This is a genomic window from Streptomyces glomeratus, assembly GCF_021462825.1.
Taxonomy (GTDB): domain Bacteria; phylum Actinomycetota; class Actinomycetes; order Streptomycetales; family Streptomycetaceae; genus Streptomyces; species Streptomyces glomeratus.
The window spans coordinates 113,375-170,245 of record NZ_JAKEEB010000001.1 but is presented as its reverse complement, the minus strand read 5'-3'; the positions used below and the strand labels follow the sequence as shown (position 1 = coordinate 170,245).

General features: G+C 72.3%; 51 protein-coding genes and 1 pseudogene (2 of these 52 only partly in view). 23 read left to right on the top strand and 29 right to left on the bottom strand.

Translation table 11 applies throughout. The features are described from left to right. Positions 1–345: the start of a bifunctional FO biosynthesis protein CofGH gene (locus LZ604_RS00775; RefSeq protein ID WP_234511338.1), read on the bottom strand. The gene continues 2,241 nt to the left of window position 1, outside the view; the window shows 345 of its 2,586 coding nt (coding positions 1–345); the start codon lies at positions 343–345; the stop codon falls past the left edge of the window. Positions 346–566: 221 nt separating this feature from the next. Here LZ604_RS00775 and LZ604_RS00770 point away from each other — a divergent pair, with 221 nt between their 5' ends. Both LZ604_RS00770 and LZ604_RS00765 read left to right on the top strand, forming a co-directional pair. Further along, on the top strand, positions 567–2,087 hold the full coding sequence (locus LZ604_RS00770; protein WP_234511335.1) for a CehA/McbA family metallohydrolase: 1,521 nt from the start codon (positions 567–569) through the stop codon (positions 2,085–2,087). A gap of 100 nt (positions 2,088–2,187) precedes the next feature. Next, positions 2,188–2,580: a nitroreductase/quinone reductase family protein gene (locus LZ604_RS00765; protein ID WP_234511333.1), complete on the top strand. Its 393-nt coding sequence runs from the start codon at positions 2,188–2,190 to the stop codon at positions 2,578–2,580. Between the two features lie 95 nt (positions 2,581–2,675). Here the strand turns inward: LZ604_RS00765 and LZ604_RS00760 are convergent, their stop codons facing one another. From LZ604_RS00760 to LZ604_RS00735, 6 genes are all read right to left on the bottom strand, one after another. Next, entirely contained in the window at positions 2,676–4,127 is a 1,452-nt protein-coding gene (locus LZ604_RS00760) for an aldehyde dehydrogenase family protein (RefSeq protein ID WP_234511331.1), read from the bottom strand. Continuing rightward, positions 4,124–5,854 (bottom strand): N-acyl-D-amino-acid deacylase family protein, encoded by a 1,731-nt coding sequence (locus LZ604_RS00755; RefSeq protein ID WP_234511328.1) that lies wholly within the window; start codon positions 5,852–5,854, stop codon positions 4,124–4,126. The genes LZ604_RS00760 and LZ604_RS00755 overlap by 4 nt, the downstream gene beginning before the upstream one ends. A gap of 137 nt (positions 5,855–5,991) precedes the next feature. Continuing rightward, positions 5,992–7,110: an LLM class flavin-dependent oxidoreductase gene (locus LZ604_RS00750; protein ID WP_234511891.1), complete on the bottom strand. Its 1,119-nt coding sequence runs from the start codon at positions 7,108–7,110 to the stop codon at positions 5,992–5,994. A gap of 130 nt (positions 7,111–7,240) precedes the next feature. Then, a complete protein-coding gene (locus LZ604_RS00745; protein ID WP_234511324.1) occupies positions 7,241–8,017 on the bottom strand; it encodes an SDR family NAD(P)-dependent oxidoreductase in 777 nt (258 codons plus the stop codon). Between the two features lie 8 nt (positions 8,018–8,025). After that, positions 8,026–8,931 carry an LLM class F420-dependent oxidoreductase gene (locus LZ604_RS00740; RefSeq protein WP_234511889.1) on the bottom strand — a complete coding sequence of 302 codons (906 nt, stop codon included), beginning with the start codon at positions 8,929–8,931 and terminating at the stop codon, positions 8,026–8,028. A 20-nt stretch (positions 8,932–8,951) separates the two neighbouring features. Beyond that, complete coding sequence (locus LZ604_RS00735) at positions 8,952–10,202, bottom strand: amidohydrolase family protein (protein WP_234511322.1); 1,251 nt, start codon at positions 10,200–10,202, stop codon at positions 8,952–8,954. 216 nt (positions 10,203–10,418) lie between these two features. On the opposite strand from LZ604_RS00735, the gene afsR reads away from it, so the two are divergent. Continuing rightward, a complete protein-coding gene (gene afsR / locus LZ604_RS00730; protein ID WP_234511320.1) occupies positions 10,419–13,361 on the top strand; it encodes an SARP-family global regulator AfsR in 2,943 nt (980 codons plus the stop codon). A gap of 207 nt (positions 13,362–13,568) precedes the next feature. Beyond that, positions 13,569–13,736 carry a hypothetical protein gene (locus LZ604_RS00725; RefSeq protein ID WP_234511318.1) on the top strand — a complete coding sequence of 56 codons (168 nt, stop codon included), beginning with the start codon at positions 13,569–13,571 and terminating at the stop codon, positions 13,734–13,736. 141 nt (positions 13,737–13,877) lie between these two features. Here the strand turns inward: LZ604_RS00725 and LZ604_RS00720 are convergent, their stop codons facing one another. Continuing rightward, positions 13,878–15,482 (bottom strand): FadD3 family acyl-CoA ligase, encoded by a 1,605-nt coding sequence (locus LZ604_RS00720; protein ID WP_234511316.1) that lies wholly within the window; start codon positions 15,480–15,482, stop codon positions 13,878–13,880. 94 nt (positions 15,483–15,576) lie between these two features. On the opposite strand from LZ604_RS00720, the gene LZ604_RS00715 reads away from it, so the two are divergent. Genes LZ604_RS00715 through LZ604_RS00705 form a run of 3 tightly spaced genes read left to right on the top strand, consistent with a single transcriptional unit; the run spans position 15,577 to position 17,933 of the window. Next, complete coding sequence (locus LZ604_RS00715; RefSeq protein ID WP_234511314.1) at positions 15,577–16,725, top strand: lipid-transfer protein; 1,149 nt, start codon at positions 15,577–15,579, stop codon at positions 16,723–16,725. Between the two features lie 3 nt (positions 16,726–16,728). Next, positions 16,729–17,157 (top strand): Zn-ribbon domain-containing OB-fold protein, encoded by a 429-nt coding sequence (locus LZ604_RS00710; protein ID WP_234511310.1) that lies wholly within the window; start codon positions 16,729–16,731, stop codon positions 17,155–17,157. Beyond that, positions 17,154–17,933: an enoyl-CoA hydratase/isomerase family protein gene (locus LZ604_RS00705; RefSeq protein ID WP_234511308.1), complete on the top strand. Its 780-nt coding sequence runs from the start codon at positions 17,154–17,156 to the stop codon at positions 17,931–17,933. Before LZ604_RS00710 ends, LZ604_RS00705 begins: the two co-directional genes overlap by 4 nt. A gap of 60 nt (positions 17,934–17,993) precedes the next feature. Here LZ604_RS00705 and LZ604_RS00700 read toward each other — a convergent pair whose 3' ends face one another. Both LZ604_RS00700 and kbpA read right to left on the bottom strand, forming a co-directional pair. Then, positions 17,994–20,333 (bottom strand): serine/threonine-protein kinase, encoded by a 2,340-nt coding sequence (locus LZ604_RS00700; protein WP_234511306.1) that lies wholly within the window; start codon positions 20,331–20,333, stop codon positions 17,994–17,996. Positions 20,334–20,655: 322 nt separating this feature from the next. Further along, positions 20,656–21,402, bottom strand: a complete 747-nt coding sequence (kbpA, locus tag LZ604_RS00695; RefSeq protein ID WP_234511303.1) for an AfsK-binding protein KbpA — start codon at positions 21,400–21,402, stop codon at positions 20,656–20,658. Between the two features lie 144 nt (positions 21,403–21,546). Between kbpA and LZ604_RS00690 the strand changes: the two genes are divergently transcribed. Further along, a complete protein-coding gene (locus tag LZ604_RS00690; RefSeq protein WP_234511301.1) occupies positions 21,547–22,194 on the top strand; it encodes a TetR family transcriptional regulator in 648 nt (215 codons plus the stop codon). Positions 22,195–22,310: 116 nt separating this feature from the next. Here the strand turns inward: LZ604_RS00690 and LZ604_RS00685 are convergent, their stop codons facing one another. Beyond that, entirely contained in the window at positions 22,311–22,772 is a 462-nt protein-coding gene (locus LZ604_RS00685) for an Lrp/AsnC family transcriptional regulator (protein ID WP_234511299.1), read from the bottom strand. A gap of 82 nt (positions 22,773–22,854) precedes the next feature. Between LZ604_RS00685 and LZ604_RS00680 the strand changes: the two genes are divergently transcribed. Continuing rightward, a complete protein-coding gene (locus LZ604_RS00680; protein WP_234511296.1) occupies positions 22,855–23,481 on the top strand; it encodes a LysE family translocator in 627 nt (208 codons plus the stop codon). A gap of 112 nt (positions 23,482–23,593) precedes the next feature. On the opposite strand, the gene LZ604_RS00675 is transcribed toward LZ604_RS00680, so the two are convergent. Further along, complete coding sequence (locus LZ604_RS00675) at positions 23,594–24,067, bottom strand: nitroreductase/quinone reductase family protein (RefSeq protein WP_234511294.1); 474 nt, start codon at positions 24,065–24,067, stop codon at positions 23,594–23,596. Further along, a complete protein-coding gene (locus tag LZ604_RS00670; RefSeq protein WP_234511292.1) occupies positions 24,064–25,239 on the bottom strand; it encodes an acyl-CoA dehydrogenase family protein in 1,176 nt (391 codons plus the stop codon). The genes LZ604_RS00675 and LZ604_RS00670 overlap by 4 nt, the downstream gene beginning before the upstream one ends. 99 nt (positions 25,240–25,338) lie before the next feature. On the opposite strand from LZ604_RS00670, the gene LZ604_RS00665 reads away from it, so the two are divergent. Then, complete coding sequence (locus LZ604_RS00665; protein ID WP_234511290.1) at positions 25,339–26,514, top strand: thiolase C-terminal domain-containing protein; 1,176 nt, start codon at positions 25,339–25,341, stop codon at positions 26,512–26,514. 108 nt (positions 26,515–26,622) lie between these two features. Here the strand turns inward: LZ604_RS00665 and LZ604_RS00660 are convergent, their stop codons facing one another. Together LZ604_RS00660 and LZ604_RS35965 are read right to left on the bottom strand one after the other, a co-directional pair. Beyond that, positions 26,623–27,639, bottom strand: coding sequence for an extracellular catalytic domain type 2 short-chain-length polyhydroxyalkanoate depolymerase (locus tag LZ604_RS00660; RefSeq protein ID WP_234511288.1), 1,017 nt, complete (start codon positions 27,637–27,639; stop codon positions 26,623–26,625). A 150-nt stretch (positions 27,640–27,789) separates the two neighbouring features. After that, entirely contained in the window at positions 27,790–28,365 is a 576-nt protein-coding gene (locus tag LZ604_RS35965) for an AMP-binding protein (protein WP_308283549.1), read from the bottom strand. Positions 28,366–28,530: 165 nt separating this feature from the next. On the opposite strand from LZ604_RS35965, the gene LZ604_RS00650 reads away from it, so the two are divergent. From LZ604_RS00650 to LZ604_RS00640, 3 genes are all read left to right on the top strand, one after another. Then, positions 28,531–29,178 (top strand): TetR/AcrR family transcriptional regulator, encoded by a 648-nt coding sequence (locus LZ604_RS00650; RefSeq protein WP_234511286.1) that lies wholly within the window; start codon positions 28,531–28,533, stop codon positions 29,176–29,178. A 42-nt stretch (positions 29,179–29,220) separates the two neighbouring features. Beyond that, a complete protein-coding gene (locus LZ604_RS00645; protein ID WP_234511283.1) occupies positions 29,221–30,717 on the top strand; it encodes a carboxylesterase/lipase family protein in 1,497 nt (498 codons plus the stop codon). A 77-nt stretch (positions 30,718–30,794) separates the two neighbouring features. Next, a complete protein-coding gene (locus LZ604_RS00640; RefSeq protein WP_234511280.1) occupies positions 30,795–31,451 on the top strand; it encodes a pyridoxine/pyridoxamine 5'-phosphate oxidase in 657 nt (218 codons plus the stop codon). Positions 31,452–31,502: 51 nt separating this feature from the next. Here LZ604_RS00640 and LZ604_RS00635 read toward each other — a convergent pair whose 3' ends face one another. From LZ604_RS00635 to LZ604_RS00625, 3 genes are read right to left on the bottom strand one after another with little or no spacing between them, the layout of a single operon-like run. Further along, the gene (locus tag LZ604_RS00635; RefSeq protein ID WP_234511278.1) at positions 31,503–32,156 is read right to left on the bottom strand and encodes a GNAT family N-acetyltransferase; all 654 of its coding nucleotides are present in this window, start codon (positions 32,154–32,156) and stop codon (positions 31,503–31,505) included. A 31-nt stretch (positions 32,157–32,187) separates the two neighbouring features. Further along, the gene (locus LZ604_RS00630) at positions 32,188–32,625 is read right to left on the bottom strand and encodes a Zn-ribbon domain-containing OB-fold protein (protein WP_267970779.1); all 438 of its coding nucleotides are present in this window, start codon (positions 32,623–32,625) and stop codon (positions 32,188–32,190) included. Next, complete coding sequence (locus LZ604_RS00625; protein ID WP_234511272.1) at positions 32,580–33,032, bottom strand: DoxX family membrane protein; 453 nt, start codon at positions 33,030–33,032, stop codon at positions 32,580–32,582. The genes LZ604_RS00630 and LZ604_RS00625 overlap by 46 nt, the downstream gene beginning before the upstream one ends. Positions 33,033–33,455: 423 nt before the next feature. Here LZ604_RS00625 and LZ604_RS00620 point away from each other — a divergent pair, with 423 nt between their 5' ends. The 4 genes from LZ604_RS00620 to LZ604_RS00605 all read left to right on the top strand — a co-directional run bounded on the left by LZ604_RS00620 (position 33,456) and on the right by LZ604_RS00605 (position 38,601). Continuing rightward, positions 33,456–34,655 carry a flavin-containing monooxygenase gene (locus LZ604_RS00620; protein ID WP_234511270.1) on the top strand — a complete coding sequence of 400 codons (1,200 nt, stop codon included), beginning with the start codon at positions 33,456–33,458 and terminating at the stop codon, positions 34,653–34,655. Between the two features lie 190 nt (positions 34,656–34,845). Further along, positions 34,846–37,071: an acetate--CoA ligase family protein gene (locus LZ604_RS00615; protein ID WP_234511268.1), complete on the top strand. Its 2,226-nt coding sequence runs from the start codon at positions 34,846–34,848 to the stop codon at positions 37,069–37,071. Positions 37,072–37,126: 55 nt separating this feature from the next. Beyond that, positions 37,127–37,942, top strand: coding sequence for an enoyl-CoA hydratase/isomerase family protein (locus LZ604_RS00610; RefSeq protein ID WP_234511265.1), 816 nt, complete (start codon positions 37,127–37,129; stop codon positions 37,940–37,942). A gap of 53 nt (positions 37,943–37,995) precedes the next feature. Then, positions 37,996–38,601, top strand: coding sequence for a flavin reductase family protein (locus LZ604_RS00605; RefSeq protein WP_234511263.1), 606 nt, complete (start codon positions 37,996–37,998; stop codon positions 38,599–38,601). A gap of 72 nt (positions 38,602–38,673) precedes the next feature. On the opposite strand, the gene LZ604_RS00600 is transcribed toward LZ604_RS00605, so the two are convergent. Next, complete coding sequence (locus tag LZ604_RS00600; RefSeq protein ID WP_234511261.1) at positions 38,674–39,978, bottom strand: MFS transporter; 1,305 nt, start codon at positions 39,976–39,978, stop codon at positions 38,674–38,676. Positions 39,979–40,049: 71 nt separating this feature from the next. On the opposite strand from LZ604_RS00600, the gene LZ604_RS00595 reads away from it, so the two are divergent. Continuing rightward, on the top strand, positions 40,050–41,111 hold the full coding sequence (locus LZ604_RS00595; RefSeq protein WP_234511258.1) for a GlxA family transcriptional regulator: 1,062 nt from the start codon (positions 40,050–40,052) through the stop codon (positions 41,109–41,111). A gap of 390 nt (positions 41,112–41,501) precedes the next feature. On the opposite strand, the gene LZ604_RS00590 is transcribed toward LZ604_RS00595, so the two are convergent. From LZ604_RS00590 to LZ604_RS00580, 3 genes are read right to left on the bottom strand one after another with little or no spacing between them, the layout of a single operon-like run. Next, positions 41,502–42,551, bottom strand: a complete 1,050-nt coding sequence (locus tag LZ604_RS00590) for a Zn-dependent alcohol dehydrogenase (protein ID WP_234511887.1) — start codon at positions 42,549–42,551, stop codon at positions 41,502–41,504. A 22-nt stretch (positions 42,552–42,573) separates the two neighbouring features. Beyond that, a complete protein-coding gene (locus LZ604_RS00585; protein ID WP_234511256.1) occupies positions 42,574–43,728 on the bottom strand; it encodes an acyl-CoA dehydrogenase family protein in 1,155 nt (384 codons plus the stop codon). A 55-nt stretch (positions 43,729–43,783) separates the two neighbouring features. Next, positions 43,784–44,695 (bottom strand): SDR family oxidoreductase, encoded by a 912-nt coding sequence (locus LZ604_RS00580; protein WP_234511254.1) that lies wholly within the window; start codon positions 44,693–44,695, stop codon positions 43,784–43,786. Positions 44,696–44,786: 91 nt separating this feature from the next. On the opposite strand from LZ604_RS00580, the gene LZ604_RS00575 reads away from it, so the two are divergent. Then, positions 44,787–45,713: a cyclase family protein gene (locus LZ604_RS00575; RefSeq protein WP_234511251.1), complete on the top strand. Its 927-nt coding sequence runs from the start codon at positions 44,787–44,789 to the stop codon at positions 45,711–45,713. 429 nt (positions 45,714–46,142) lie between these two features. Here the strand turns inward: LZ604_RS00575 and LZ604_RS00570 are convergent, their stop codons facing one another. From LZ604_RS00570 to LZ604_RS00560, 3 genes are all read right to left on the bottom strand, one after another. Then, complete coding sequence (locus tag LZ604_RS00570; protein ID WP_234511248.1) at positions 46,143–46,634, bottom strand: ATP-binding protein; 492 nt, start codon at positions 46,632–46,634, stop codon at positions 46,143–46,145. A gap of 478 nt (positions 46,635–47,112) precedes the next feature. Beyond that, the gene (locus LZ604_RS00565) at positions 47,113–48,003 is read right to left on the bottom strand and encodes an acyl-CoA dehydrogenase family protein (protein WP_234511245.1); all 891 of its coding nucleotides are present in this window, start codon (positions 48,001–48,003) and stop codon (positions 47,113–47,115) included. Between the two features lie 7 nt (positions 48,004–48,010). Beyond that, entirely contained in the window at positions 48,011–49,165 is a 1,155-nt protein-coding gene (locus LZ604_RS00560; RefSeq protein ID WP_234511243.1) for an acyl-CoA dehydrogenase, read from the bottom strand. Positions 49,166–49,344: 179 nt separating this feature from the next. Here LZ604_RS00560 and LZ604_RS00555 point away from each other — a divergent pair, with 179 nt between their 5' ends. Continuing rightward, the gene (locus LZ604_RS00555; protein WP_234511241.1) at positions 49,345–50,859 is read left to right on the top strand and encodes a class I adenylate-forming enzyme family protein; all 1,515 of its coding nucleotides are present in this window, start codon (positions 49,345–49,347) and stop codon (positions 50,857–50,859) included. Here the strand turns inward: LZ604_RS00555 and LZ604_RS00550 are convergent. Together LZ604_RS00550 and LZ604_RS00545 are read right to left on the bottom strand one after the other, a co-directional pair. After that, on the bottom strand, positions 50,838–51,350 hold the full coding sequence (locus LZ604_RS00550) for an EF-hand domain-containing protein (RefSeq protein WP_234511239.1): 513 nt from the start codon (positions 51,348–51,350) through the stop codon (positions 50,838–50,840). The two genes, LZ604_RS00555 and LZ604_RS00550, sit on opposite strands and share 22 nt — an antisense overlap. A gap of 239 nt (positions 51,351–51,589) precedes the next feature. Then, entirely contained in the window at positions 51,590–51,970 is a 381-nt protein-coding gene (locus tag LZ604_RS00545) for an STAS domain-containing protein (protein WP_234511885.1), read from the bottom strand. A 357-nt stretch (positions 51,971–52,327) separates the two neighbouring features. Between LZ604_RS00545 and LZ604_RS00540 the strand changes: the two genes are divergently transcribed. After that, the gene (locus LZ604_RS00540) at positions 52,328–52,915 is read left to right on the top strand and encodes a sigma-70 family RNA polymerase sigma factor (protein WP_234511237.1); all 588 of its coding nucleotides are present in this window, start codon (positions 52,328–52,330) and stop codon (positions 52,913–52,915) included. An 11-nt stretch (positions 52,916–52,926) separates the two neighbouring features. Next, a pseudogene (locus LZ604_RS00535) lies at positions 52,927–54,078 on the top strand (zf-HC2 domain-containing protein); the annotation flags it as partial. A gap of 9 nt (positions 54,079–54,087) precedes the next feature. On the opposite strand, the gene purU reads toward LZ604_RS00535, so the two are convergent. Beyond that, positions 54,088–54,969, bottom strand: a complete 882-nt coding sequence (gene purU / locus LZ604_RS00530; protein WP_234511235.1) for a formyltetrahydrofolate deformylase — start codon at positions 54,967–54,969, stop codon at positions 54,088–54,090. 72 nt (positions 54,970–55,041) lie between these two features. Then, on the bottom strand, positions 55,042–55,542 hold the full coding sequence (locus LZ604_RS00525; RefSeq protein ID WP_234511232.1) for an SCO4402 family protein: 501 nt from the start codon (positions 55,540–55,542) through the stop codon (positions 55,042–55,044). Positions 55,543–55,659: 117 nt separating this feature from the next. Here LZ604_RS00525 and LZ604_RS00520 point away from each other — a divergent pair, with 117 nt between their 5' ends. Continuing rightward, a protein-coding gene (locus LZ604_RS00520) for an ABC transporter substrate-binding protein (RefSeq protein WP_234511229.1) crosses the window boundary here: on the top strand, positions 55,660–56,871 show its 5' portion. It continues 123 nt past the right edge of the window; only the first 1,212 of its 1,335 coding nucleotides appear in the window; it begins with the start codon at positions 55,660–55,662; the stop codon falls past the right edge of the window.

Here is a 56,871-nt window from a genome sequence, read left to right as displayed (position 1 = left end):
GTCCAGGACCTCGTCCGGGGACATGAACATCCCGTGCCCGGCCCGGCGCAGCTTGCCCGGTACGGTGACGAAGGTGCAGTAGTGGCACTTGTCCCGGCACAGGCGGGTCAGCGGGATGAAGACGCTCTTCGAGTACGTGATGACACCGGGCCGGCCCGCCGCCCGAAGGCCCGCGTCCCGGACCCGGGCGGCGGACGCGGCGAGGTCGTCGAGGTCCGCGCCGCGGGCCTGGAGCAGCACCGTGGCCTCGGTGACGTCGAGTGCGACACCCTCACGGGCACGTTTGAGGGCGCGACGCAGGGAGTTCTCGGTGGGGCCGGTTCCGGAGGTCGCGGAAGTCGTCATCCTCCGAGCATACGTTTGCCGTGATCAGCCCAGGAGGCCGATGCAAGCCCTTGGGACGGGCGGCCGTCACGGGGTGTCACCGGCCGGTGCGGGCACCTGATGTTCCGACGACACGCGGCGCGCGATCGGCTTCCCGTGCAGCGCAGTTCACGGCCCGGGACGACAGTGGAACCCGCTACCCCTGCCCACCCCCTGTCATCCGACACGTTGGGAGCAGCAGCATGTGCGAGGACGACCACGGCATCGGCAGACGCGCTCTGTTCGTGACGAGTGCGGCCGCCGCGCTTACGTTGGGAACCGTGAGCTTCTCCCACGGTCCCGCCGCCGAGGCGGCCGACAACCAGGAGACGAGGACCGTGCGCGGCACCCTGCCCGCCGGTTCCCCCGACTTCGTCTACCTCCCCGTCGACGTCCCCCGGGGCGTGCGGGAGATCAAGGTCGCCTACACCTATGACAAGCCGTCCGTTCCGGCCGGCACCCAGGGCAACGCCCTGGACATCGGCCTCTTCGACGAACGCGGCACCGGACTGGGCGGCAAGGGCTTCCGCGGCTGGTCCGGCGGCGCGCGCTCGGAGTTCTTCGTCCGCGCGGACGACGCGACCCCCGGCTATCTCCCGGGCCCCCTCCGCCCCGGCACCTGGCACATCGCGCTCGGCCCCTACACGGTGGCCCCGCAGGGGCTGACCTACGAGATCACCGTCACCCTCACCTACGGAGAGCAGGGCGTCACCCCGGCGCCGGTGTATCCGCCGTCGCGGGCCAAGGGCCGGGGCCGCGCCTGGTACCGGGGCGACTGCCACATGCACTCCTGGTACTCCGACGGCCGCCGCACCCCCGCGGAGATCGCGGCACTGGCCCGGGCCGCGGGCCTGGACTTCATCAACAGCTCCGAGCACAACACGCACTCCTCACATGCGCACTGGGCCGACCAGGCGGGCGACGACCTGCTGATCCTGCTGGGCGAGGAGGTGACGACCCGGAACGGGCACGTGCTCGCCCTGGGCACCGACCCGGGCACCTTCATCGACTGGCGCTACCGGGCGCGGGACAACCGCTGGGCCCGGTTCGCCGGGGAGATCCACCGGGCGGGCGGACTGGTCGTCCCGGCCCATCCGCACGCCACCTGCGTCGGCTGCGGCTGGAAGTTCGGCTTCGCCCAGGCGGACGCGGTGGAGGTGTGGAACGGCCCCTTCACGCCGGACGACGAGGCGACGCTGGCGGAGTGGGACAACACACTGGTCGCGTCGGTCCGGGAGGGGCACGGCCGATGGCTCCCGGCGATCGGCAACAGCGACGCGCACCGGGACCCCGACGCGATCGGCAGCCCGCAGACGGTGGTCCTGGCCGACGACCTGACCAGAGGTGCCATCCAGGAGGGCATCCGCGCGGGCCGCGCGTACGTGGCCGAGTCGAGGAACGTCTCACTGGCCTTCGCCGCGGCGGGCGGCCGCGGCGGGCACGCGGGGATCGGCGAGCGGCTGCGGGTGGACCGCGACACCCCGGTCACGGTGCGGCTGGACGTGCAGGGCGCGCCCCGCTGCACGGTCCGTTTCGTCACCGACCAGGGAGTGCTGTTCACGAGCGATCCGCTGCCGGTGTCCGGTTCGGGCACGGTGGAGTGGCACACCACACCGGCGTACGCGGCCTACGTACGGGCGGAGCTGCGGCACGAGGCGGCGGCGGGTCCGGTGCCGGGGGCCATGGCCGCGTTCACGAATCCCATCTTCCTCGGCGGGGCGTAGGCACAGGGGCGCGCGGCTGAATTCCGCGCGCCCCGACGGGCGGTCTGGAAGACTGCGCGCAGTGCCTCGCCCGTCACGTCGTCAGGGGGAACACGACACCATGCCAGGCTCCGCCGACCTCAAGTACCGCGCGGTCACGGCGCTCCAGCGCCATGTCGTCAATCCGGTGCAGCGCCGCATGCCGCTCCAGACGCTTCTGGAGACCACGGGCCGGGTCTCGGGTCTGCCACGCCGGACCCCGCTGGGCGGGCGACGCATCGGCGACTCCTTCTGGCTGGTGTCCGAGCACGGCGAGAAGTCCCAGTACATTCGCAATATCCGGGTCGACCCCCGGGTGCGGGTCCGCATCCGGGGCCGATGGCACACGGGCACGGCCCATGTGCTGCCCGGCGACGACCCCCACGCCCGTCTCCGGACGCTGCCCCGCCTCAACAGCGCGGCGGTACGAGCCCTCGGCACGGGGCTGCTCACGGTCCGGGTGGACCTGGACTGACCCTGGTACGTGCCGAACCGGGCGGGGACCGCCATACGACCGCGCCCCGGGGCAACCGCCCCCGTGCCAAGGCCCCGCCGGTCGGCCGGCCCCGCTCAACCAGGCCAGACGATCGCCTGAAGCTCGCTGTACGCGTGCAGGGCGTACGAGCCGACGTCGCGGCCGACCCCGCTCTTCTTGAAGCCGCCGAACGGGGCCTCCATGTTGCGGCCCACGGTGTTGACGCCCACCTGTCCCGCCCGTAGCCGGCGGGCGACACGGAACGCGCGGGCCACATCCCGGGACCAGACGTAGTCGATCAGGCCGTAGTCGGTGTCGTTGGCCAGGGCGATGCCCTCCTCCTCGTCCTCGAACGGCACGACCACGACCACCGGGCCGAAGATCTCCTCGCGGACCACCCGCATGTCGGGCGTGCACTCGGCGAGGAGGGTCGGGGCGACGTAGAAGCCCCCCTCCAGCGGCGGGCGCCGGCCCCCGGCCACCAGCCGCGCCCCCTCCTTGCGGCCCAGTTCCACATACGCCTCCACGCGGTCCCGGTGCGCCGCCGAGATCAGCGGCCCCACCACCGTGCCCGGGTCGCGCGGGTCCCCCACCGTCAGCCGCCGTGCCCGGTCGCCCAGTTCGGCCACCACCCGGTCGTACACCCCACGCTGGGCGATCACCCGGGTCGGGGCCGTGCAGATCTGGCCGCTGTGGAAGGAGAACGTGGTGGCGGCGCCGGCGACCGCCGCGGTGATGTCCGCGTCGTCGAAGACGAGCGCCGCACCCTTTCCGCCCAGCTCCATCAGCTGCCGCTTCATGGACCGGCCGCACACCTCGGCGATCCGCTGCCCCACGGCCGTGGACCCGGTGAAACTCACCATGTCCACCTCCGGGCAGTCCACGGCCGCCTCGCCGACCTCCGGGAGTGCACCGCTCACCACGTTCACCACGCCGGGCGGCGCACCCGCCTCCTGAAGGGCCTCGGCCATGCGGTAGACGGACAGCGGGTCCTGCGGAGCCGGCTTGACGACCACCGTGTTGCCCATGGCCAGCGCGGGGGCGACCTTGCCGGCCGCGTTGGCCCACGGGTTGTTGTACGAGGTGATGCAGGTGACCACGCCGACCGGCTGGCGCACCGCGAGCGCCCCCAGGACGACGGCCCCGCCGAACGGCCCCGCCTCGCTGATCTGCGGCGGCAGCGGCTGCTCCACGGGCTCCACGCGCGCGTACCGCTGGAATCGGGCCGCCGCGACCCCGACCTGCATCCCGCGCGCCGTACGGGTGGTGGCGCCGCTCTCCGCCTGCGCCAGGCCCGCGTACGGCACGAGCTTGCGCCGTATCACCTCCGCCGCCCGCGCCAGGATGGCCGCCCGTTCCTCGGGGGCCGTCCGCGACCAGGGTCCGAAGGCGGTGCGGGCTGCGGCGGCCGCCGCGTGCACCTGTTCCCGTGATGCCTCCGGCGCCCATCCGACGGTCTCCTCGGTCGCCGGGTCGACGACTTCGTAGTGCCCCCCGTCGGGCTCGGTCCACGCCCCGCCGATGAACAGCCGCTGCCGCTCGGTCACGTGGTGCTCACCGTCCTGGTGTCCCGTCCGGAGCGCAGCACCCGGCCCGGCACGGCCCCGGTCACCACGTCGTCCCGTATCACCTCGACGCCGTTGACCCAGACCGCGCTCACCCCGATCGCCCTGGAGTCCAGCCGCGGGCTCTCCCCCGGCAGATCGTGCACCAGGCCGGCCCGGCCGGCGTCGACCCGCTCCGGGTCGAAAAGGACCAGATCCGCATGGAAGCCCTCCCTCACCAGGCCGCGCTCCCGCAGCCCGAACAACCGGGCGGGATCGTCGGTCAGCATCTTCACGGCCCGCTCCAGAGGGACCAGCTTCCGGCCGCGCAGACAGTCCCCGAGGAACCGGGTGGTGTACGGGGCCCCGCACATGCGGTCCAGATGGGCGCCCGCGTCGGAGCCGCCGAGCAGGACGTCCTCGTGCCGCCAGGTCTCGGCCCGCAGCGCCCAGGAGGCCGGGTCGTTGTCGGTGGGCATGGGCCACAGGACGGTCCGCAGCTCGTCCGCGGCGCAGATCTCGACCAGGCAGGTGAAGGGGTCCTGGCCGCGCTCGGCGGCGATGTCCCGCACCACCCGGCCGGTCAGGCCCTCGTTGCGCGGGCTGTAGGTGTCCCCGACGACGTACCGCCCGAAATCGGTGAGACGGCGCAGGACGCCCGCCTCCTTGGAAACGGCGCGCCGGAGCATCTCGGCCCGTACCTCCGGGTCACGGAGCTTGGCGATCCGCTCGGGCACCGGCAGGCCGAGGACCGGTCCCCAGCCGGGGATCAGGTTGAGCGCACAGAAAGTGCCGAGCGACATGTTCATCGGGGTGAGGATCGGCATGGTGAGCGCCACCACGCGGCCGCCCGCCTTCCGGGCCCGCTCGCTCGCGAGCAGCTGGCGCGGCACGCGCTCGGGGACGGCGGCGTCGATCGTGAGCACGTTCCAGTTCAGGGGCCGTCCCGCGGTCGCGCTCATCTCCATGAGCAGGTTGATCTCGGCGTCGCTGAACTGGTCCAGGCAGCCCGCCACGATCGCCTCGATCTGGGTGCCCTCGTGCTCGCCCACCGCCCGGGACAGGGCCAGCAGCTCGGCCGGCCGGGCGTGGCGGGAGGCGACCGGCCGGCCGTCGCCGTCGGCGTGTGTGGACGACTGGGTGGTGGACAGGCCCCAGGCCCCCGCGTCCATGGCCTCGTGGAGGAGCCGGAGCATGGCGTCCATCTGCTCGGGGGTGGGCTGCCCGCCGATCGCGTCCGGTCCCATCACATGGCGGCGCAGCGCACAGTGTCCCGCCATGAAGCCCGCGTTGACGGCGATCCGGCCTTCCAGGGCGTCGAGGTACTCCCCGAAGCCGTGCCAGTTCCAGGGCGCCCCCTCCTCCAGGGCGACCAGGGACATGCCCTCCACCTTCGCCATCATCCGGCGGGTGTAGTCGGCGTCCTCGGGGCGGGCGGGGTTGAGCGGGGCGAGCGTGAACCCGCAGTTGCCGGCCGCGACCGTGGTGACCCCGTGGTTCAGGGAGGGCGTCGCGTAGGGGTCCCAGAAGAGCTGGGCGTCGTAGTGGGTGTGCGGGTCGACGAAGCCGGGGGCGAGAACGAGCCCGGTCGCGTCCTCCTGCGTCCGCGCCTGTTCGGTGACGCGGCCGACGGCGGCGACACGGCCGTCCCGTATGCCCACGTCAGCCGTGTACGCGGGCGCGCCGGTCCCGTCCACGACGGTCGCAGCCTTGATGACGTGGTCCAGCATGGCGCTACCTCCTCGAGTCCGGTGCGGCCACGGCGCCCGAAGGGGCGCGGGGCTGTGTCGATGTGCGGCTCCGCCGCGTGGGCGCGACCGGCCGCGTCCGGACCGCAGCCGGCCTGTGGCCCGCGGCCCGGCAGGGATCACGCGGCCTGCCGGAACCGCGTGGTCCTGTGCACCGGGTCGGTGTCGATCTTCGGGATCACGTGCTCGCCGATCAGCCTGATCGTCCGGAGCGTCTCCTCCTTGGGGATCCCGACCGGCAGCCCGAAGCTGAGCTGGTCGGCCCCGGCCTGCTCCCACCGCTTGCACTGGGTGAGGACCTCGTCCGGGTCGCCGCAGATCAGCAGCTCTTCCTCGATGAGCAGTTCGATGAACTCCTCGGTGTATTCGGGCAGCGTCTCCGGCCAGACGGGGAAGCCCTCCGGGCGCGGGAAGGTGTCGTGGTAGCGGAAGACGAGGGAGGGCAGGTAGTGCAGTCCGCCCGACGCCGCGACCCGGATCGCCTCCTCGTGCGTGGGCGCACACACGGCGGTGGTCGTCACCATCACGTTGTCGTTGACGAAGTCCCCCACGGGCTCGGCGTCCACGATCGCCGTCTTGTACTGCTCCAGGACCCACTCCATGTCGGAGACCTTCTGCACGCTGAACCCGAGCACCCCGAGGCCCTTCCGCGCGGCCATGGCGTACGAGGGCGGGGACCCGGCCGCGTACCACATCGCGGGGTGCGACTTGCCGTACGGCTTGGGGAGCACCTTGCGCGGCGGCAGGGACCAGTGCTTGCCCCTGAAGCCCTGGTACTCGTCCTGGAGCCACATTCTGGGGAACTCGGCGATGGTCTCCTCCCAGATCTCCTTGGTGTGGTTCATGTCGGTGATGCCGGGGAGGAAGCCGAGGATCTCGTGCGAGCCCGCCCCTCGGCCGCTGCCGAACTCGAAGCGGCCCTCGGTGAGGTGGTCGAGCATGGCGACCTTCTCGGCGACCTTCACCGGGTGGTTCACCGGGGCGAGGGGATTGAAGATGCCGGAGCCGAGATGGATGCGCTCGGTGGCGTGGGCGAGATAGCCGAGGAAGACGTCGTTGGCGGACAGGTGCGAGTACTCCTCGAGGAAGTGGTGCTCGGAGGCCCAGGCGTACTTGAAGCCGGACCTGTCCGCCTGGATGACGTACTCGGTCTCCTCCAGCAGCGCCTTGTGCTCCGCGAGCGGGTCGGTCTCGGCCCGCTTGCCCACGTACCCCTGTACAAAGAGCCCGAATTCCACGGAGTTCACCGTCCCCACGGTTGTCTGTCCGACCTGCCTGACGCACGTGCCCGTATATCTGACATATCGTCAGCTCTATTGCCGCCGACTCTGACACCGCCCGATGGCACCGTCAATAGCTGACGGTCAGTCAGATCACGGCCACCCCGGCCAGCCATCCCCCGTCGATCACGAACGGCTGCCCGGTGACATAGGAGGAGTCCTCGGAGGTCAGGAAGAGGGCCAGACGCGCAACCTCTTCCGGCCTGCCGATCCGGCCGAGCGGCACCAGCCTGCGGTACAGCTCGTCCAGGGCCCTGGACGTCTGCTCGGCGTCCGCCTCCGGGTCCAGCAGCGAGGGGTTGGACATCGCGGTGTCGATGGCGCCGGGACACAGGGCGTTGACGCGTATCCCCCGTGGCGCCAGCTCGATCGCGGCGACCCGGGTGAGGCCCAGGACGGCGTGCTTGGTCGCCGTGTACGTCCCCACGGCCGCCATGCCCGTCATCGCCGTGTAAGAGGCGGTGTTGACGATGGTGCCGCCCCCGGCGGCCGCGATCTCGGGCGCGACCGTCCTGATACCGAGGAAACAGCCCACCTGGTTGACCTGGACGACCTGCATGAACTCGTCGAGGGGCGTGTCGAGCAGGGAGTTGAACCGGAGGATCCCGGCGTTGTTGACCAGCCCGTCGATCCGCCCGTACGCCTCCTTCGCCCGGGCCACGGCGGCGGCCCAGTCCGCCTCCCGGCCCACGTCCAGATGGACATAACGCTGCCCGAGCTCCTTGGCCAGGGCCTCCCCCTGGTCGTCGAGCACGTCCGCGAGCAGGACCCGGGCTCCCTCCGCGGTGAACAGCCGCGCCTCCTGCTCGCCCTGCCCTCGCGCCGCACCCGTGACGATGACGACGCGCCCGTCCAGCTTGCCCATGACCCTCCTCAGTGCAGACGGGGCGCGACCTCGGCCCCGAACGCCGCGATCTGATCGGTGAGTTCCGCGCGGCACCGGCTGCGGAACCGCACCTGGATCTGGTGCACGCCCATCGCGCGGTAGGCGCGCAGGGAGTCGGCGACCGTCTCCGGTGCGCCGCTGACCGTGCGCCGCCCGACATCCCAGTCCGGCTCGCCGACGTACAGCGGCTCGGTGAGGGCGCCTACGGTGAAGGGCTCCTCGAGACCCGCCTCGGCCCGCAGCCGCGTCAGACGGGCGATCTGGGCGGGCATCCGCTCACGCGGGTCGCCCTGCGGCAGCCAGCCGTCCCCCTTGAGCGCGGCACGGCGTACGGCGGCGGGCGAGGAGCCGCCCACCCAGACGGGAATCCGGGCCTGGGCGGGCCGGGGGCGCTGCCCGAGCCCCTCGAAGTCGTACGCCTTCCCGTGGTGGACGGGAAACTCCTCGGGCCCCAGCGCCGCCCTGAGGGCGTCGATCGTCTCGTCGAGCAGGGCACCGCGCCGCCGGAAATCCACGCCCAGCGCCGCGAACTCCTCCGGTACGTGCCCCGCCCCCACCCCGAGGACGAGCCGCCCGCCGCACAGCCGGTCGAGGGTCGCGTACTGCTTGGCGGTGACGAGGGGGTGCCGCAGCGCGACGATCGCGACATGGCTGAGCAGCCGTACCCGCACGGTGACGGCCGCCAGATAGGAGAGCGTGGCGACGGGGTCGTACCAGACCGTCCCCATGGCCGGGGCCAGCCGGCCCGGAATGGCGACGTGGTCGCAGCTCGCGAGGTAGTCGAACCCGGCCCGGTCGGCGGCCCGGGCGATCTCCGCCAGGTCCTCGGGGCCCGCGCTCGCCTCCCAGGGCTCGGCGAAGAGCCTGCTCAAGGACTGGACGGGCAGCTGCATCCCGTACCGCAGGGGCCCGCTCACCGCCCGCCGCCCGGCCCCGCCCACAGACCGTCGTCCGTCAGCCCCAGCAGCTCGATGGCGTTGCGCCGCACGATCCGGTCGACGGTGTCCGCGTCCAGGTGCCCCATCTGGGCCTCCCCGACCTCACGCGACTTCGGCCATGTGGAGTCGGAGTGCGGATAGTCGGTCTCGTACAGCACGTTTCCGGCCCCGATCGCGTCCAGGTTCCGCAGGCCGAAGGCGTCGTCGAAGAAGCAGCCGTAGACATGGTCGGCGAAGAGCTCCGACGGCGGGCGGTGCACCTTGTCCGCGACACCGCCCCAGGCACGGTTCTCCTCCCACACCACGTCGGCCCGCTCGAGGATGTAGGGGATCCACCCGATCTGCCCCTCCGCGTACATCACCCTCAGCCGGGGGAACCGCTCGAACTTGCCGCTCATCAGCCAGTCGACCATCGAGAAGCAGCAGTTGGCGAAGGTGATCGTGGATCCCACGGCCGGCGGGGCGTCCGCGGACGTGGACGGCATCCGGCTGCTGGAGCCGATGTGCATGGCGACGACGGTCCCGGTCTCGTCGCAGGCGGCGAGGAAGGGGTCCCAGTCGTCGGTGTGCACGGAGGGCAGCCCGAGGCGCGGCGGGATCTCCGAGAAGGCGACGGCACGCACGCCGCGTTCGGCGTTGCGGCGCACCTCTGCCGCGGCGAGCTCCGCGTCCCAGAGGGGGATGAGGGCCAGGGGTATGAGCCGGCCGCGTGCCTCGGGCCCGCACCACTCCTCCACCATCCAGTCGTTGTACGCACGCACGCACAGCAGCGCGAGCTCGCGGTCCCGGGCCTCGGTGAAGGTCTGGCCGCAGAAGCGCGGGAACGTCGGGAAGCAGAGGGCGGATCGGACATGGTTGACGTCCATGTCGGCGAGGCGCCGGGGCACGTCGTAGGAGCCCGGCCGCATCTGCTCGTAGGTGATCACCTCGAGCCTGATCTCGTCCCTGTCGTACCCGACGGCCGTGTCGAGGCGGGTGAGGGGACGGTGCAGGTCCTCGTAAACCCACCAGTCGCCGAGCGGGCCCTCGTCGCCGGGCTCGCCCATCACGGGGGCGAACTTCCCGCCGAGGAAGGTCATTTCCTTCAGCGGCGCACGGACGATGCGCGGGCCGATGTCCCGGTACTTCCCGGGCAGCCGGTCCTGCCAGACGCGCGGGGGCTCGACCGTGTGGTCGTCGACGGAGATGATCTGCGGGAACGTGCCGTTGCTCGGTGAGGTCTCCATGCCGGTCACGGTAGCGCCGATCTGACGAACCGTCAGCTATGTGGTGGCCTCCCCGTATGTATCCCGACCGACCGGTATGGGAAGACTCTGTGTGGGCCGTGTGACGCGCCGCACCACGGCCTGTGATCGCCGTCTCCCAGAGCTGACGCATCCGCCATGAACAAGGCAAACTGGCCTCTCGGTTGTGGACGTTCGGCAGGGTGCCAGGGGGCAGCGATGGACGGTGTACCGCGAGTGCCGGAGCAGCGGAGTGCCGGGGAGTCGGCGGCTCTGCGCTTCGGCGTGCTCGGACCGGTGCGCGCCTGGCGCGGGGAGGAGCCGCTGGCCACGGGCTCACCACAGCAGCGCGCGCTGCTGGCCGCGCTGCTGCTGCGCGAGGGACGTACGGCGACGGCGTCCGAACTGATCGACGCGCTCTGGGGCGACGACCCGCCGCCGCGGGCCCTGGCAGCGGTACGGACGTACGCCTCCCGGCTGCGCAAGGTCCTCTCCCCCGGCGTCCTCGTCAGCGAGTCCGGCGGCTACGCGCTGCGCCTGCCCGACGCCCGCTCGCTGGACCTCGCCGCCGCCCAGGAACTGACCGCGGAAGCGGAGAAGGCCAAGAGCTCCGGGGAGCTGTGCCATGCCCGGCGCCTGCTGAACGAGGCCCTGGCCCTGTGGGACGGTGAGCCGCTGGCGAACATACCGGGCCCCTACGCCGAGACCCAGCGCACCCGCCTGGAGGAATGGCGCCTCCAGCTCCTGGAGACCCGCCTCGACATGGACCTGGAGCAGGGCTGCCACGCCGAGGCGGTCTCGGAACTGACCGCCCTGACGGCGGCACACCCGCTGCGCGAGCGCCTGCGCGAACTGCTGATGCTGGCGCTGTACCGCTCCGGCCGTCAGGCGGAGGCGCTCGCGGTGTACGCGGACACCCGCCGCCTTCTGGCCGACGAACTCGGGGTCGATCCACGCCCCGGCCTGAAGGACCTCCAGCAACGGATCCTCCAGGCGGACCCCGGCCTCGCCGAACCGTCGGCGCCGGCGCCGGAGCCCGCCGCCGCTCCGGTACGGCCGGCGCAGCTCCCCGCCACCGTCCCCGACTTCACCGGCCGGACGGCCTTCGTGCAGGAGCTGGGCAATGTGCTGGCGTCGGCGGAGGGCCGGGTGATGGCGGTGTCGGCGCTGGCCGGGATCGGCGGCGTCGGCAAGACGACACTGGCGGTCCACGTCGCCCACCAGGCCCGGGGCTCCTTCCCCGACGGCCAGCTGTATGTGGACCTCCAGGGCGCGGGCCCCAGGGCCGCGGAACCGGAGACGGTCCTCGGCTCCTTCCTGCGCGCCCTCGGCACGGCCGACTCGGCGATCCCGGACTCGCTGGAGGAACGGGCCGCCCTCTACCGCTCGGTCCTGGACGGCCGGCGGGTCCTGGTCCTGCTGGACAACGCGAAGGACGCGGCCCAGGTACGGCCGCTCCTCCCGGGCACCGAGGGCTGCGCGGCGCTGGTGACCTCGCGCGTGCGGATGGTGGACCTGGCGGGCGCGCACCTGGTGGACCTGGACGTGATGTCACCGGACGAGGCACTGTCGCTGTTCACGAAGATCGTGGGTGAGGAGCGGGTGGCCTCCGAGCGGGAGGCCGCGCTGGACGTGGTGGCGGCGTGCGGATTCCTGCCGCTGGCGATCCGGATCGCGGCGTCGCGGCTGGCGGCACGCAGGACATGGACGGTGTCGGTGCTCGCGGCGAAGCTGGCGGACGAGCGACGGCGGCTGGACGAGCTTCAGGCCGGGGACCTGGCGGTGAAGGCGACCTTCGAACTGGGCTACGGCCAGCTGGAGCCGGCCCAGGCCCGGGCCTTCCGTCTGCTGGGGCTGGCGGACGGCCCGGACATGTCCCTGGCGGCCGCCGCCGCGGTCCTCGACCTCCCGGTCGACGAGACGGAGGACCTGCTGGAGTCCCTGGTCGACACGTCCCTGCTGGAGTCGGCGGCCCCGGGTCGCTACCGCTACCACGACCTGGTCCGCCTCTACGCGCGTGCGTGCGCGGAACGGGACGAGCATCCGCCGAGCGAGCGGGACGCGGCGATGTCGCGGCTGCTGGACTTCTACCTGGCGACGGCGGCGGGGGTGTACGCGATCGAACGGCCGGGGGACCGGCTGGTGGACCATCTTCAGCCGACCGAATACCCGGGGCTGACGTTCGAGGACCGGCATCAGGCGCAGGACTGGCTGTATGCGGAGGCGGCCTGCCTGCTTGCCTGCATGCGCCAATTCGGGACGTCCGCAACGTTGCTCCGTTCCATCGATCTCCTGTGGGCGGCGGTCGATCTCTCGGAGTCCGGTGCCAACGCCAGGGAATACGAAGCCGTGGCCATAACCCTGCGCAACGCCGCGCGGTCCAGCCGGGACCGGCGGACGGAGGGCCGCGCCTCCGGCGTCCTCGCCGTCGCCCACCACCTTTCCGGGCGCTTCGCGGAAGCGGACGATGCGGCACGCGAGGCCCTGCAACTCGCCGAATCGCAGACCGACCCCCTGGCGCGCTGCTGGGCGGCCAACGTCCGCGGCGCCATGGCCTTCTACCAAAGCCGGTATGCGGACGCCGAACGGCACCTGGACCACGCCCTGGCGGACTTCCGGGACTGCGAGGACCTGGCCGGGGAAGCGAGTGTGCTGTGCAACCTCTCGCGTATCCACCTTGCCACGGGGCGGCCGCGGAGCGCAGTGGTGCTCGCCCAGCAAGGCGTCGAAACCTATGAGGCGTTGGGGCACGCCCTGAAGGGCGCGAACGGCCGCTACGCACTGGGCATGGCCCTCACCCAGAACGGGTTGTACGCGGAGGCCGACGAGCAGTTGCACGCGGCTCTGAAGGTCTTTCGCGACAGCCGCCAGCGCCTCTGGGAGGGGATGACCCTGCTCAGGCTCGCCGAGGTGGATCTGGCGGCTCGACGTCCCGCGCAGGCGTCGACCAACGCCGAAGCCGCCTTGACCGTGCTGCGCGGCATCGGCGGGGAGTGGCGGCGCGGCAACGTCCTCACCGTGCTGGGACGGGCTCTCAGCGGGATCGGGCAGTCGGGAAGGGCCCAAGTGTGCTGGCAGGAAGCCCTCGCCACCTATGAGGCACTGGGATCTCCCGAGGCCGAGACCGTCCGGGCGTTGCTGACACCGGCCGCTGCCGCATAGATCCGCTACGGCGTTCATCGTTCGTTTATCGCCGCACGGCACTCTCTTCCTGTCGATCCGTTGCGTCGGGGGGCGGACGGACCGCCGATGAGGTCGTCCAGCCCACGGTCTAGGGTGAGGCGACCCGGTAGCTCGCCCGGCCGTCCATTCGGGGGAACGGCCGGGCGGGCCCCAGTTTTCAGTTGAGTTCCAAGGGGAGGAAGCACCATGAGCGACACCACGAAGGACGAGCCGGTCGTCGACCCGGACAACGTCCACATCACCGGTGGCAAGGACGAGGGCACGGTCAACCCGGACAACGTCCACATCACCGAGGCCGAGGACAACGGCATCTTCAAGCCGGACAACGTCCACATCACGTCCGAGCCCAGCTAGACCTTCCTCCCACACGGGGATCGGCCGCGGCGGCGCGGAGGGGGAGCCGCCGCGGCCGAAGTGTGACTGCTGCTCCGCTCACCTCGCGAGCCCTGGACACGGGCCGGCCCCGCCCAACGGTCCGGCCTCGACTCCCCCGCCTCAGCGCCCCCGTCCCCGCAGTTCTCCCTTCAGTACCTTGCCGCTCGCGTTTCTCGGGAGTTCCGTGACGAACTCCACCTCCCTCGGGACCTTGTAGTTCGCCATCTCCCTGCGGGACCAGGCGATCAGGTCGTCACCGGTCAGCACGGCCCCCGGCCGCCGTACCACGTAGGCTTTGCCGACCTCGCCCAGCCGGGTGTCCGGTACGCCGATCACCGCCACGTCCGCCACATCCGGGTGCAGTGCGAGGAGTTGCTCTATCTCCGCCGGGTAGGCGTTGAAGCCGCCGACGACGAACATGTCCTTGATGCGGTCCGTGATGCGAAGGTTGCCCGCCCCGTCCAGTACGCCCACGTCGCCCGTGCGGAGCCAGCCGTCCGGGCCCAGGACGTCCGACGTGGCCGCAGCGTCCTCGAAGTAGCCCTGCATGACGTTGAAGCCTCGGACCAGGATCTCCCCGGGAACGCCCGGGGGCAGGGCCTCCCCCTTCGGGTCCACCACTCTGACCTCCGTGCCGGAGATCGCCCTTCCCGACGTGGATGCGATCAGTGACGGGTCGTCGCCGCGACGGCACATCGTCACGAAACCGCTCGCCTCCGCCAGGCCGTAGGCCGTCAGGACCGTCGCGACGCCGAGTTCCCCGCGCAGGCGTTCCACCAGGCGCAGCGGTACCACCGCCGCTCCCGTCACCACCAGGCGCAGCGCGGAGAGGTCGTGGGCGTCCCGGGAGGGGTGGTCGAGGAGGGACTGGTGGAGGGTGGGCGGGCCGGGGAGGACGGAGATCCGCTCCGCGGCGATGTTCGCCAGTGCCGTGTCCACGTTGAACACCGGCTGCGGGATCATCGTCGCGCCCCGCATCAGACAGGCCAGCACGCCGGCCTTGTAGCCGAACGTGTGGAAGAAGGGGTTCACGATCAGATAGCGGTCGCCCTGTCGCAGGCCCGCCAGGTCGCTCCAGATCCCGTATGCGCGCAGTGTCTGGGCGTGGGTGATCAACGCGCCTTTGGGGCGGCCCGTGGTGCCCGAGGTGAAGATGATGTCCGACGGCGCCTCACCGGTCACGGCCGAGGCGCGTCGCCGCACCTCCGGCTCCCCGACGCCCTCCCCGCTCGCCAGGAAGTCCTTCCAGGTGCGGAAGTCGGACGGTGCGTCGTCCGCCAGGACCACCACCTGCTCCAGGTGCGGGAGGCGAGGGAGAGGGCCCCCGCCGGGACCCTGTCCTGCCGCTCTGCGCAGGGAGGCCACGTACGACGTGCCGAGGAACGTGCCCGTGACGAACAGCAGCCTCGCCCGGCTCCGCTCCAGGACGTACGCGGCCTCGCCGCCCTTGAAGCGCGTGTTGAGGGGGACCAGGACCGCGCCCGCCGAGACCGCGCCCAGCGCCGAGACGATCCAGTCCAGGGTGTTGGGGGCCCAGATCGCCACGCGGTCGCCGACGCCGACGCCGTTCGCCATGCAGGCCGCCGCCGCGCGGTCCACGCGGGCGCCCAGTTCGGCGTATGAGATCCGGGTGCGGCCCTCGACCACCGCCTCCACGTCGCCGTAGCGACGGGCGGCGCTCCGGACGAGCCCCGGAATGCCGCCCCACTCCACGTCACCGCGCACGGCGACCTCCCCACGGTACACATAGCTGACTGACCGTCAGATTAGCTGTAACCTGACGGTCTGTCAGCAAATCGTCGGGGGGAGAGGTGCACCCATGGCAGGGCTCAAGGACGCCACCGCCATCGCCGGCATCGGCCAGACCGCCTTCGCCAAGCGGCTCCCGGAGTCCGAGAAGGCCCTGGCCTGTCGCGCCATCCTCGCCGCCCTCGACGACGCCGGCGTCGCGCCCGGCGAGGTCGACGCGCTCGCCTCGTACACCATGGAGGAGACCGACGAGGTGGAGGTGGCGAAGGCCCTCGGGCTCGGGGACCTGACCTTCTTCAGCAAGGTCGGGTACGGAGGCGGCGGCTCGTGCGCCACCGTCGCGCACCTCGCCGCCGCCGTCGCGACCGGGCAGGCGACCGTCGGCGTCGCCTGGCGGTCCCGCAAGCGCGGCAGCGGGCCCCGGCCGTGGCGGAACACCGCCGTCCAACTGCCCACACCGGCCCAGTGGACGCGCCCCTTCGGACTGCTCAGGCCGGTCGACGAGATCGGCATGCTGGCCCGCCGGTACATGCACGAGTACGGGGCGACCAGGGACCACTTCTTCAACGTGGCCCTCGCCTGCCGGAACCGGGCCAACCAGAATCCCGCCGCCATCATGTACGAGCGGCCGCTGACGCGGGAGATGTACATGACCTCCCGGTGGATCAGTGAGCCGCTCTGCCTCTTCGACAACTGCCTCGAGACCGACGGCGCACTGGCCTGCGTGATCGTCTCCGCCGAGCGCGCCCGCGACTGCCCGCACCGGCCCGTGTACGTCCACGCGGCCGCCCAGGGGCTGCCCGCCCAGCACCACGGCATGGTCAACTACTGGAACGACGACCCGCTCACCGGCCCGGCCTGGACGGCGGCCCGGCATCTGTGGAAGCACGCCGACTTCACCCCGGACGACGTGGACGTCGCGCAGATCTACGACGCGTTCACCCCCCTCATACCGCTCTCCCTCGAGGGCTACGGCTTCTGCGGCAGAGGTGAGGGCGCCGCGTTCACCGAGGGGGGCGCCCTGGAGATCGGCGGGCGGCTGCCCGTCAACACCGCGGGCGGCGGGCTGTCCGAGGCCTACGTCCACGGATTCAACCTGATCACCGAGGGCGTGAAGCAGCTGCGCGGAACCGGCACCGCTCAGGTTCCGGGCGCCGCCACCTGTCTGGTCACCGCCGGTGAGGGCGTACCGACCTCCGCCTTGCTGCTGAGGAGCTGATCCATGGCCGACACCCTTCTGTCCCCCGTGCCCGACGAAGACGGCGCGCCCTTCTGGGAGTACGCCGGGCGGGGGGAGCTGCGCGTCCAGGCCTGCGCCGACTGCGGTGAGCTCCGCTTCCCGCCGCGCCCCTGCTGTCCGCACTGCCGGTCGTTCGCGAGCGAGTGGCGGAAGGTGAGCGGGAAGGGGCGGATCTGGTCGTACGTCGTCCCGCATCCGCCGCTGCTCCCGGCCTATGCGGCGCGGGCGCCGTACAACGTGGTCGTGGTGGAGCTGGCCGAGGCCCCGTGTATCCGGCTGGTCGGGAACCTCGTCGCCGCCGACGGCGCGCCGCTGGACTCGATACCACCCGACCGGGTCCGGATCGGTACGAGGGTGCAGGTCGTCTTCGGCGCGGACGGGCTGCCGCGGTGGGTCGCGGAGCAGCCGTGAGCGGGGGGCTGCGGGTCGCCGCCGACCGGTCCACGGGTGTAGCGGTCGTCACTCTGGACCGGCCGGCCAAGCTCAATGCGATCGATACGGCGATGGCCGGCGAACTGCGCTCCTGCTGGGGAGGGTTGCGGTTCGACGACTCCGTACGGGCCGTCGTGCTCACGGGGGCGGGCGAGCGGGCCTTCTGCACGGGGATCGACCGGGACACGCGGGTGCCGCAGCCCCGCTCGCCGTACATGGTGGACGATCCGCTGCTCCGGGTCGGACCGAAGGCGAACGACCTGTGGAAGCCGGTGATCGCCGCCGTGCGGGGGATGGTCTGCGGAGGGGCGTTCTATCTGCTGGGCGAGAGCGAGTTCGTCGTGGCGGACACCTCCGCGACCTTTTTCGACCCGCACACCACCTACGGGATGGTCAGCGCGTACGAGTCCGTCTACATGGCGCACCGGATGCCCTGCGGAGAGGCGGCGCGCATGGCCCTGATGGGCACCGCGGAGCGGATCTCGGCACGGCGGGCCTACGAGGTCGGTCTGGTGTCCGAACTCACCGAGGCCGGTGGGGCGGTGAAGGCGGCGGTGCGCTGCGCCGAGGTCATCGCGTCCTATCCGCCGGAGGGGGTCCAGGGCACCGTGCGGGCCCTGTGGGCGGCGAAGGAGGCGGCGCGCGCGCAGGCCTTCGCCCAGGCGCCGCAGCTGATCGCGCTCGGAAACCTGCCACCGGAACGGCAGGCGGAGCTGTTCACCGGCCGGCGGACGGAGGGCCACCGGGTGCGGTGAGCACGGGGGCGCCCGACGGCGGCCGTCGCCCTGTACGTCGGCCGTCCACACCCGCGCGGCTCAGGCCGTGCGCGCCGTGCCCGTTCCCTTCTCCGCGTCCAGCGCGTACACACAGCGGTCCTTGCTGCACGCGTACACCACGCCGTCCTTCACCACGGGCGCGCCGGTGATCTCCCCGCCCGTGGCCAGCTTCCAGCGCAGGCGCCCGTCGTCGGCCTTCAGCGTGTACAGCAGGTGGTCCGTGGAGCCGAAGTGGATACGGCCCTCCGCGACCGCCGGGGTGCCCACGATGTCGCCGCCCGCCTGGAAGCGCCACTTCGGGGTGCCCGTGACCGCGTCCAGGGTGTACAGGCCCTTGCCGCTGCCGACGTGGACGTGTCCCGCGGCGACCAGTACGGGGTCGACGGCCGCCCGCGACTCGGTCGCGATGCGCCAGCGGTCGCGGCCGTCCGCCGCGTCGAGGGCGTAGACCGTGCCGAGGTAGTCCGCGAGGTAGATGCCGCCGCCGGTGACCGCCGGGCCGGGCACGAAGGCAGGAGGGGACAGGAACACCGCCGGCGCCTCGAAGTGCCAGCGCACCATGCCGGTCGCCACCTCGACGGCCAGCACCCGGGTGCCGGCCGAGACGTACACACAGCCGTCCGACGCGTGCGTCAGGCGCACCGGGACGCCGCCGCAGGACGCCGCGTCGCCGATCGGGTAGGACCAGCGTTCCTCGCCCGTACGGGCCTGAAGGGCCCGCAGCCGGGCGTCCTTCCACACGTACACCGTGCCGTCGTGGACCGCCGGCCCGGCCTCCGGTGACTCGAAGTCGGTCTGGGCGCCGCCGATCTCCCACAGCTTCTGCCCGTTGGACGCCTCCCAGGCCTGGACGCCGCCGCCGCGCGTCCCGGTGACGACCGTGCCCCGGTCGGCCTTGAGGGAGTACACCCAGCCGTCCAGGGACAGCCGCCACAGGTCCGTGCCCTCGCGGGCGTCCAGGGCGAAGAGCGTGGGGCCGTCCGAGGCGTGGACGCGGCCGTCGGCGACCGCCATCGACCAGGCGACGTCGCGTGTCTTGAAGCGGCGACGGCCCGTGGCCACGTCCAGGGCGTGCACTTCGAAGGAGGTCACGTACACGAGGTCGTCGGCGACCGCCGGTGTGCCCCAGACGTCGTTGGACATGCGGAAGCGCCACGGGCGCCAGCCGGAGGCCGTCTCCGGGGGCGGGGGCGCGATCGCGGGCACGGCTCCGGCCGCGCCGTTGACCCCGGCGGCCGGCCGGGACCAGGACGCGGCGAGGCCCGCCTCGGGGGGAGGGGCCTTCACGGCGGCCGCGCGGGCGTCGGCGACCCGCGGTCCGGGACCGATCGGCACCGATGCGCCCGCGAGCCGTACCGGTCCGCCGTCGGGGGCGCCGACCGGCATCGGCACCGGGTCGTGCGACGGCGGGGGCGGCAACGCGGGCCGTGCGGCGCCTGCACCGCCGCTGCGGTTGCCGGAGGAGGACGGGCCGGCCGGCGGGCGCCCGCCGCGGCGGGCCTCGATCAGGCTGACGGCCTTCTCGGGCAGCCATGCCGAGGCCGTACCGCTGTCGTCGGAGCCGGAGCCGAAGAGGTGGGGTGCGAGCTGGGCCTGCAGGTCGGCCGGGTTGGGGCGGGCGGTGGCCTCCATCTGCATGCAGGACTCGATGAGCGGGCGCAGCTCGTCCGGCAGGCCGGACAGGTCCGGGCCCTCGCGCAGCAGCATGAAGACGGTCTCGACGGGGTTGGCGCCGTGGAAGGGGGGATGGCCGGTGGCCGCGAAGACGAGCATCGAGCCGAGCGAGAAGACATCGCTCGCCCCGGTCACGCTGCGCGAGTCCTTCGCCTGTTCGGGCGACATGTAGGCGGGCGTACCGACCGCGACGTTCGTCATCGTCAGACGTGTGTTCGATACGCCGGAGGCGATACCGAAGTCGATCACCCGGGGGCCGTCCTCGACGACGAGGACGTTCGACGGCTTGAGGTCACGGTGGACCAGGCCCGCCCCGTGGATGGACTGCAACGCCTCCGCCACACCCGCGGCCAGCCAGCGCACCGCCTGGGCCGGCAGCGGCCCGCACTCGGTCACTATCTCCTCGAGGGAGGGCGCGGGCACATATGCGGTGGCGAGCCACGGCACGGCCGCGCGCGGGTCGGCGTCGACCACGGCCGCCGTGTAGAAGCCGGAGACCGCCCGGGCGGCCTCCACCTCACGTGTGAAGCGCACCCGGAACAGCTGGTCCTCGGCCAGCTCCGTGCGCACCGTCTTGATCGCCACACGCCGGCCCGACGCCGAGCGCGCGAGATAGACCAGCCCCATGCCGCCGGCACCCAGCCGTCCCAGCACCTCGAACGGCCCGATCCGCCGCGGATCGTGCTGCGTCAGCTGATCCACCACTTGCCTGCCACCTCCCCGTACGGGTCGCGTCATCCGCCTCGTGCACGCGACCCCGTGCAGCGTCTCACCACCGCACCGCCGCGGCGGCACGCACCCCGATTCTTCCTGTCCGGGCCACCGGTTGCGAACCCGGGGGCGGATCGGGGTGTCTCCGGACAAAACCACGCCTGGCCGCTCCCGGGGAAGCGGGCGCCCGCATGGTGGAACGCCCGGAGCACTCCGGAAGTGCCGTGAAAGTCGCGAAAACGCCGCCGAAATGCAGCCTCCGGCGGTGGCTCCGCAACGCCCTCGGCGGCCTGTGGAGCGGCCGAGGCGGCGTCGGCTACCTCTGGAGCAGCGCGAAGGACGCCCCCTGATTGTCCGTGACCACCGCCACTCGTCCGTACGAGGCTTCGAACGGCGGTACCTGTACCCGGCCGCCCAGTCGGCCCACCGCCTCGATCGCCGCCGCGGCGTCCTCGACGCCGAAGTGGACGAGGAAGTGGGGAGGCATCTCGGCAGGGAAGACGTCCTCGATCGGCGCGCGCCCGAAGTCGGGGACTGCGCCCGGCCCGAAGAGGGCATCGTGGAAGATTCCCGTGTAGAAGGCGTTGGCGGCGGCCGTGTCCCGCGTGTACAGCTCGGACCATGTGAAGGTGCCGGGCTCGTGCCGCCTGCCGAAGCCCTGGTGCGTCCCGGCCTGCCACAGCCCGAACACGGCGCCCTCGGGGTCCGCGGTCAGCGCCATGATGCCGAGACGGCCCACGGGGGCGGGCGGGACGACGACCTGGCCGCCGGCCGCCCGGATACCCTCGGCGAGCGCGGCGGCGTCGGGCGTCGCGAAGTACACCGTCCAGACGGTGGGCATGCGGCCGTCCCGCTTGCGCACCAGCGCGGCCACCGGTTCGCCGTCCAGGCACGCCCACACGGTCGAGCCGTACGCCTCCTCGAAGGTCCACCCGAAGAGCGCACCGTAGAACCGCCTGCCCGCCTCGACATCCGGCAGCTGGACGTCGACCCAGCAGGGGACGCCTTCCGGGAAGGCGGTGTCGTCCGGACCCGCGCCGCCGGAGGGCAGATTTTCGGCCATGCCGCCAAGTTAAAAGGGATTCCCCCGGGGCGCTCGGCGTACGTACTCCCTTCTCACAGCCCACAGGAGCAGTCACCAGCCCCTCCACTCCCCATTTGCACTCGGCCGAATCGCGCTCCCATCACCCCTCGGTAAGCTGACGGCATGACAGGACAAGTGCGTACCGTCGACGGCCGTGTGGCCGGTCGGCGCGGGCAGGCGACCCGGCAGAAGCTGCTCGACTGCCTCAGCGAGATGCTCAGCTCGTCGCCCTACCGGGACGTCAAAGTCATCGATGTCGCCCGGAAGGCCGGGACGTCCCCCGCCACCTTCTATCAGTACTTCCCGGACGTCGAGGGCGCCGTCCTGGAGATCGCCGAGCAAATGGCCGCGGAGGGCGCAGGGTTGACCCGGCTGCTCGAGGGACGCTCGTGGGCAGGCAAGGCGGGCTGGCAGTCCGCGCAGGAACTCGTCGACGGATTCCTGGAGTTCTGGCGCAAGCACGACGCGATCCTTCGAGTGGTCGATCTGGGCGCGGCCGAGGGTGACAAGCGCTTCTACAAGATCCGCATGAAGATCCTGAACTCCGTGACCAACTCCCTGGCGGACTCGATCACCGAACTCCAGTCCAAGGGGAGGGTCGACAAGGACGTGAGCCCGGCGGCCGTGGCCGGCGCGCTCGTGGCGATGCTCGCGTCCGTGTCCTCCCACCAGAAGGGGTTCACCTCCTGGGGCGTCAAGCAGGCCGAACTGAAGCCGAACCTGGCGCTGTTGGTGCACCTGGGAGTGACCGGGAGGAAGCCTACGAGGTAGTGCCGCTGCGCATCTTTTTCCCTGACCGTCGTAGCTTTCCCTGACCAGGCCGGCTGTTCCGGCGCACGTTCTGTCATATGGGCGGTGGTCCACTCCGGTGGGCCGCCGCCCGCTGTTCATGCCCGCGTCAGCGGCAGCGGGCGGTCCTCCACCACGTGCTTCATCACCAAGGTGGACGTCAGCCGCTGCACGCCCGGCAGGGTCGCCAGACGCTCGTCGTAGAGCCGCTGGAAGGCGGCGAGGTCGACGGTGGCGATCCGCAGCAGGTAGTCGGGGTCGCCGAAGAGCCGCTGGGCCTCCAGGACGTGCTCCACCTCGCTCAGCGCCCGCTCGAAGCCGGCGACGGTGTCCCGGTCCTCCTGGCGCATCGAGACGAAGACCAGCGCCTCGAAGTTCAGCCCGACGGCGGCCGGGTCCACCAGCGCCCGGTAGCCGCGGATCGCGCCGCTTCGCTCCAGCTCGCGCAACCGCCGGTGACACGGCGAGACGCTGAGCCGCACCCGCGCGGCCAGCTCGGTCACGGTCAGCCGCCCGTCCTGCTGCAGCTCGGCAAGGATTTTCTGGTCCACGGTGTCCATGAGGTAGATCTTCCCTCACGAGGGACGAGAACAGAGAAAATCCGGGAACACTTTCGGCCTGTTCACGCCTAATGTCACCACCATGAACACGGGAGCGGTGATGTCCTTCCTCGCCGTGGACCTGCTGCTGGTCTGCGTGCCGGGCGCCGACTGGGCGTATGCGATCGCGGCGGGCCTGCGCGGGCGGTCGGTGGTGCCCGCCGTCGCCGGTCTGGTGGCCGGGTACGCGGGGCACACGGCACTGGCGGCGGCGGGGCTCGCGGTGGTGGTGGCGGGGTCGCCGGGGCTGCTGACGGCACTGACGGTGGCGGGGGCCGGGTACCTGGTGCGGCTCGGATGGGGAGTGCTGCGCCGCCCCGCCGCCCCGGGCGCGGCCTCGGGCCGGGCGGCGGACGCGAGCGTGGCCCGGGTCTTTCTGCGGGGCGCGGGCATCAGCGGCCTCAACCCCAAGGGCCTGTTGCTCTACCTCTCCGTGCTGCCGCAGTTCCTGGACACCAGGGGCGCGCGGCTGCCGGTGGCGGCGCAGACGGCGGTGCTCGGGCTGGGGCACATGGTGTGCTGCGCGGCCGTGTACCTCACCGTCGGGGTACTGGCCCGCGCCGTGCTGGCCGCCCGGCCCGCCGCGGCCCGGGCGGTCACCCGGACGAGCGGTGCCGCGATGCTGGGGATCGGCGCGTTTCTGCTGGTGGAGCGTCTGGCGACGCTCTGACCGCCGTGACGCCGCGCGACGGGCCGCGTGCCGGGCTCCGCATCGGCCGCGCGACGGGCCGCGCGCGTCGGGCTCCGCATCGGCCGTGCGAGCGGCCGCGCAGACCGCGCGCTCAGCTCCGTACGAGCCGGAACAGCCGGATCTCGCGCTCCACCCGCGCCTGGTAGGTCGCATACGGCGGCCAGAAGGCCAGCACCGCCCTCCAGGCAGCCTCCCGCTCCCGGCCCGAGAGCAGATGGGCCGTGACCGGGATCTCCTCTCCCTTCCAGCTGATCCGCGCGTCGGGGTGGACGAGCAGGTTGGCGGTCCAGGCGGGGTGGCCGGGCCGCCCGAAGTTGGAGCCGATCAGGATCCAGCTGCCGCCACGCTCGGGCATGCACGCCAGGGGTGTACGGCGCTCCAGACCGCTCCTCGCGCCGGTGCAGGTGAGGATCACGCCCGGCAGCATCCGCGCGCTGAGCAGCACCTTCCCCCGGGTCATCCGGTGCACCGCACGGTCCAGCGCGGGCACGACGTGCGGCGCGACCTTGGCGAAGGCCCGCGCGGAGGACACCTTCTGCACGATCCGCACCCCTCTGGCCGTCACACCGCCACCTCCTTCTCCTCGAAGAGCCGGGCCGTGTCGGCCGCGTGTGCCCGCAGTCGGTGGACGGACCCGAACAGCAGCTCGTCCCCGGCCGCCCGCTTGAAGTACAGATGGGCCTCGTGCTCCCAGGTGAACCCGATGCCGCCGTGCAACTGGACCGCCTCTCCGGCCGCGGTCCGCAGCGTTCCGAGCGCCTGGGCGAGGGCGAGCCCGCCGACCCGCTCCCCCCGGGCGGTGGCCCAGGCCGCGTAGTACGCCGCCGAACGCGCCGCCTGCACCCGGACGTACACATCGGCCAGCCGGTGCTTGACGGCCTGGAAGGAGCCGATCGCCCGCCCGAACTGTTCCCGCCGCTTGACGTATGCGACGGTCGTCTCCAGGGCACGGTCGGCGGCCCCGACGGCTTCGCAGGCGAGGACGGCGGCGGCGCGGTCCCCGACGGCGGCGAGCGCCCCGGGCACATCGGTGCGGTCCTCGCCGAGCAGTTCGGCCTCCACGTCGCGCAGTTGGATGCGCGCGAGGGGGCGCGTCGCGTCGAGGGCGGTTTCCCTGGTCCGCACCCCGCCCTCCCGCACCAGGAACAGAAGGGTCCGCGACCGGGCGAACCCGCCGGTGTGCGCGGCGACGACCAGCAGCCCGGCGCTGTGTCCGTCGAGCACCTGCCCGGCCTCCCCGTACAGCCGCCAGGCCCCGTCCGCCCGCCGGGCCTGCATCCCGCCCGCGCGTCCCCCACCCGCCCAGGCGCCCCGGTTGTCACCGGTCAGGCAGAGGGCGGTGGCGAGGGCGGTCCCGGGCACGGCGAGGGCGGCGGTCAGCTCTCCCGAGGCGATGCCGGGGAGCAGGTCGGCGCGCTGGGCGTCGGTGCCGAGAGCGAGCAGCAGGGGTGCGGTGAGAACGGCCGTCGACAGCAGGGGGGAGGGGGCGAGGCAGCGTCCCGTCTCCTCGCAGGCGAGGGCGAGTTCGGTGGTGGTGCAGCCGGACCCGCCGTAGGCCTCGGGGAGCGCTAGCCCGGGCAGGCCGAGCCGGCGGGCGAGGACATCCCAGAGGGCGGGGTCGTATCCGGTGTCCGTGTCGACGGCGGCCCGGACGTCCTGCGGCCCGCAGCGCCGCGCGAGCACGTCCCGCACCGTACGGCGGATCTCGTCCTGTTCGGCGGTGAAGCGGGCGTCCATGAGCGGGTCCCCCTCTCCGTCTGACGCACCGTCATATTAGGCCGGCCCGGTACGCATGCACAGGCCCGGCGGCACAGAATCTGATGTACCGTCAGATTCATGAGCGCTGTGACCGGCCGGCCCAAGGCCGCCATCGCCGGGGTGGCCCTGTCCGACTGCGGCCGGCTCGACGAGGCGACGCCGTACGCCCTGCACGCCCAGGCCGCCCGCCGCGCCCTGGCCGACTCCGGGCTGGACCACTCGGTGATCGACGGCTTCGCCTCCGCGGGCCTGGGCACGCTGGCCCCGGCGGAGGTCGCCGAGTATCTGGGGCTGCGGCCCACCTGGGTCGACTCCACGTCCGTCGGCGGTTCCACCTGGGAGGTCATGGCGGCGCACGCGGCGGACGCGATCGCGGCGGGCCACGCGCGGGCGGTGCTCCTGGCCTACGGCTCGACGGCCCGGGCGGATGTACGGGCCGGCCGCCGCACCGGCACGCTGTCCTTCGGCACGCGCGGGCCCTTGCAGTTCGAGGCCCCGTACGGTCACACGCTGATCGCCAAGTACGCGATGGCGGCCCGCCGCCATATGCACCGGTACGGCACCACGCTCGAGCAGCTCGCCGAGGTGGCGGTGCAGACACGGGCGAACGCGGCCGCGAACCCGGAGGCGATGTTCCGCGCCCCGGTCACCGTCGACGAGGTCCTGTCCGGCCCGATGATCGCGGACCCCTTCACCAAGCTGCACTGCTGCATACGGTCCGACGGCGGGGCGGCGGTGCTGCTGGTCGCCGGGGAACTGGTACGGGACTGCCGTACGGCACCGGTGTGGGTGCTCGGGGCCGGGGAGCACGTCTCGCACACGACCATGTCCGAATGGCCCGACTTCACCGTTTCCCCGGCGGCGGTGAGCGGCCGTCTCGCCTTCCAGCGGGCGGGCGTACGCCCGGAGGAGATCGACTTCGCGGAGATCTACGACGCCTTCACCTATATGACGCTGGTGACGCTGGAGGACCTCGGGTTCTGCGGGAAGGGCGAGGGCGGGGCCTTCGTGGGGAAGGGGCGGCTGCTGGTGCGCGGCGGGCGGCTGCCGGTGAACACGGACGGGGGCGGCCTCTCGGCCCAGCATCCCGGGATGCGGGGGCTGTTCCTGCTGGTGGAGGCGGTACGGCAGCTGCGCGGGGAGGCCGGGGACCGGCAAGTGCGGTGCCACGACGGCGAGTTGCCCCGGCTGGCCGTCGCCTCCGGGACCGGGGGCTGGTTCTGCTCGTCGGGGACGATGGTGCTGGGGCGGTGAGGCGAAGGGCGGCGCCTCGGTGCCGTGCCGAGCCCGTGGGGAGGGGCCCGGTCCCGCGGGGCCGGTGGGCCGGGCGGCGCGGGGCCGGGCGCGGTGGATCGGGACGGATCAGGCGCCCAGGGCGTGGACCATGTTGACGATGGCGGTCATCTGCGGTGCGCTCTTGACCGCGTAGTCGGAGCCGGTGTAGCCGAACCAGTCCCAGCAGCCCTGGGGGTTGACGGGCCAGACGCTGGAGACGGCCTGCGGATAGAGGACGACGAGGTTGTTGGTGTCGGCGTAGGTGTCGAGGTTGCCCTTCTCGGCGAAGGCGGTGCCGAGCAGTTGCTGGGCGGACAGACAGCCGTGCAGGGCAACCACCAGCCTGCAGGCGGCACCCTGGGCGCAGGCGGGCGGGACGTAGAGCTGCCCGGTGGTGTCCATGGACAGGGCGCGGGCGGAGCCGCCGGGGGCGTAGGCGTTCTGGTCGAAGTACCTGAGAGTGCCCATGGGGGCGCCGGCGTTGCGCGGGTTGACGCCGCCCAGCCAGGTGGTCAGCATCTCGCGCTGCGGGTCGTTGTGGCAGTTGTTCAGGAAGGGCGGCAGGGTGAGCGCGCAGGGTACGACGCCGTCGGGCGTGGGCCAGGAGTGCCCGGCGGCATCCCAGTTGTGGTACGTGACGTCGGCGCCGAAGTCCTCGTAGAAATCGACGCCGGCCCGGGAGACCAGCGGGTTCACGACCGGGTCGAGGTAGCCGTGGTACGTGTAGACCGGCTTGCCCGCCAGGTTGGAGAGCGGGTCGATGCGGCCCTCGGCGGCCCAGCCGCGGGCCTGGCGCTCCAGATCGTCGGCACCGAGGCCCAGGTCGCAGGTGACGAACTTGATCACCTTGCCCTGGCCGCAGTCGTACGGCCCGGCGGCGTAGACGCCGGCACCGTCGAAGGTGCCTGAATAGGCGACCTGGAGCTGGGTGGCCATGAAGCCGCCGGAGGAGACACCGGCGACATAGGTGCCCGTGATGTTCAGTCCGGGCAGGGGCGGGGTGGCGGCCTGGGCCGGCGTGGCCAGGCCGACCGCGGCCAGAGCGACCGTGGCGCCGAGGGCGGCGACGGACTGGACGGCTCTGCGTAGGGAGCGGAACCTCATTGTGCACACTCCGATGGGTGGGGAGAGCGGGTGCCGCCCGGGCGGGCGGACCCGGAACCCGGGGCGGCGACCGCCGGAACCGGGCCCTTGCCGTCCGGCCCGACGGGCCTTCGGACGGCGCGGGAGCCGTGGACGTGCCGGTGGCATGGATCAGGAGGACGTGCCGGTGGCACGGATCAGTCGGACCGCTCGGCGGCGTCGTCGGCCAGGGTGATGGCGCGGCGGAGGATCTTGCCGGTGGGGCCCTTCGGCAGGGCGGCGGGCTCGGACAGGGGACCGTAGGACGCCGGCAGTTCGGGCAGGCCCGCACGGCTCAGCGCCAGCCACCCGGTTCCGCAGCTCTCGGCCGCGGCCGCGCCCTTCGGCGGCGGACCCCTCGAAGGCAAGCAGCAGTCCCGCGCCGGAGTCGGTGAGGTAGTGGTGGACCTCGCGGGCCTTCAGCAGGGGGTTCACCGGCACCACCACGGCACCGGCGCCCAGGATCCCGAAGTGGAGGACGGCGAAGTCCGGGACGTTGGGTGCCGTCAGCCCGACGCGGTCGCCGGGGCGGACCCCGTGGGCGCGCAGGAGGGCCGCCATCCGCGCCGAGTGGTCCGCCTGCGCGCCGTAGCGCAGGGACGAGGCCCCCAGACGGAGGGCGGCCCTCTCGGGGTCGCACTCCGCCCGCACTGTCAGCAACGCGGCGAGGTTCGCGGACGCGGCGGGCTTCGTGACGGGACTGCTCACGGGAGGGCTCCCTCGAATCGCGGCGGCTGCCGGGGCCGGCGGCACACTCGGGTTACCAACCAATCGATTGGTTGTTTCCGGATCGTTGCGAGCTACCATCGGGCTTCCGCGTTACGGTGTCAACCAATCGATTGGTTGGAATCTTTTCGAGCCTCAGGAGCAGCCGTGGACCTTCCCGCATGGGAACCCCGCCGGGTCGTCGCCATGGCAGCGGTCCTGCCCGAGGGCGTCACGCCGCCCGGCACGCGCGGGCGGATCCTCGAGGCCGGGCTGCAGCTGTTCGCCGAGTCCGGTTTCGCCGGCGCCTCGATCCGGCAGATCGCGGGCATGGTCGGCATCAACTCCGCGACCCTGTACGCGCACTACCCCTCCAAGGGGCATGTGCTGGCGGAGCTGGTGCGCATCGGCCATGAGGAGATGTGGGCCCGGCTGAGCGAGGCCGCCACCCGCACCCGGGACGACCGTGCCGCCCGGCAGCTGGCCGCCCTGGTCCGCGCCCATGTGCTGGTCCACACCGACTACCCGTTGCTGGCGGTCGTCACCAACGGCGAACTGCACGCCCTGGACCCCGAACTGGCCGCGCCCTCGCTCCGCCTGCGGGACGAGTGCCGCCGCCTGCTGGCCGAAGTCCTCGAACGCGGCCTGGACAACGGCGAGTTCAGCATCGACGATCCTGTGCTGGCCGTCACCGCGATCGGCGGCCTCGGCGTCCAGGTCGCCCACTGGTTCGGCCCCGAGCTCGACCGTACGCGTGAGCAAGTCGCCGACCAGTACGCCCAGTTCGCCCTGCGCATCGTGCACGCCGGCCACTGAGCTCACGGGACCTTTCCCCCGGCCCTGTGTGAAGGAGCGCCCATGCAACCGGTCCTCACCACCCGCCACGGCTCCGTCCGCGGCACCTCCGGCCCCGCGGGCATCGCCTGCTTCAAGAACATCCCCTACGCCGCCGCGCCCACCGGGCCGCTGCGCTTCGTACCCCCACAGCCGCCGGCCGCCTGGGCCGGCGTCCGTGACGCGAGTACCTACGGCCCCACCGCCCCCAAGGCCCCCTACCCCGCCCCGATGGACCGCCTCATCCCGGAGGTGGACATCCCCGGCGAGGACTTCCTCAACCTCAACATCTGGACCCCCGGCCCGGCCGGACGCCTGCCCGTCATGGTGTGGATCCACGGCGGCGCCTTCGGCAACGGCTCCGGTTCCGTCCCCGGCTACGACGGCACGGCGTTCGCCCGTGACGGCATCGTCCTGGTCACCCTCAACTACCGTCTGGGCGCCGAGGGCTTCCTCCACCTCGGAACCCACGACACCGCACAGGCCAACCTGGGCCTTCTGGACCAGATCGCCGCCCTGGAATGGGTCCGCGACAACATCGCGTCCTTCGGCGGCGACCCCGACCGCGTCACCGTCTTCGGCCAGTCGGCCGGTGCCATGAGCATCGGCACACTGCTCGCCATGCCCGCGGCCAAGGGGCTGTTCCACCGCGCCGTCCTGCAAAGCGGCGCGGCCCACCACACCCTCTCTCCCGGCTCCGCCGCCCTCGTCGCGAGCCGGCTGGCCTCGCTGCTGGGCGTCCCGCCCACCCGGGCGGACCTCGCCGCCGTTCCTCCCCGGCGGCTGCAGGCCGCGCAGCAGCAGTTGCGGGCCGAGATCTCCGCACGTCCCGACCGGGCGCTATGGGGCGAGGCGGCTCTCAACCTGATGCCCTTCGAACCGGTGGTCGACCAGGACACCCTGCCCCGCACACCCACCGAAGCGATCGCGGACGGGGCTGCGGCGGACGTGGACGTCCTGGTGGGCTGCACCCGCGACGAGTTCCGTCTGTTCACCGTGCCCACCGGGCTGGACCGCCTGGTGACCGACGACCTCGTGGAGCGCGCCGCGACCGCGTACGGTCTGCCTGCCGGCCGTGGCGTGCCCGCCTACCGTGCGGCCTTCCCCGACGCGGCGCCGGGCGAGCTCTTCGCCGAGATCGCCACCGACTGGTTCTACCGGCTGCCCGCCGTGCGCCTGGCCGAAGCCCAGACCCGCCAAGGCGCCCGCGCGTTCGTCTACGAATTCGCCTGGGGCTCCCCGGCGTTCGGGGACGCGCTCGGGGCATGCCATGCGGCCGAAGTCCCCTTCGTCTTCGACAACCTGGCCGACCCGGGCTTCGCGCCCCTGCTCGGCGACGCCCGGCCGCAGCACATCGCCGACGACATGCACGCCGCATGGGTCGCCTTCGCCACCACGGGCGATCCCGGCTGGTCCGCATACCGTGCACCCGACCGCGCGGTCCGTCGGTTCGGCGCCTCGCCGGACATCACCCACGATCCCCGCGGCGACCTGCGGGTCCTGTGGGAGGGCGTGCGCTGACACCCCGGCCCGTCCGCGCGCCCGGCCCCGAGCCCCGTCTGTCCGGCACCGCCAGGCCCGGGAGTCATACTCGGGTCATGGGAACGGATCTTCACGAGCTGCTCAGGTCCCTCCGGGTCTGGGACGTCGAGCTGCCCTCCTTCGATCCGGCGACCGCGCCCGCGGACCCGCTGACGCTGTTCACGGAGTGGTTCGCGGAGGCCGTGGCGGCGGGACAGACCGAGCCGCACACCATGTCGCTGGCGACGGCGGACACCGACGGCACACCCGACGTCCGCACGGTGATGCTGCACGGAGCCGATGCGCAGGGGTGGGCGTTCGCGACGCACGCGGGCAGTCGCAAGGGGCGGCAGCTGGCGGTGCGCCCCTATGCCGCTCTGGGCTTCTACTGGCCCGTCCAGGGCCGTCAGGTCCGGGTGCGCGGACCGGTCACGGCCGCGCCCTCCGCGGAGGGCCAGGCGGATCTGCACGCACGCTCGACCGGCGCGCTGGCCGCGGCGCTCACGGGCCGCCAGAGCGAAGTGCTCGGGTCTCCGGAGGAGTTGGCGCGGGCGTCGGAAGAGGCGTGGGAGCGGGCGCAGCGGGAGCCGGACGCCCCGGTCCCGTCCTGGACGCTCTACCGGCTCCACCCGCAGGAGGTGGAGTTCTTCCAGGGGGACGCGAGACGCCGGCATGTACGGCTGGTCTACCGCCGTGAGCGCGAAGGGTGGGCCAGACAGCTCCTGTGGCCCTGAGAGCGCGCATCGTCGGGCTGCGGGCTGCAGCTCGCGGGCTGCGGGCCGCGGTCAGGAGCGCCCCGGTTCGGGATTGAGCTCCGGCTCCGGGTCGCTCGCGATGCGTCCATGCAGGTGCTCGTCCCGGAACGCGTCCTGCCGGCCCTGCTCGAACATGGCGCCGCGCAACGTTCCCTCGTACCGGAAGCCACAGCGTTCCGCGATGCGGCAGGACGCCTCGTGCCCCAGGGCGTGGCCCAGTTCCAGGCGGTGGAGCCCCAGGTCGGTCAGGGCCCAGCGGGCGGCGACGGCCAGGGCGCGGGTGGCGACACCGCCGCCGCGGGCCTCGGGCAGCACCCAGTAGCCGACGCGGGCGACGCTCAGGACGTGGTCGATCTCGTTGACGCCGATGTGTCCCAGCGTCGCACCGCCGGCCGCGTCCGTGATCCGGAACGAGGCGCTCGTCCCGTCCGCCGCGCGAGCCGCCTTCGACCGCAGCGACTCACGCGCGTCGGCTCGGTCCCGCACGATCTTCAGGGGTGTGTTCCACCGCCCGAAGTCCGGGTCGGTCAGCCCTCGGAACCATGCGTCCAGATGCTCCTCGGACTCCGGGTCCCAGCCGCTCAGCCGCAGTCCGTGGCCCAGCAGTTCGGGGACGGGCGACGAGGGGAGGGAGGTCGAGGTGAGGGGGGACGGCGTGAGGGTCTTCCGGTGTATGTCGGCCATCGGGCCATTCAACCAACCGGGTGCACCGCGATCACCGGCCCGGCGGCCGGAACACCGGCACGCCCTCCCTGAAGGCCGCCTCCAGCTCCATGCCCACCCGCAGGGCGGCCTCCCCGCACTCCACCACCTCGGTCATCATCCGGGGCCCCTCCGCGAGCTCGACCACGGCGGCGACGTACGGTGTGCGCTCACGGAAGGGTGGCAGGTCGTTGCGGTGGACGACGGACCAGGTGTGGAGCGTGGCGCGCCCGCTCGCCCGCTCCCAGGTCACCTCCTCGCTCCAGCAGTACGGGCAGAACTCCCTCGGGTAGTGGTGGGCGCGTCCGCATGCCGCGCAGCGGCGGATCAGCAGCCTCCCTTCGGCTGCCGCCTCCCAGTAGGCGCGTGAGAAGGCGTCCACCTCGGGGAGGTCGAAACGCCCGCTCACCGGAACAGCCCCAGCGCGCTGTCCACCGACCAGGTCTGCCATGCCATCCCGAACAACCCGACCAGCGAGATCAGCGCCATCATCGAGTTCTGTCCCTGCTCCGCCCAGTCATGGATCATGAGCGTGAAGTAGAGGAGGTTGAGGAGCAGACCGCCGGCCAGGGCGACCGGGGTCAGAAAGCCCGCGATCAGGCCGAGGCCGAGGGCCAGTTCGGCATAGGCGACCACGTACGCCATCGTCCGCGGCCGGGGCGCGACCACCGCGTCGAAGCCGTTGCGTACCGCCGCCCACCGGTGCCTGGCCGCGATGTCGGCGGCCCAGGCGATCCCACTGCCCCGCTCGAACCACGCCTTCTTGTCCTTGTGCCGCCAGCTCTCCAGCCACCACAGCCCGAGCCCGATGCGGAGCACGGCGAACCATTCCGCGCCGGTGAGCCAGATCGTGTCCATGAGACGCCCGCCCCTCCCACCCACAGCTTCCTGACGGTACGTCAGTTCAGCGCAGCGCGGCCGAGCGTGCAAGACGCATGCGGACACGACGTACGGGGATGCGAGATACGCGGATGCGACGTACGGGGATGCGAGGTGCGCGGATGCGACGTACGGGGATGCGAGGTGCGCCGATGCGACGCGCGCGGGTACGAGGTGCGCGGACATGACGTACGGGGGAACGAGGTGTGCGGGCACAGCTCCCACCCCGGGCCCCTGCCCCGCACCCCTCCCACGCGACCCGCGCACCGGCCACCACCCCGCCACAATCGGTCCGCCTACGCCACCGGGCCCACCCACCCCTCCTACAGCCGTGATCAATTCGCAACCGATTCCGGTCTTGACCGAGACCCATCAACAATTAGCGGGATTACGCTCCCGCTCATGGCCGACTCGACTGCTGTATCGCCGCACTCCGTTGTGCCGGTCCACGAGGACCGACCGGTCTACGTCATCGGTGGTGGCCCGGGCGGTCTGGCCACGGCCCGCGCGCTGCGCGCCCGCGGCGTACGCGCCGTCGTACTGGAGAGGTCCGACCACGTCGGGGCGTCCTGGCGGCACCGCTACGACCGGCTGCATCTGCACACCACCCGGCGCCTCTCGGCCCTGCCCGGACTGCCGATACCGAGGTCCTTCGGGCGGTGGGTGTCACGCGACGACATGGTGCGCTACCTGGAGCGGTACGCCGAGCACCACCAGCTGGAGATCGTCACCGGCGTCGAGGTCTCGCGCGTCGAACCCGCACCGGACGGCACCGGCTGGCTGCTGCACGCCACCGGCGGCCGCCGGCTGACCGGCAGCGCGGTCGTCGTCGCCACCGGCTACAACCACACCCCGCGCCTGCCGGACTGGCCGGGTCTCGACACCTATACCGGCGAGTTCCTGCACGCCGGCGAATACCGCAACGCGGGGCCCTACGCCGGGCGCGACGTCCTCGTCGTCGGGGTCGGCAACACCGGCGCGGAGATCGCCGTCGACCTGGTGGCGGGCGGGGCCTCCCGGGTGCGGCTGTCGGTACGGACGCCGCCCCACATCGTGCGCCGTTCGACCGCGGGATGGGCCGCCCAGTACACGGGGGTGCTCGTCCGCCGGCTGCCGGTGCGCCTCGTCGACCGGCTGGCCGGTCCGATGGCGAAGCTGAGCGTGCCCGATCTGTCGGCGTACGGGCTGCCCCGGCCCGGCACGGGGCTGTACAGCCGGGTCAACGAGGGTGCCATCCCGGTTCAGGACGTCGGGCTGATCGAGGCCGTGCGCAAGGGGCGGGTCGAGATCGTGCCGGCCGTCGAGGGTTTCGAGGGCGGCAAGGTCGTCCACGCCGGCGGCAGCCGGACCGAGCCGGAGGTGGTGATCGCCGCCACCGGGTACGTCCGCGCCCTGGAGGGGCTGGTCGGCCACCTCGATGTCCTCGACGCCCATGGCAGGCCGGTCGCGCACGGCGCCCGCACCCCGCACACCGCGCCCGGCCTCCACTTCACGGGCTTCACCAATCCGATCAGCGGCATGCTCCGCGAACTGGGCCGCGACGCGGAGAAGATAGCCAAGGCGGTGGCGCGCCGGGTGGAGCGGACCCGCACCGCCCACTGACCCGACCGGGACACCCCGGCCGGGCCCTCAGTCCGTGTTCCCCGGGGGCCTCCGTCGTCACTGCGATGAGGTTGCCCGCCGCCGCCCGCGGGCAGTCTTTGTCTGCACGAGCGTTCCTGACAAGGCATCAGTTCAGTAATCTGACGATGCGTCAGTTTTTCGGAGCCGTCTCACAGGAGCGGGCGGAGCGATGCTTGGATCAACCCATGGCAGCCTGACCACCGACTCCCGCCGGGCCCGGGTCGTCGCCTGCGAGGATCGGACCTCGCCCGTGGTGCACGGCAGGCCCGCCGACGCCGGGGAACTCGACGTCAGCGGTCGGCCGCTGTACGCCGACGTCCCCGACCTGGACCGGTTCTTCCGGCCCGAGTCCGTCGCCGTCGTCGGGGCCTCCGACACCGAGGGACGGCCCAGCACCGGGATCACCCGGCAGCTGCTGTCCTGGGCCGAACGCGTGGGCGCCCGGCTGTACCCCGTGCACCCCACCCGTCCGTCCGTCTTCGGCCTTCCGTGCGCTCCCTCCGTCTCCGACCTGCCCGAACAGATCGATCTCGCCGTCCTGCTCGTCTCCGATCCCCTTCCCGTCATCGAGGAACTCGGCGCCGCAAAGGTGAAGTTCGCCATCGCCTTCGTCTCCGGATTCGCCGAGACGGGTGAGCGGGGCGCTGCCGCCCAGGCCCGGCTCGCCGCGGCCGTGGAACGGTCCGGAATCCGGCTGCTCGGGCCCAACACCAACCTCAACGCCTTCGAGCGGTTCCGCGACGACCTCGACGGGCCGGCCATCGCGCTCATCACCCAGTCCGGGCACCAGGGACGACCCGTCTTCGCGCTCCAGGAGCTGGGCGTACGGCTCTCCCACTGGGCCCCGACCGGCAACGAGGCCGACCTGGAGACCGCCGACTTCATCTCCTACTTCTCCGAGCAGGGCGAGGTCGGTGCGATCGCCTGCTACATCGAGGGGCTGAAGGACGGCCGCTCCTTCCTGCTGGCCGCCGACCGGGCCGCCCGGCGCGGGGTGCCGGTCGTCGCGATCAAGGTCGGCCGCACCGAGACCGGCGCCCGCACCGCCGCCTCACACACCGGCAAGCTCACCGGCGCGGACGACGTGGTCGACGCGGCGATGCGGCAGTTCGGGATCATCCGCGTCGACGGGCTGGACGAACTCCAGGACACCGCCACCCTGCTGGCCCGGGCCCGCGCCCCGCGCGCGGACGGTGTCGTCGTGTATTCGATCTCGGGCGGCACGGGCGCGCACGTCGCGGATCTCGCGGCCGAGGCGGGGCTGCGCCTGCCGGTGCTGTCCGAGGCCAGACAGGCCGAGCTGCACCAGTGGATACCGCCGTATCTGAGCGTGGCCAACCCCGTCGACAACGGCGGTCACCCGGTGGGCGACTGGCGCGGGCGGAAGATCATCGACGCGATCCTCGACGACCCGGAGGTCGGGGTGCTCATCTGCCCCGTCACCGGGCCCTTCCCCCCGTTGAGCGACAAGCTCGTACAGGACCTCGTGGACGCGGCGGAGCACACGGACAAGCTGGTGTGCGTGGTGTGGGGGTCGCCGGTCGGAACGGAGGCCGCCTACCGCGAGAAGCTGCTCGGGTCCTCGCGCGTGGCCACCTTCCGCAGCGTCACCAACTGCCTCACGGCCGTCCGCGCCCACCTGGACCACCACCGCTTCGTCGACGGCTACCGCTCCCCCTTCGACGAGGCACCCCGCACCCCCTCGCCGTCCTTCCGTAAGGCGAGGGCCCTGATGCGGCCCGGAGAGCAGCTGAGCGAGCACGCGGCGAAGCAGCTGCTGCGGGCCTACGGCATCCGCGTGCCGCGCGAGCAGCTGGTGACCAGCGCGGCGGCCGCCGTGCGCGCGGCGGGGCTGGTCGGCTACCCGGTGGTGATGAAGGCGTCGGGCGCCCGGATCGCCCACAAGACCGAACTCGGCCTGGTGAAGATCGGGCTCACCTCCGCCAGCCAGGTCAGGGACGCCTACCGGGAACTGACGGACATCGCGCGCTACGAAGGGATCACGCTCGACGGCGTGCTCGTGTGCCAGATGGTCGAGCGTGGCGTCGAGATGGTCGTGGGCATCGGTCACGACCGGCTCTTCGGGCCCACGGTCACGGTCGGGCTCGGCGGTGTGCTCGTCGAGGTGCTGCGGGACGCGGCCGTGCGGGTACCGCCGTTCGGCGAGGACCAGGCGCGGGCCATGCTCCTCGAACTGCGCGGGCGGCCTCTGCTGGACGGCGTGCGCGGGCGTCCCCCGGCCGACGTGGACGCGCTCGTCGAGGTCGTGCTCCGCGTCCAGCGCATGGCTCTGGAGCTCGGGGACGAGATCGCGGAACTGGACATCAATCCGCTCATGGTGCTGCCCAGGGGGCAGGGGGCCGTGGCCCTGGACGCGCTTGCGGTGTGCCGCTGAGGCCCGGACCGGCCGACCCGCCGGCCGACCCGCCGGAAGAACGACGAAACGGAACATGATGGTGTCCTCCCCCGAAGATCCCGTCGAGTCATTGATACGGCACACCACTGACAGTCATGTCTGCTGGCTCACCCTCAACCGCCCTAAATCCCTCAACGCCATCACCCCTGACCTGCGGGAACGGCTGATCCAAAGCTTTCTCGACGTGTCCGCCGACCCGGCTGTGCGCGCCGTGGTCCTCACCGGTGCGGGCCGCGGCTTCTGCGCGGGCGCGGACCTGCGCGGCGGGTCGGCGGCCGGCGAGCGGATCCCCGGCGACGTCGCCCGGACCATCCGCGGGGGCGCCCAGCGTCTGATCTCCGCCGTCCTCGACTGCGAGAAGCCGGTGATCGCCGCCGTGAACGGCACCGCCGCCGGCATCGGCGCACACCTCGCCTTCGCCTGCGACCTCGTACTGGCCGCCGCGCCCGCCCGGTTCATCGAGGTCTTCGTGCGCCGTGGGCTGGTGCCGGACGGCGGCGGCGCCTATCTGCTGCCCCGGCTGGTCGGCCCGCAGCGCGCCAAGGAGCTGATGTTCTTCGGCGACGCACTGACCGCGAAGGACGCGGAGCGTCTGGGCCTGGTCAACCGGGTGGTGCCGGCGGACGGCCTGGAGGAGGCCGCCCGCGCCTGGGCGGAGCGGCTGGCCGCCGGGCCGACCCGCGCCCTCGCCCTCACCAAGCAGCTGGTCAACGCCTCCCTGGAAGGCGACCGGGCCACCGCCTTCGCGGCCGAGGCGGCGGCCCAGGAGATCAACATGACGACAGCGGACGCGAACGAGGGCGTCGCGAGCTTCGTCGAGCGCCGGGACCCACGGTACCGGGGCCGCTGAGAGCCACCGAGGGGTTCACTTCTGACATTTCGTCAGCTTCAATGAGTGCCGTGATGGGACACGCAGGGATGGCGGCCACCGCCGTCCGCTACCTCAGGTCGGTCGGGGCGCCCACGGTCGCGGAGCCTGTCGAGGCGCTGCCGCGGCCCGAGCTGCGGGCCGTCGGCGACGACGAACGCGCGCCGGTCGACTCGGGCGAGTTCCGGCGCGTCCTCGGGCATTTCGCGACCGGGGTCACCGTGATCACCGCGCCCGCCGCGGAGGGTGAGGCCGGGCCCGCCGGGTTCGCCTGCCAGTCCTTCTCGTCCCTCTCCCTCGACCCTCCGCTGGTCGTCTTTCTCGTCGGCCGGACGTCGCGGACCTGGCCGCGGATCGCCCGCGCGGGCGTCTTCTGCGTCAATGTGCTGGGCGCGGACCAGGGCGAGCTGTGCCGTGGCTTCGCGGTGAGCGGCGGGGACAAGTTCGCCGGCGTGGGCCACGAGCCCGCGCCGTTCTCCGGCTCCCCGCGCCTGGCCGGCGCCACGGCCTGGATCGACTGCGCGATCCACGCCGTGCACCCGGGCGGGGACCATCTGATCGTGGTGGGCCGGGTGGAGGCCCTGGGAAGCGGCGACGGCACGGACGCTCCGCTGCTGTTCCACAAGGGCCGCTTCCTGTAGCCCTGTTGTTCTGCGTCCGATTCCGGTGCCCGGTCGCTCTGTGCACTGTGCGCCGTCGCCCTGGAGCGGCCGTCACGCGAGCGCCGGCACGCCCGTCGGCCGGCGGCGGATCACCAGCGCCATCAGGGCGGCCGCCGCGCACAGGGCACCCGATGCGTACCAGACCACGTCGTAGGAGCCGAAGGTGTCCCGCGCGACACCGCCGAGGAACGCGACGAGGGCGGCGCCCACCTGGTGGGAGGCGAGGACCCAGCCGAAGACGATGGCGCTGTCCTCGCCGTACTGCTCGCGGCACAGGGCCAGGGTGGGCGGGACGGTGGCGACCCAGTCCAGTCCGTAGAAGACGATGAAGAAGATCATCGGCGGGTGGACGCCGGGGGCCAGCAGCATGGGCAGGAAGAGCAGCGAGATGCCCCGCAGGGCGTAGTACACGGCGAGCAGCCGGCGCGGTTCGAAGCGGTCCGTGAACCAGCCCGAGGCGATCGTGCCCGCCACGTCGAAGACCCCGACGACGGCGAGCAGCGAGGCGGCCGCCGTGATCGGCATGCCGTGGTCGTGGGCCGCCGGCACGAAGTGGGTCTGGATCAGGCCGTTGGTGGAGGCGCCGCATATCGCGAAGGTTCCGGCCAGCAGCCAGAACGGGCCCGTGCGCACCGCCGAGAGCAGCACGGTGACGGCCCGTCGGGCGGCACCGCGCACGGGTTCCGGCCGGGGCACGAACTCCTGTGCCCCGTAGGGCTTCTGACCCACGTCCGCCGGGTGGTCGCGCAGCAGCAGCCAGACGAGGGGGACTACCGCGAGGGCGGCGAGGGCCACCGTCACCGCGGCCGGACGCCAGCCGTGCCGCTCGACCGTCCAGGACAGCACGGGCAGGAAGATCAGCTGCCCGGAGGCCGACGCGGCGGTGAGGATGCCGCTCACCAGTCCGCGGCGCGTGGTGAACCAGCGGTTCGTGACCGTCGCCGCGAACGCGAGCGCCATCGATCCCGTGCCCAGGCCGACGAGCAGACCCCAGCACAGCAGAAGTTGCCAGGCCGCGGTCATCCACACGGTCGCGCCCGAGCCCAGCGCGATGACCGCGAGCGCCACGGCGACGACCCGGCGGATGCCGAAGCGGTCCATCAGGGCGGCCGCGAAGGGCGCGGTGAGCCCGTACAGCGCCAGGTTGATGGACACCGCCGCGCTGATCGTGCCGCGCGACCAGCCGAACTCCTGGTGCAGCGGGTCGATCAGCAGGCCGGGCAGGGAACGGAAGGCGGCGGCGCCGGTGATCGTCACAAAGGTGACGGCGGCGACGAACCAGGCCCGGTGGATGCGGTGCGGTGTCTTGTCGTTCCGGGGTTCCTCTACGGCTGCGGCTTCGGTTGTCTGGGTCACGCCCTAGAGCATGCTGGCCGGGATCCCTCCGATCGAGTGGCCCGGAGGACAGCATTCGTTAGGATCGGGCCATGACTCGTGAGCCAGCGTTCCGGCCGCACCGCGTCGTCGTCCTCGCCCTGGACGGGCTGCTCCCCTTCGAGCTGGGCATCCCGCACCGGATCTTCGGGCGCCCCAAGGATGCCGAGGGACGGCATCTGTACGAGGTCGTCACCTGTTCGGTCCGGCCACCCGGCCCGGTGCAGACCGAGGCCGACTTCGCCGTCCAGGTGGCGCACGGTCCCGAGGCGCTGGCCACCGCCGACACACTCATCGTGCCCGCGTCGTACGAACTGGGTCCGGTCTTCGAGCAGGGCGTCCTCACCGACGAGCTGGCCGCCGCGCTCGCCCGCATCCGGCCCGGCACCCGGCTCGCCTCCATCTGCACGGGCAGCTACGTCCTGGCGGCCGCCGGCCTCCTCGACGGGCGGCCCGCCACCACGCACTGGGCCGACGCCGAACACTTCCAGCGGATGTTCCCGCAGGTCAGGGTGGACGCGGACGTCCTTTTCATCGACGACGGCGACATCCTGACCTCTGCTGGGGTGGCGGCCGGGATCGACCTCTGCCTGCACATGGTGCGCCGCGACCACGGCACCGCGATCGCCAACGAGGTGGCCCGCCGCACGGTGGTACCCCCGCATCGCGACGGCGGCCAGGCCCAGTACATCCACCGCCCCGTGCCGGACCCTCAGCTGGCCACCACGACCGCCGCCCGAGCCTGGGCCCTCGGCCGCCTCCACCAGCCCATCCAGCTGCGGGACATGGCGGAGCAGCAGTCCATGTCCGTCCGCACCTTCACGCGCCGCTTCCGCGAGGAGGTCGGCGTCAGCCCCGGCCAGTGGCTCACCCAGCAGCGCGTCGAACGGGCCCGCCACCTGCTGGAGTCCACGGACCTGACGATCGACCAGGTGGCGCGGGACGCCGGCTTCGGCACGGCCCAGTCGATGCGGCAGCACCTACAGGCGGCGCTCGGGGTCACACCCACCGCCTACCGGCGGACGTTCCGCACCGGCGCCGCGGACCCCGTCGGCGGCCGTACCGCCGGCGCCGACGGCCAGGACCGCGCCGTCGCCTCCGGCTGCCGGGAGTGAGGCCGGGCGCCGGACGCCCTCGCCCCATGCGCCGGCCGCCGTGAGCGTGAGGGTCAGGGCGATGCCCGCCAGGATCGCCGTCGACGGCGCGGCGAAGTGGAGCAGCGCGCCCGCCAGGGAGCCGGTGGCCGCGTAGCCGACGCCCACCGCCGCGTACATCACCGAGTAGCCCGCGGCCAGGGTCGCGCCCAGGGTGTAGCCGCCGGGGCGGTCGCGGGCGAGGAAGACCAGGGCGAGCGGGGCCATGGCCACCGGCATACGGGCGCCGATCGCCACCACGGCCCAGGCCAGGACCCGTCCGGAGGCCACGTCTCGGTATGTCATGCGTCCGAAGGTAGAGGAGGGCACCGACAACGGCCCACGGCATTTCCGCCCCTGTGGACAACGGTCTCAGAAGGTCAGCACCGCCCTCGCCACCCTCCCCTCGTGCGCGTCCGCGGCGGCCTTCTCGTAGTCCTCGACCGGGTAGGTCGCCGTCACCAACTCGTCCAGCAGCAGGCGGCCCTCGCGGTACAGCCGGGCGTAGAGCGCGATGTCCCGCTGTGGGCGGGAGGATCCGTAGCGGCATCCCAGAATGGACTTGTCCAGGTACATCGACGACACCCGGAAGGCAGCCTCCGCCGTCGCGGGCGGCACGCCCAGCAGGACCGCCTGTCCATGGCGGTCCAGGGAGTCGATCGCCGCGCGGATCAGCTCCACCCGGCCCACACACTCGAACGCGTGGTCGGCTCCGGTCGGCAGAACGTCCCTCACCCGGTCGGCCGAGGTCAGGAAGTCCGTCGCACCGAACCGCCGTGCCACCGCCTCCTTCTCCGGGTTGACGTCCACCGCCACGATCCGTGACGCGCCCGCGATCCGGGCGCCCTGAAGGACGTTGAGACCGATTCCGCCCGCGCCGATGACGAGGACGGAGTCACCCTGGTCCACCCGCGCCCGGTTGAGCACGGCGCCCACTCCGGTCAGGACACCGCATCCGATCAGCGCCGCCGACGGCATCGGGATGTCCTCGGGGATGCACACCGCCTGGACGGCCTTGACCACGGTGCGCTCCGCGAACGCGGAGTTCGACGCGAACTGGTACACCGGCCGGCCGCCCCGGGTGAACGGCCGTCCGGGCCGGCCGATCGCCTCCCTGCACATCGTCGGCCGGCCCCGGTCGCAGTCCGCGCACGCCCCGCAGTTCGCCAGGGTGGACAGCGCCACATGGTCCCCGGGCCGGACGTGGGTGACACCGTCGCCCACCGCCTCCACCACCCCCGCGCCCTCATGGCCCAGCACCACAGGTACCGGGAAGGGTATGGTCCCGTCCACCACGGACAGATCGCTGTGGCACAGACCCGCCGCGGCGATCGCCACCCGCACCTCTCCGGGGCCCGGGTCCCGTACCTCCAGATCGTCCACGACCCGCGGCTGCGCACCGTCGTAGATCACGCCTCGTATCTCGCCTGGCATCGCAACTCCCTCAGGTCGCCGGTCCCCTGGGTTCCTTGGGCAGGCCGAGCACGCGCTCGGCGATGATCGTGCGCTGGATCTCGTCCGAGCCGCCGTAGACGGTGTCGGCCCGGCCGAAGAGGAACAGGTGCTGGTCCGCGTCCAGTTCGTACGGGGCCCCCGGCGTCCAGTCGGCCGGGCCCGCCGCCCCCGACGCCCCGCGTACCAGCATCGCCAGCTCGCCCAGCCGCTGGTGCCAGCGGCCCCACAGCAGCTTGGCCACGCTGGGGGCGCCCGCGTCCGCCGTGCCGCCCAGGGTGCGCAGGGCGTTCCAGCGCATGGTGCGCAGTTCGGCCCACTGGTCGACGAGGCGGTCGCGTACGACGGGGTCGTCCGCCGCGCCCGTCGCCGCCGCCGTCCGTACGACCTCGCCCAGCTCCCGGGCGAAGCCGATCTGCTGGGCCAGGGTGGAGACGCCCCGCTCGAAGCCGAGCAGGCTCATCGCGACCCGCCAGCCCTCTCCCTCGCCGCCCACCACATGGTCGGCGCGGGCCGTCGCCCCGTCGAAGAACACCTCGTTGAACTCGCTGGTCCCGGTGAGCTGCCGGATCGGGCGGACCTCGACGCGGCCGGGCTGGTCCATCGGGACGAGGAGGAAGGTGAGGCCGCGATGCCGGGGTGCGGCCGGGTCGGTGCGGGCGAGAACGAAGCACCAGTCGGCCTCGTGGGCCAGGGAGGTCCAGATCTTCTGGCCGGTGACGCGGTAGGTGCGCGGGGTGTCGCATACGGCGGTGGTGCGGACGCCGGCGAGGTCGGAGCCCGCGCCGGGCTCGCTGTAGCCCTGGCACCAGAGTTCCTCGCCGCGCGCTATGGGAGGAAGGAAGCGGGACTTCTGCTCCGGGGTGCCGTGCGCGATGAGGGTGGGGGCGAGGAGGTTCTCGCCGATGTGGCCGGATCGGGGCGGCGCCCCGGACCGGGCGTACTCCTCGGCCCAGACGACCTGCTGGGTGAGGGTGGCGCGGCGGTTGCCGTGGCCGTCCTCCGGCCAGCCGAGCCCGATCCAGCCGGCGCCGCCGAGGGTGCGTTCCCAGTCGCGCCGGCCGGTGTCCGGGGCGAGGTGGGACCGCAGCCAGGCCCTTGCCTCGGCTCGGAAGGCCCGGTCTTCGGGGTTGGGGCCGAACTCCACGGTCACCACCTCATGTCGGGTTGCCTGGTGTGCTCAGCCGCGGTCGGTCACCGCGTCACGCGTTGGGACGGGCGCCGTCCCTGGCCGCCCGCTCCATCGCCTCCAGCTGCGCGAGGAGCGGCATCGGGTCCGTCCCCACCGCCCCGGTCAGGACGTCGGCGATCCTCTCCGGCGTCCAGGAGTCCTGCGTGTAGGCCGCCCTCAGCTCCCTCGGCTGCGCCCAGACGGCGAGCTTGGGACCGGCGATGGTGTACACCTGACCTGTGATGCGCTGCTCCCGGGCGTGGTCCGACAGCAGGTAGACCACCAGGGCGGCCACGTCCTCCGGTTCGCCGATCTCCTTGAGCTCGACGGGGACGTTCGCCGACATACGGGTGCGGGCCACCGGCGCCACCGCGTTCGCGGTCACCCCGTACTTGTGCAGGCCCAGCGCGGCGCTGCGGACCAGGGAGATGATGCCGCCCTTGGCCGCGCTGTAGTTGGCCTGCGCGACCGATCCCCGGTGGTTGCCGCTCGTGAAGCCGATCAGGGTGCCCGACCGCTGGGCGCGCATCACCGCTGACGCCGCGCGGAACACCGTGAAGGTGCCCTTGAGGTGGGTGGCGACCACGGGGTCCCACTCCTCCTCCGTCATGTTGAACAGCATCCGCTCGCGCAGGATCCCCGCCACGCACACCACCCCGTCCAGGCGGCCGTACGACGCGAGCGCCTCGTCCACGACCCGCTGCCCGCCCGTCATCGTCGCGATGTCGTCGGCCACCGCGACGGCCTCGCCGCCCGCCGTCTCGATCTCCTTGACCACGGCCTCGGCGACCGCGCTGGTGGGTGCGGCGCCCTCCACGGACACCCCGAGGTCGTTGACGACGACCCGGGCTCCCTCGGCGGCCGCGGCCAGCGCGACCGCCCGTCCGATCCCGCGGCCCGCACCGGTCACGGCGACGACCTTGCCTGCCAAGAAGTTCCCCACGCCCGGCCCCTTCCCGCAGTTTCTGACGGTCCGTTAGTTTTTTGATTCTACGGCCCGTCAGCTGGTCGGAGACAAGCCCCGGGGAGGCCCCATGTCACTGCCGGCCGAGTTCCGTGACATCGCCAAGCGCGTCAACAACTGGGGACGTTGGGGCGGCGACGACGAGATCGGGACACTGAACCTCATCACCGACGAGGTGGTGCGTGAGGCCGCGGCCTCGGTGCGCAGCGGGCTGCGCGTTCCGCTCGCCCTCCCCCTGCGGCAGGACGGGGTGCAGACCGGCGTGATCCCGGGGCGGGTCAATCCACTGCACGTCATGGTGCAGATCAATCAGGAGGTCTTCGGGCCCGGCACCGTGGCGTGCAGCGACGACGCGGTGACCATGGGATTGCAGGCGGGCACCCACTGGGACGCGCTCAGCCATGTCTCGCACTCCGGGAGGCTCTACAACGGGCGCCCGGCCGGCAGCATCACCCCCCACGGCGGCGCGGCGTTCGCCGGGATCGACAAGCCGCGGCACATCGTCTCCCGCGGTGTGCTGCTCGACGTGCCCCGCGCGCTCGGCAGGGAACGGCTCGACGGCGGGCACGCCGTCACCCCCGAAGACCTGGAGGCGGCCGAGGAGTTCGCCGGTACGCGCGTGCGGGCCGGGGACATCGTGCTGGTGCGGACCGGGCAGATCCGCACCTACCTCGCCGGCGACAGGCACGCCTACGCATATCCGTCGCCGGGGCTGTCCGTGCGTAGCCCGGAGTGGTTCCACGCGCGCGATGTGGCGGCCGTCGCCAACGACACGCTCACCTTTGAGGTCTTTCCCCCCGAGATCGAGGATCTGTGGCTGCCCGTCCATGCGCTGGATCTTGTGGAGATGGGGATGCCGCAGGGCCAGAACTGGAATCTCGAAGAGTTGTCCACAGCCTGTGGAGAAACGGGTCGCTTCACCTTCCTGCTGTCGGCGACGCCCGAACCCTTCACCGGCGGCACGGGAGCACCCGTGGCCCCGGTGGCGATCCTCTGAGAAGGGGATGGCGGCGCGCCCGTGCTCACCCCGAGCGCGGCACCGCGCACCGCCATCCCGCTCCGGCGCGCCCGCCCCGCTCCTCGGGCGGTCTCGAGAAGACCGCCTGGCCCCGTAAGGAGCCGACGCCGAATCGCGATCCGCACTCGTCGAGGGTTCCCGTCACCGCAACCCTCGTCGTCCCCTCGCGGCGCATCGCTGGACACCAGCGTGATCAACCGGGCACCCGGCGTCAACAGCCCCTCACCGATTCCCGGGTGACGGACTTTTCATGACAGCGCGCACGGAAGCACACCCCGGCGCAACCTACGGCGCCCCACTCCGCCGCGGACCGCCGGGGCACACCCGGGCGGCCCGCGCGACCGTGCCCGCCGGAGGAAGTCCGCCCGGAGAGGGTGCTACCGGACCGCGTACGCCAGGGCCTGTCGTCTAGACCGCACCGCAGGCGAGGTCGGCGAGCGCCGACTCCGCCGTGCATGCCGTGATCCGGCGGCCGACTCCCGCGGTACAGCGGTCCACCTCGCACCAGATGCGCTTGCCCGGGCCCTCCGGGTCCCAGCCCCAACGGTCGGCGAGCCCGTCGACAAGTTCCAGGCCGCGGCCCCCGGTCTCGTCACCCCGGGCGTGCCGCGGGACGGGTGGGCGGGCGCTGGTGTCGGCCACCTCGAGACGGACGGTGCCGGCCGGGGCACCCGAGGAGTCGTCCCGGACACCCGTCAGCAGCAGGCGCAGCACGGCCGGGCAGCCGGTGTGCACCACGGCGTTGGTGACCAGTTCGGAGACGAGCAGGATCAAGGTCTCGGCCAGCGGCTCGTCCGCGCCTATCCCCGACCCGGCGAGCCGGGAGCGGGCCCACCTGCGCGCTCGCCCCACCTCCGCGGGGTCGGGCCGGACCTCCAGCTGCACTTGAAGCACCTGCACCGCTCACACCATCCGAACCGGCGGACACATCGCCTCGCGCCTCACGAGCGCCACGATCGTGGTCATCGTCTGCATGGCAGGAACCAGGATCACGGACCGTGATTCCCTTGCACGACAGCATGGTTGACGTACAGTCACCCCAACAAGCGCTTCGGGCATATTCCAGCGCGAAGGAGTACGCGTACGGCATACTGTGCGACGCTTGCCATGGGGAGTCGAACAGGCAGGTGCGAGGGTCCGCACCGCCCCGCGAGCGGCACGCATCGCCGGATCCGGCGCCGCCACAGGGGCCGCGCCGGTATGGCTCATGCTCGGGACCACTCGCATTTCACACAAGGTACCGGAGCCCCGCGCCGACTCCAGCCCGTGACAAGTCACGCATAGGACACAACCCGATATCAACGCTCTGTGATTACGGATTGCCACAATCCGCGACACCCACGACGGCACATCCCGAAGAATGCCTGAACAGAGCCCCTTAGGCCGTTCCGGACAGAAGATCCTCCGCAAGCGTGTCATCACCGTACGTGTTCAGCCCCGCACGGTGGGTCCGCACCCAGGCCCGCTTCAGGAAGAGATGCACCTCGGACTCCCAGGTGAAGCCCATCCCGCCGTGCACCTGGAGGCAGTCGCGGGCCCCGCGGACGGCCGCCTCGTCGGCGAGCAGACGGGCCGTGGCGATGTCGAGGCGATCGGCGGTGACCGCGGCGGCGTACACCGCCGCCCGGGCCGTCTCCACCCGCACCAGGCTCTGCGCACACAGATGCTTGACCGCCTGGAAGGCACCGATGGGCCGTCCGAACTGCTCCCGGGTCCGTGCGTACGCCACCGCCAGCTCGCAGGTCCGCGCGGCGCCGCCCAGCTGCTCGGCGGCGGTGAGAAGGACGGCCACCGGATCCGGGGCGGGGGTCGCGCCCCGGGCCGCCTTCGCCGCCCGGTGCAGGGGCGTCAGCGGATCCACCGAGCGGACCGGTACGGCGCCGCTCGCGTCCCCCCGTACGACATCCGCCTGCGCCAGCCACTCCACCAGGCCGCCCGACACGTCCGTGACCACCGTCTCGCCGCTCGCCGCGCCCGCCACCTCGCCCGCCGCCAGGTGCGTGGCCACCAGCGGACCCGGCAGCAGGGCCCGGCCCGCCTCCTCGAAGGCCAGGACCGCCTCGGGCAGCCCCCCTCCGGCCCCGCCCTCCGCCTCCGGCAGCCGCAGCGCGAACAGGCCCGCCGCGCCCAGCTCGCGCCAGAGCGCGCGGTCCAGCACACCGGGCCGCCCGACGGCCGCCCGCAGCGCGTCCGGGCCGAAGCGGCGCGCCAGCAGTGCGCGCACGCCCGCCCGCAGGGCCTCCTGCTCGTCGGTCAGTTGGAAGCGCACGAGTGCGTCACCGCCCCTTCGGCAGCCCCAGAATGCGTTCGGCCACGATGTTCCACTGGATCTGCGACGTGCCCGCCGCGATCGTGTAGGACAGCGAGGACAACCGGTCGAGGACCCAGGGGTGGTCGAGGTCGAGGGAGCCGGTGCCCAGCACCTCGGCGGCGGTGTCGAACAGTTCCTGACGGGCGTGCGAGTACCTCAGCTTGAAGACCGAGCCTCCGACGCCCGGCACTCCCCCGGTCCTCTCCGCCTCGCTCACATTCCACTGCGTGAGCCGCCACAGGGCGCGGAACTCCGCGTTCAGCCGGCCCAGCCGCCGCCGGAGCGGAGCGTCGTCCCAGCGGCCGCTGTCGTACGCCGCACGGGCCAGCTCGCGCAGCAGGCGGCGGCAGGCCACCACCTCCCCGACGAACGCCGTGCCGCGTTCGAAGGACAGCGTCACCATGGTCACGCGCCATCCGTCGTTCTCGGCGCCGACCCGGTTGGCCACCGGCACCCGCACCTCGTCGAGGAACACCTCGGCGAACTCGTTCGACCCCGCGAGCGTCCGCAGCGGCCGTACGGTGACGCCCGGCGCGTCCATGGGCATCGCGAGCCAGGTGATGCCCCGGTGTTTCGGTGCCGAGGGATCCGTACGGACCAGCAGCTCGCACCAGTCGGCCACTTCGGCGTGGGAGGTCCAGATCTTGGACCCGCTCACCACATAGGTGTCGCCGTCCCGCCACGCGCGCGTGCGCAGCGACGCCAGGTCGGAGCCGGCGTCCGGTTCGCTGAACCCCTGGCACCACACCTCCTCGCCGCGCAGCACGGGCGGCAGCCAGCGCGCCCGCTGCCCGGGGGTGCCCTCGGCGGCGATCGTCGGTCCGGCGTGCAGCAGCCCGACGAAGTTGGCCCCCACATAGGGGGCGCCCGCCTTCTCCGTCTCCTCCAGGAAGATCAGGTGCTGGGTGGGGGTGGCTCCCCGTCCGCCCGCGTCGACGGGCCAGTGCAGACCCGCGTATCCGGCGTCGTACAGCATCCGCTGCCAGCCCAGGTCGTAGGCGCGCCGGGCGGGCCAGTCGCCGGGGGACGGCTTCGGGGGCAGGGTCGGCAGCACCTCGGCCAGCCACGCCCGCAGCCGGGCCCGGAACTCCTCCTCCTCGGGCGAGTGGGCGAGTTCCACTAGCGGTCCAGGTCCGACGTGCTCGGCATGGGTACGGGCCCCTCCCCTGTCGCAGCGCTATCTGATGGTTCGTCAGATCGACCGGGATGCAGATTAACTCCGCACCCCTGGACCGGCAAGGCGGAGGGTCCTACGCTCTGCGCACTATCTGACTAACCGTCAGCCAGGAGGGGGTCGATGTGAACGACACCGCGCACGCGCTGGGCACCTCCCGGACACTGTGGGAACTGGCCGCCCGGCGTGCCGCCCTCACCCCCGACCGGCCCGTCCTGCTCCAGGACGACCGCTCCCTGAGCTTCGGCGAGCTGTGCGAGCGGGCCGAGCGGGTGGCCGCCGGGCTGTACGGCATGGGCGTACGCCCGGGCACGGTGGTCGCCTGGCAGCTGCCCACCCGGATCGAGACGGCCCTGCTGTCCTTCGCGCTGGCCCGCCTCGGGGCCGTCCAGACGCCGGTCATCCCCCTCCACCGCGAACGTGAGGTCGGCTTCGCGCTCCACCGGGCGGGCGCGGAGTTCTTCGCGGTGCCGGGCACCTGGCGGGGGTTCGACCACACGGCGATGGCGCGGCGGCTCGGCGCACGGGGCGTCTTCCGGGCGTACGACGGCGAGGACCTGCCCGACGGGGACCCGTCCGTGCTGCCTCCCCCGCCCGCCGACGGCACCTCGGTCCGCTGGATCTACTGGACCTCCGGGACGACCTCCGACCCCAAGGGGGTGCTGCACACGGACCGTTCGCTCATCGCGGGCGGGTCCTGCCTCGCACACGCACTGCGCCTGTCCGAGCGCGACGTGGGCTCGATCGCCTTCCCGTACGCGCACATCGGCGGACCCGACTACACGGTGATGCTGCTGCTGTACGGCTTCCCGGCGGTGATGTTCGAGCGGTTCGCGCTGCCGGAGGCGCTGGAGGGCTACCGCAGGCACGGGGTGACGGTGGCCGGCGGATCCACCGCCTTCTACTCCATGTTCCTCGCCGAGCAGCGCAAACAGCCGGGGGTCCCGCTCATCCCGACACTGCGGCTGCTGGCGGGCGGAGGGGCACCCAAGCCGCCCGAGCTCTACCACAGCGTCGTGCGCGAGATGGGGGTGCAGCTCGCCCACGGGTACGGCATGACCGAGGCGCCCATGATCACCATGGGGCGGCCGGACGACTCGGCCACCAACCTGGCGACGACGGAGGGACGGCCGCCCGAGGGGATGGAGATACGGATCGTCGACGGCGAGGTACGCCTACGGGGAGAAGCCGTCTGCCAGGGGTATCTGGACCCGGCCCGGACGGCGGAGGCCTTCGACGAGGAGGGGTTCTTCGCCACCGGCGACCTCGGGCACCTGACCGACAGCGGTCATCTGGTGCTGACCGGGCGCCTGAAGGACGTCATCATCCGCAAGGGCGAGAACATCTCGGCCAGGGAGATCGAGGACCTGCTGCACGGGCACCACGCGGTGCGGGACGTGGCGGTGATCGGCCTGCCCGACGAGGAGTGTGGCGAGCGTGTCTGCGCGGTGGTGGAACGTCAGCCCGGCGCACCCGAGTTGACCTTGGGCACGGTCGTCTCCTATCTGCGCGCCGAAGGGCTGTCCGTGCACAAGCTGCCGGAGCGGCTCGAGGTGGTGGACGCCCTTCCACGGAACGACACCCTGCGGAAGGTGCTCAAGCACAAGCTGCGGGAGCGCTACTCCGGCACGGTGAAGTAGCGCGCGAACGCCGCCACGATCTCCGTCTCCCCGACCTTGCCGTCACCGTCCGCGTCGAGCGCCTCGGCGGCCGCACGGGCGATGTCCTCGCCCACCCCGAGCGCCCTGAGGACACGCACGGTCTCCTGCACGGTGGCCCGGCCGTCGTGGTCACCGTCCGCGACGGCGAGCGCCGCGTGCAGGAAGGGGCGGGCGATCTCCGCGAACCGCTCGGGGTTGTCGCGCAGCCGCTTGACCGCGCTGCCCACGAACTCCTCACGGGTGATGCGCTGGTCGCCGTCCCGGTCCGCTATGCCGGCCATGCCCTGCCAGAACGCCTCACCCCCGGCGTACAGGGCCTGACCGTGCTCGGATCTGGCAGCGGTGCCGAACTCGGTGAGGACGGACTTGGCGGCCGCGCTGAAGTCCTCGCGGTCGATATAGCCGTTGCCGTCCTGGTCGAAGGTGGCGAACCGGGCGGCGATCCTGCGCTCGTACTCGGTGCTGACCATGGTGTTCTCGGGCCGCCTTACATGAGGTCGGGTGGTGCGTCTGGCACGGAGCGTACGATGCCGCAGGCGTGCGGGGAGACGGAAAACGACGCTTGTACCAAGACCGCAGGAATTCTGGGACAACAGTGTGGCTGTCCTGCGACGTTCCGTTGACCCGGTTGCGCCGGGCGCGCCGTCGCGCGTGGGCGCAAGGACTGAAAGCGGGGGGGCGCAAGGGCTCACGCGGGGAGCGCAAGGGCTTAGGCGGAGAGAGGGCGTGACTCCTCGTCGGTGGCCGAGACGACATCCGCGTAGACCTCGAAGAGACGGCGCACCCCCAGGGCGGCGAGGACACGGTTGACGTGGGATCCTTCCACCGCGCTGCGTCCGGGCAGGATCAGTCTGAGCCCGCCGCGGCAGGAGCGGATCAGCCGGCGGGTGGCGATGAGCACGCCGACGCCGCTGGAGTCGCAGAAGACGACCTCCGACAGGTCGAGGACGACGCGGTGGCGGCCGTCCGCCACGGCGTCGTGCACCCGCTGGCGCAGCACCGGGGAGGTCACCAGGTCCAATTCGCCCGCGACATGGAGCACGGCCCACTCACCGCGCTCCCCGTAGGTCACCTTGAGCGTCACCGCCACGCCTCCCGCTCGCTTGCGTCCCGACAAAACGGAAGCCATCCCTACGCTTCCTTCAGCGTGGCTGCCCCAACGCCTCTCCATGAAACACGGAACTATCGATCGAAAGCGCGGGGTAGATGAGCCAATTCGGTCGGTAACGATCCGGTCCGGTCATTCCCGATCGGGGGCCGTCGATGGGAGTCGCCGTCCGAAGCTCCGGTCCCCGCGCGGTTCCCTCTATCACCTGCGGCGCGCCAAGGGGCGCACATTGCCGCAAAGGGGCGTGCACTGTCCGACGTGCCGACTACATTCGAGGAGGCAGGGGCCACAGGCTGGGCCGGACCGGGGCGCCGGGCGGGAACGGGGAGGAGGGGCCGCATGGCGAAGGAGGACGCACCGCCCCGGTGGGACCGCAGGATGCAGCAGCGGCTCACCCACGGCGAGGCGGCCGCGCTCGGCGAGTGCTACGACCGGTTCGCCTCGCTCGTGCACGGCCTCGCCCACCGCGTGCTCGGCGACGAGGAAGCGGCCGACGGCATCACGCGGGAGGTGTTCGCCCACGTCTGGCAGAACCCCGAGGCGTACGACCCGAAGCAGGGTCCCCTGCGTTCCTGGGTCGCCATGCTGACCCATCGGCTCGCCGTGCAGCGGCTGCGCGCCACCGAGACCGCCGCGCTCGCCCGGGACGCCCGGGGCACCCCCGAGGAACTGGAGCACAAGGTGCGCCACGCCTCGGTCACGGCCCGCGCGGACTACATCGTCACCTCGATGCCGGCACCGCTGCGCGCCGCCCTGGAACGGGCCTACTTCCAGCGCCGGGACTACCGCCAGACGGCCACCGACCTCGGCATCACGGAGGACGAGGCCCGCCGCCGTCTCCGCCTCGGCCTCCAGCTGCTGTCCACGGCCTACGACACGGACCCCTCGGAGCCTGACGCCGCCCCTGACGAACCGGGGGCCGCGTGACGTCCCAGGATCCGCCCGTGCTCGAGCACCGGGTGCTGAAGTCGCTGCTCGGGGCCTGGGCACTCGCCGCCTGTTCGGCGGAGGAGACCGCGGCCGTGGAGGTGCACCTCGGAGGCTGCGGCCCGTGCGCCGACGAGGCGCGGCGGCTGCGCGAGGCCGTGGGGCTGTTGCAGCGCCCGGAGAGCCTGGACCTGGATCCGGCCCTGCGCACCCGGGTTCTGGAGAGCTGCCTGGACCGGCGCCCGCCCCGTGTCCCGCTGCCGGACTGGGCCGCTCCGTACGACGCGGAGGCCGCGCGCCTGGACGCCCCCCTGCTCCAGGACATAGGCGACGCCGAGTGGCACGCGCCCGTACGGCTGCGGTGGTTCGACGGGAGACGGCCGGCGAGTCGCCGTACGACCGTGGCCGGGGTGATCGCGCATCTGCTCGCCGTGGACGGGCTGGTCGCGGTGGCGCTGGGGCTCGACGACCCGCTCGCGGGCAGAGCCGCCGGGTCCGCCACGCCGCGAGGACGCACGGAGGCGTACTGGCGCGACTCCCACTTCCCGCCGACCCGGTCCGTGCGCGTTCCCTGGCGCGAGCAGAGTCACCAACTGGTGCGGACGGTCTCGTTCACCGGCGGGGCCGGGAAGCTCTCGGTGCCGTACGGCGGGTTCGAGCTGCCGCTGCACGACGCGATGCTGGACCGGGCCTTCGAGTGCTGGGTGCACGCGGAGGACATCGCGGGCGCCGTCGACTATCCGTACGAGCCGCCCGCGCCGCGCCATCTGAACCGGATGATCGACCTGGCGGCGCGGTTGCTGCCCGCCGTGCTCGCGGCACGGCGGCGAGCCGGGCTGGCCTCGCCCGCCCGCGCCCGGCACCTGGTTCCGGCGGGGAAGCCGGGGCGCAGCCTGCGGCTGGAGATCGAGGGTTCGGGCGGCGGCGAGTGGCTGATCGCCCTCGACGCTCCCGCGCTCTCGGCCTCGCTCGAGTGGGGGGACCCCCACGGCGCGGTCGCCTCCGCCGAGGGCGAGGTGGCGCATGTCGCGCTCGACGGAGCGGAGTTCTGCCGGCTGGCCGCCGGTCATGTGCCGCCCGAGGAGGCGGCCGCGGGGCAGCTCGGCGACCGGGAGGCGATCAGGGACGTGCTGTTCGCGGCCGCGTCCCTGAGCCGGATGTAGACCCGGGCCCTACGCGAACACCACCGTGCGCCGGCCGTTCAGCAGGATCCGGCGCTCGGCGTGCCACTTGACCGCGCGCGCCAGCGCCTGGCACTCCACGTCGCGCCCGACCGCCACCAGCTGGTCCGGTGTCACATCGTGCCCGACCCGCTCGACCTCCTGCTCGATGATCGGGCCCTCGTCGAGGTCGGCCGTGACGTAGTGCGCGGTGGCACCGATCAGCTTGACCCCGCGCGTGTGGGCCTGGTGGTACGGCTTCGCGCCCTTGAAGCTCGGCAGGAACGAGTGGTGGATGTTGATGATCCGGCCGCTGAGCTGCTTGCACAGGTCGTCCGAGAGCACCTGCATATAGCGGGCCAGGACCACCAGCTCGACGTCGCCCTCGCGGACCAGCTCGAGCAGCCGCGCCTCGGCCTCGTGCTTGGTGTCCTTCGTCACAGGTACGTGGTGGAAGGGAATGTTGTACGAGCCCACCAACTCGGCGAAGTCGGTGTGGTTGGACACGACGGCCGCTATCTCGACGGGCAGCGCGCCGGTCCGGGCGCGGAAGAGCAGGTCGTTCAGGCAGTGGCCGAACTTGCTGACCATCAGGATGACGCGCATCTTCTCGTCGGCCCGGTTGATCTGCCAGTCCATCTGGAAGGAGTCGCCGATCGCCGCGAAGCTCGCGCGCAGCTTGTCCACGGTGACCGGCGCCTCCGCCGAGAAGTGGACCCGCATGAAGAACAGTCCTGTGTCGTGGTCTCCGAACTGCTGGCTGTCCACGATGTTGCAGCCGGTCATGAAGAGATAGCTCGACACGGCGTGCACGATGCCCTGCTTGTCCGGGCACGAGAGGGTGAGGATGTACTGGTCGGCGCGGGCCGCGGCTCGGGAGGACTGCTCACTCATGCACGCCAGGGTCTCATGTCCGCGGGCCCGGAGGGGCGCCGTCCCGCCACCCGGACGGCACAGCGGGGAGGGCTAGGCCGTCCGCGTGAGGATGCGCAGCACCTCCAGCGTCCGCGGGGGCGCGTCCGGGTCCTCACCGTCGCTTGCCGCGAGCCGCACATGCGCGTCGCGTGCCGCTCGCACCGCCTCCGGCCAGCCGTGATTGTCCAGGTACGCCTCCACCGGCGCGTCCGGCCCGACCTGGTGCATGATCCGCAGCACGCGCAGGACGGCCGTGTCCACGAGGGCCGCCTCCTGCGAGTCGCGGAAGATCGTGCCCACGTACTTCTCGGCCGACCAGTTGTCCAGCCATGTGTCCTCGACCAGTCGGTACACGGCGTCGGTGACGTCGCCGTATCCGTCGACACGGGCCAGCCAGACTTCTCGCTGGAACACCGGGTCGGAGAGCATGTGCAGCGCGGAGCGCACATTGCTGCGCCAGCGCCACCACGGCATGTCGTTGAGTGGCATGCCGCCCATGGTGGAGGAGCGACGGCCGCGACGGGAAGAGTTCTCCGTACCTTGCACGGTCATCGATCGTACGTTCCCCGTTAAATACGGATCACCGGCCCCCGTAATTCACCTCCAGGTCACCTTCCGTTGAGCGGGGATCACTCCTGGGTTAGCTATGTGGCGGAATCGTGCATGTCCATGACCGGCAGGCGACGCACCAGCTCCTCCCCCGCCCTCCCCCCCGTGCAGGGCTCCGTCCGCAGAGCAGCGAGTCCCCGTGTCAGGGCGGCCCTGCTCTCCACGGGCGCGCTGGTGGCGGTCGCGTCGATCGCCGCCGCGTGCGGTGTCGTCCCCGGGACCACGGGGGGATCCGGGGACGACACCGTGACCGTCATGACCTGGGCGCCGGAGAAGACCTCGGCGACCAACAAGCCGGGCATGCCGGCCATGGCGAGGGCGTACGCCCGCTACGTCAACGCGCACGGCGGACTCGGCGGCCGCAAGCTCAACGTTCTGACCTGCAACGACCACAACGACTACGTGGGCGCGGCGAAATGCGCCCGAACCGCCGTCAAGGAGAACGTCGTCGCGGTCGTCGGCTCCTACAGTCAGTACGCGTCCTCCTTCCTGTCCCCGCTGGAGTCGGCGGGCATCCCCTACATCGGCGGCTACGGGCTCACCGACGACGAGTTCAAGAGCGTGCTCTCCTATCCCGTCAACGGCGGTCAGCCCGCGCTGCTGGCCGGACTCGGCGAGGAGCTGGGCGGGAAGTGCGGTCCCGTGGCGCTGGTGCGGCCCGACACCATCGCCGGCGACCAGCTTCCGCTGCTGCTCGACTCCGGGCTGAAGGCGGGCGGCCACGATCCGGTCGTCGACGTGCGCGCCGCCGAGGACGCCACCGCCCTCGACGTGCAGGCACAGGAGGCACTGCAGAAGGCGACCGCGAACCCGCAGAAGAAGGGGTGCGTGGTGCCCTCCCTCGACGAGCGCACCGGCACCTTCATGGACTCCTTCCGCCGGCTGAGCGACGGGTACCCGGCGGTGGGCACGGCCTCCGTGCTCGGCAGCGTCGACCAGTCCGCCATCGACGCGTCGGGTGGCAAGTCGGGGCCCTACGAGGGCGCGTACGTCACCAGCTGGTACCCGGAGGCCTCCGACGCGCGCTGGGACCCGATGAAGAAGGTGATCCGCGAGCAGGCCTTCGGCGACAACCGGATCGATCCGGCGGACGCCGGGGTGCAGACCACCTGGATCGCGTACACCGTCCTGACGAAGGCGGTCGAGTCGCTCGGCAACGGCGAGGTGACGGCGCGGACGATCCGCGCGGCCCTCGACAACGGCCTGCAAGTGGACACGGGCGGTCTGACGCCGTCCCTGAGGTGGCGCTTCCAGGACCTGACCGCGGTCGTC

Coding starts and splice junctions, on each gene's coding strand:
- LZ604_RS00770 (WP_234511335.1), top strand. CDS start 567: ATGTGCGAGGACGACCACGGCATCGGCAGACGCGCTCTGTTCGTGACG.
- LZ604_RS00765 (WP_234511333.1), top strand. CDS start 2,188: ATGCCAGGCTCCGCCGACCTCAAGTACCGCGCGGTCACGGCGCTCCAG.
- LZ604_RS00755 (WP_234511328.1), bottom strand. CDS start 5,854: ATGCTGGACCACGTCATCAAGGCTGCGACCGTCGTGGACGGGACCGGC.
- LZ604_RS00745 (WP_234511324.1), bottom strand. CDS start 8,017: ATGGGCAAGCTGGACGGGCGCGTCGTCATCGTCACGGGTGCGGCGCGA.
- LZ604_RS00740 (WP_234511889.1), bottom strand. CDS start 8,931: ATGCAGCTGCCCGTCCAGTCCTTGAGCAGGCTCTTCGCCGAGCCCTGG.
- LZ604_RS00735 (WP_234511322.1), bottom strand. CDS start 10,202: ATGGAGACCTCACCGAGCAACGGCACGTTCCCGCAGATCATCTCCGTC.
- afsR (WP_234511320.1), top strand. CDS start 10,419: ATGGACGGTGTACCGCGAGTGCCGGAGCAGCGGAGTGCCGGGGAGTCG.
- LZ604_RS00725 (WP_234511318.1), top strand. CDS start 13,569: ATGAGCGACACCACGAAGGACGAGCCGGTCGTCGACCCGGACAACGTC.
- LZ604_RS00715 (WP_234511314.1), top strand. CDS start 15,577: ATGGCAGGGCTCAAGGACGCCACCGCCATCGCCGGCATCGGCCAGACC.
- LZ604_RS00710 (WP_234511310.1), top strand. CDS start 16,729: ATGGCCGACACCCTTCTGTCCCCCGTGCCCGACGAAGACGGCGCGCCC.
- kbpA (WP_234511303.1), bottom strand. CDS start 21,402: ATGGCCGAAAATCTGCCCTCCGGCGGCGCGGGTCCGGACGACACCGCC.
- LZ604_RS00690 (WP_234511301.1), top strand. CDS start 21,547: ATGACAGGACAAGTGCGTACCGTCGACGGCCGTGTGGCCGGTCGGCGC.
- LZ604_RS00685 (WP_234511299.1), bottom strand. CDS start 22,772: ATGGACACCGTGGACCAGAAAATCCTTGCCGAGCTGCAGCAGGACGGG.
- LZ604_RS00680 (WP_234511296.1), top strand. CDS start 22,855: ATGAACACGGGAGCGGTGATGTCCTTCCTCGCCGTGGACCTGCTGCTG.
- LZ604_RS00670 (WP_234511292.1), bottom strand. CDS start 25,239: ATGGACGCCCGCTTCACCGCCGAACAGGACGAGATCCGCCGTACGGTG.
- LZ604_RS00665 (WP_234511290.1), top strand. CDS start 25,339: ATGAGCGCTGTGACCGGCCGGCCCAAGGCCGCCATCGCCGGGGTGGCC.
- LZ604_RS00660 (WP_234511288.1), bottom strand. CDS start 27,639: ATGAGGTTCCGCTCCCTACGCAGAGCCGTCCAGTCCGTCGCCGCCCTC.
- LZ604_RS00645 (WP_234511283.1), top strand. CDS start 29,221: ATGCAACCGGTCCTCACCACCCGCCACGGCTCCGTCCGCGGCACCTCC.
- LZ604_RS00640 (WP_234511280.1), top strand. CDS start 30,795: ATGGGAACGGATCTTCACGAGCTGCTCAGGTCCCTCCGGGTCTGGGAC.
- LZ604_RS00635 (WP_234511278.1), bottom strand. CDS start 32,156: ATGGCCGACATACACCGGAAGACCCTCACGCCGTCCCCCCTCACCTCG.
- LZ604_RS00630 (WP_267970779.1), bottom strand. CDS start 32,625: ATGGCAGACCTGGTCGGTGGACAGCGCGCTGGGGCTGTTCCGGTGAGC.
- LZ604_RS00625 (WP_234511272.1), bottom strand. CDS start 33,032: ATGGACACGATCTGGCTCACCGGCGCGGAATGGTTCGCCGTGCTCCGC.
- LZ604_RS00620 (WP_234511270.1), top strand. CDS start 33,456: ATGGCCGACTCGACTGCTGTATCGCCGCACTCCGTTGTGCCGGTCCAC.
- LZ604_RS00615 (WP_234511268.1), top strand. CDS start 34,846: ATGCTTGGATCAACCCATGGCAGCCTGACCACCGACTCCCGCCGGGCC.
- LZ604_RS00610 (WP_234511265.1), top strand. CDS start 37,127: ATGATGGTGTCCTCCCCCGAAGATCCCGTCGAGTCATTGATACGGCAC.
- LZ604_RS00605 (WP_234511263.1), top strand. CDS start 37,996: ATGGGACACGCAGGGATGGCGGCCACCGCCGTCCGCTACCTCAGGTCG.
- LZ604_RS00595 (WP_234511258.1), top strand. CDS start 40,050: ATGACTCGTGAGCCAGCGTTCCGGCCGCACCGCGTCGTCGTCCTCGCC.
- LZ604_RS00575 (WP_234511251.1), top strand. CDS start 44,787: ATGTCACTGCCGGCCGAGTTCCGTGACATCGCCAAGCGCGTCAACAAC.
- LZ604_RS00550 (WP_234511239.1), bottom strand. CDS start 51,350: ATGGTCAGCACCGAGTACGAGCGCAGGATCGCCGCCCGGTTCGCCACC.
- LZ604_RS00540 (WP_234511237.1), top strand. CDS start 52,328: ATGGCGAAGGAGGACGCACCGCCCCGGTGGGACCGCAGGATGCAGCAG.
- purU (WP_234511235.1), bottom strand. CDS start 54,969: ATGAGTGAGCAGTCCTCCCGAGCCGCGGCCCGCGCCGACCAGTACATC.
- LZ604_RS00525 (WP_234511232.1), bottom strand. CDS start 55,542: ATGACCGTGCAAGGTACGGAGAACTCTTCCCGTCGCGGCCGTCGCTCC.